This window comes from Rhodopseudomonas pseudopalustris (assembly GCF_900110435.1).
GTDB classification, from domain to species: Bacteria; Pseudomonadota; Alphaproteobacteria; order Rhizobiales; family Xanthobacteraceae; genus Rhodopseudomonas; species Rhodopseudomonas pseudopalustris.
The window spans coordinates 56,223-113,668 of sequence record NZ_FODT01000014.1 but is presented as its reverse complement, the minus strand read 5'-3'; the positions used below and the strand labels follow the sequence as shown (position 1 = coordinate 113,668).

Genomic DNA, 57,446 nt, shown 5'->3' with positions numbered 1-57,446 from the left:
CAAGGTCGAGTACGCCCATGAGGAGCCGATCCTGTGGCGTCGCAATCGCGATATGGCGATCACTGTGCGGGCCGATGTCGCCGAAGGCGTCCAAGCGCCGGACGTCACGAACGCGATCTGGCCGCAGCTCAAGGAAATCCGTGACAGCCTGCCGTCCGCCTATCGGATCGAGATCGGCGGCGCGATCGAGGAAGCCGCCAAGGGCAACGCTTCGTTGTTCATCCTGTTTCCGGTGATGGTGATCGCGATGCTGACGCTGCTGATGATCCAGTTGCAGAGCTTCCCGCGGCTGCTGCTGGTGTTTCTCACGGCGCCGCTCGGGGTAATCGGCGCCTCGCTCGGCCTCAACGTCGCCAACGCGCCGTTCGGTTTCGTCGCGCTGCTCGGTTTGATCGCGCTGGCCGGCATGATCATGCGCAACACCGTGATTCTCGTCGATCAGATCGAGACCGATGTCGCGCAGGGCGCGACCCGCCGCGAGGCGATCGTCGAAGCCACGGTGCGCCGCGCCCGGCCGGTGGTGCTCACGGCGCTCGCTGCGATCCTCGCGATGATTCCGCTGTCGCGCTCGGCGTTCTGGGGGCCCATGGCGATTACCATCATGGGCGGTCTGTTTGTCGCCACCTTCCTGACGGTGTTCTATCTGCCCGGCCTGTACGCGCTGTGGTTCCGCAAGAGTCTCGACGAGCGCGGCGGTCGTGGCGAAGCCGACCTCGCACCGCAACATGCCGATCAGGCGCAGCGCGCGTTTCCGCTTGCCGACGCCGCTGAATAATTCAATATCCGATCCAGAATGACGCTGATCACAGACAATACCGAAGCCGACATGCGCCGCCGCATCCTGGTGGTGGCGGAGCGGCTGTTCCGTCAGATCGGCTATCAGAAGACCACCGTGGCCGATATCGCCAAGGTGCTGCAGATGAGCCCCGCGAATGTGTATCGCTTCTTCGATTCAAAGAAAGCGATCCACAAGGGTGTGGCGCGTCATCTGATGGGTGAGGTCGAGCAGGCGGCGGAGAACATCGCTGCGGCGGATGGTCCGGCGGCCAAGCGGCTGCGCGACCTGCTCGGCACTATCCATCGCATGAACCGGGAGCGCTACGTCGGCGACGAAAAACTCCACGAGATGGTCGCCATCGCAATGGAGGAGAACTGGGACGTCTGCATCAATCATATGGAGCACATCCTCGCCGCCATCGGGCAGGTGGTTGCGCAAGGGGCGGCGACCGGCGAATTCGATGCGCCCGACGTGCCACTGGCGGCGGGTTGCACCTGCACCGCGATGGTTCGCTTTTTCCACCCGCAGATGATCGCGCAGAGCTTTGACAATGAGGGGCCGACGCTCGACCAGATGGTCGACTTCGTGCTTGCTGGTCTGCGCGCCGGCCGCCACACCGCTTCTCCCTAACTCCAGGAACAATCGCTTGACCGATCTGCACTCCTACGAACCGGTGAATGGCCACGGCCTCAAGCATGATCCCTTCAACGCCATCATAGCGCCGCGGCCGATCGGCTGGATTTCGTCCAGCGATGCCAAGGGCAACGTCAATCTCGCGCCTTACAGCTTTTTCAACGCCTTCAACTACACGCCGCCGCTGATCGGCTTTTCCTCGACGACATGGAAGGACACCGTCGCCAACATCCAGGAGACCGGCGAATTCGTCTGGAACCTGGTGACAATGGAATTGGCTCCGGCGATGAATGCGACGTCCGCGACCGTGCCGCACGAAGTCGACGAGTTCACTCTCGGCAACCTCACCAAGCTGCCGAGCCGGCTGGTGAAGCCGCCGCGGGTCGCCGAAAGCCCGGTGTCGTTCGAGTGCCGGTTGTCGGAGATCATCCAGCTGAAGGGCGCCGATGGTGCGCGGACCGAAGCCTGGCTGACGATCGGCGAAGTGGTCGCGGTGCATATCGACAAGCGGCTGATCCAGGATGGCGTCTACCAAACCGCGCTGGCGCATCCGATCATGCGCGCTGGGCGCCGCGGCGATTATTTCGAGATCAGGCCCGACGCGATGTTCGAAATGCCGCGTCCGGCCTGAAGGCGCCGGCGTATAACTCGTCGTGATAGTTCAGCACCGCCGCGTTGACCTGCGGCGCGAACACCCCCACCATAGAGCGAAACCGCTGCAGGTGTGCGTGTGACCACTCTGAGCCATCGCCAGTCCGAAATTCTCAACCTCGCCCGCGCCTCCGGTCGGGTGATGGTGGATGATCTCGCCCGCCGCTTCGAAGTCTCGGCGCAGACCATCCGTAAGGATCTCAACGATCTGTGCGATCAGCGCTCGCTGACGCGAATCCACGGCGGGGCGATCGTCGCCTCCGGCGTCGAGAACCTTGCTTATGAGGCGCGCCGCTTCGTCGCTGCCGAGGAAAAACGGGCGATCGGGGCCGCCGCGGCGGCGCAGATCCCGAACGGCTGCTCGCTGTTCATCAACATCGGCACCACGACCGAGGAGGTCGCGAACGCGCTGACCTCGCACGAGGAACTGCTGGTGATTACCAACAACCTCAACGTCGCGATGCTGTTGTACAAATATCCGCGGATCGAGGTGATCGTCGCCGGCGGCACGGTGCGCCGCGCCGATGGTGCGGTGATCGGCTCGGCGGCGATCAGCCTGATTGGCCAGTTCAAGGTCGACTATGCGATCATCGGCGCCTCGGCGATCGACGAGGAAGGCGCCTTGCTCGACTTCGACTACAGCGAGGTGCAAGCGTCCCAGGCGATCATCGCCAACGCCCGCAGCGTGATGCTGGTGGCCGACTCGACCAAGCTGCGGCGGAGCGCACCGGTGCGGATTGCGCATCTCAGCCAGATCCAGACGTTTGTCACCGATGAGGCGCTGCCTCCGGCGTTGCAGAGCATCTGCGACGCGCGCGGAATCCAGGTGATCGAGGCGGCCCCGAAACGCGCCGACAGCTTCGACGAAAGTGCAGCGTAGCGCGTTTTCGGGCGAGGCCGACAGCGGGCTTACGTCAAAAAAGCGTTTCAAAACAACGACTTGACACTCCGGTTCCGATGACATCGGAAGCGCAGCTTAGGCCTGACGCGCCAATCCAAATCAGAGATTGCGAAATTCACTGCGCCGGCCGTGTTGCAAATGCCACAAGGCGCTTGCTTTCGTTTTGGTTTGTGTTTTATTTCGCACCGAAAGAAATTCGACAAAAGCGAAAGCTGCAGTGCAGCAATTCGCAAGGAGCTGGGAGCGCTCGTGGCGAAGATTTTCGATCTCGCGATCATAGGCGGCGGGATCAACGGCTGTGGCATCGCGCGCGACGCGGCCGGCCGGGGCAATTCCGTTTTCCTTTGTGAGATGAACGATCTGGCCAGCGGCACCTCGTCGTGGTCGACCAAGCTGATCCACGGCGGATTGCGCTACCTCGAATATTTCGAATTTCGGCTGGTCCGTGAGGCGCTGATCGAGCGCGAGCGGCTGTGGCAGATCGCGCCGCACATCATCGGTCCGCTACGCTTCGTGTTGCCGCATCATTCCGGCTTGCGACCGGCCTGGCGGCTGCGGCTCGGGCTGTTTCTGTACGATTACATCGGCGGCCGCAGATTGCTGCCGCCGACCCGCTCGGTCGATCTCGCCCATGACGAGGTCGGCAAGCCGCTGATCCCCGGGCGCTTTACCCGCGGCTTCGAATATTCCGATTGCTTTGTCGACGACGCGCGCCTGGTCGTGCTCACCGCCCGCGACGCCGCCGAGCGCGGCGCCGACATCCGCACCCGCACCCGCGCGACCCAGGTCCGGCAAAGCGACGGCATCTGGGAGATTTCGCTCGAGGACATGCAAAGCGGCGTCCGCAGCACGATCCAGGCGCGGACGCTCGTCAATGCCGCCGGTCCCTGGGTCGAGGCCGTGCTGGCCTCCGGCGCCGGCGTCAATGCCACCTCGAAGGTGCGGCTGGTGCAGGGTTCGCACATCGTTGTGCCGAAACTCTACGCGCACGATCGCGCCTACATCTTCCAGAACGCCGATGGCCGCATCGTGTTCGCGATTCCGTATCAAGGTGATTTCACTTTGATCGGCACCACTGACCGCGACTATGACGGCGATCCCTCGCAAGTGAAGGCGACGCCGGAAGAGATCAGCTATCTCTGCGACGCTGTCAGCGCGTATTTCGCCAAGCCGGTGACGCCGGCGGATGTGGTCTGGACGTTCTCGGGCGTTCGCCCGCTGTACGACGACGGCGCCAGCGAGGCCAAGGCCGCGACCCGCGACTACGTGTTCGAGCTCGACACGCCGGGCGGCGCGCCGCTGCTGTCGATCTACGGCGGCAAGATCACGACCTATCGCCGGCTGTCCGAAGAAGCGCTGGAGAAGCTCGCGCCCTATCTGAAAGGCGCCAAGGCGAAAGAGGGCTGGACCGCGCACAAACCTTTGCCGGGCGGCGACTTTCCGACCGATGGCCTGCCGGCGCTGATCGCCGACCTCGGTCGCAACTATCCCTTCCTTTCCGCACCCCATGCGAGCCGACTCGCGCACGCCTACGGCACGCGCGCGCGCGATCTGCTCGGTGCGGCGAAGTCGATGGCCGACCTCGGCTGCGACTTCGGAGCCACATTGACGGAGGCCGAAGTCCGCTATCTGATGAATCGCGAATGGGCTCGCAGCGCGGACGATATCGTCTGGCGGCGATCAAAGCTCGGTCTGCGGCTGCCGCCCTCTGCGCTCGCCGCGATCGATCAATGGATCACCGCGCACCGCGCGTCTGAAAAGCCCCAGCAGCAGGCGGGAGGTCGGGCATGAGCGTCAGCCTGGAGAATGTCACCAGGATGCTCGACGGCCTGCCGGCGATCCGCGACGTGTCGCTGACGCTTGAGCGCGGCACGCTGAGCGTGCTGCTCGGGCCGACGTTGTCGGGCAAGACCTCGATCATGCGGCTGCTCGCCGGCCTCGACAAGCCGACCACAGGCCGCGTGCTGGTCGACGGAAAGGACGTCACCGGGTTCGACGTGCGCAAGCGTTCGGTGGCGATGGTGTATCAACAATTCATCAATTACCCGTCGCTGACGGTCTATGAGAACATCGCCTCGCCGCTGCGGGTGCAGGGCAAGTCGCGCGACGAGATCGAGCAGCGCGTGCAGGAGGCGGCCAAGCTGCTGAAGCTCGAGCCGTATCTGAAGCGCACGCCGCTGCAACTCTCCGGCGGCCAGCAGCAGCGCACCGCGATCGCCCGCGCGCTGGTCAAGGGCGCCGATCTCGTGCTGCTCGACGAGCCGCTCGCCAATCTCGACTACAAGCTGCGCGAAGAACTGCGCACCGAACTGCCGCGGATCTTCGAGGCGTCGGGTGCGATCTTCGTCTACGCCACCACCGAGCCCTCCGAGGCGCTGCTGCTCGGTGGTCGCACCGTCTGCATGTGGGAAGGACAGGTGCTGCAGACCGGCCCGACGCCGCAGGTCTATCGCCAGCCCGACACCATGCGGGTCGCGCAGGTGTTCTCAGATCCGCCGCTCAACATCGTCGGCGCGGAGAAGAAGGCCGGCACCGTGCACTATGCTGGCGGCGTCACGGCGCCCGCCACCGGCGTCTTCGCCGGGCTCGGCGACGGCGCCTATCGCGTCGGCTTCCGCGCCCATCAGATCGAGGTCGCGCGCGTCAATCCCGATCGCCACGCGTTCCAGGCCACTGTCGCGGTGACCGAGATCACCGGCTCGGAGAGCTTCGTGCATCTCAAGCGCGGCGACGACAATTGGGTCGCGGTGCTGCACGGCGTGCACGAGTTCGAACCGGGCCAAACCCTGGACGCGATCCTCGACCCCGCCAATCTGTTCGTGTTCGACGCGGCCGACCGCCTCGTCGCCGCGCCGAAGCCGATGTGACGGAGAGGGCCGATGGCGCGCATTGACCTGGTCGACCTTGCCCATTCCTACCTCGTTGGCGACAATCTGCCGGCGGCCGCCTATGCGTTGAAGCCGGTGTCGATGACCTGGCGGCAGGGCGGCGCCTACGCGCTGCTCGGCCCCTCAGGCTGCGGCAAGACCACGCTGCTCAATCTGATCTCCGGCATCGTCACGCCGTCGCGCGGCCAGATCCAGTTCGACGGCAGGGATGTCACCCGGCTGTCGACCCGTGAGCGCAACATCGCGCAGGTGTTCCAGTTTCCGGTGATCTACGACACCATGACGGTGCGTGAGAATCTGGAATTCCCGCTGAAGAACCGCGGCGTGCCGAAGCCCGAGATCGACGCGCGAGTCGCCGAGATCGCCGATCTGCTCGACCTCACGCCGCATCTGAAACGCAAGGCGACGCGGCTCACGGCGGATGCCAAGCAGAAGATTTCACTCGGCCGCGGTCTGGTCCGTTCCGACGTTTCTGCGATCCTGTTCGACGAGCCGCTGACGGTGATCGATCCGCATCTGAAGTGGGAACTGCGCTCGAAGCTGAAGGCGCTGCATCGCGCGCTCGATCTCACGATGATCTACGTCACCCACGACCAGACCGAAGCGCTGACCTTCGCCGACACCGTCGTGGTGATGCACGACGGTCGCGTCGTGCAGAGCGGAACGCCCGAGGAATTGTTCGATCGGCCGGCGCACACCTTCGTCGGTTACTTCATCGGTTCGCCGGGCATGAACATCGTGCCGGCGCAGATCCGCGGCCGCGAGGCGCTGATCGACGGCCATGCGATCACGCTCACCCGCGGCTATGACCATCTGCCGGTGGGCGCCAAGATCGAAATCGGTGTCCGACCGGAGTTCGTTCACCTCACCGCCAGGGCGCCGGGGCTGATGACCGGGCGGATCGAGCGGATCGACGATCTCGGCCGCATCCGCTTCGCCTGGGTGCGGGTCGGCGGCGCCCGCTTCGCCGCGCGCGTGCCGGACGGCTTCTCCGCCGATGGCGACGAGGCCGGCCTGATGTTCGAGTCGTCGCGCATCCACGTCTACGCTGACAGTGAAATCGTCGAAGGCCGCGCACTGGAGCAGGTCGCCTGATGGAGAAGATCGTCAACCAGAAAGCCTGGTTCCTGGTGCTGCCGGTGTTCGCCATCGTCGCGTTCTCGGCGATCCTGCCGTTGATGACGGTCGTGAACTATTCGATGCAGGACACTTTCGGCAACAACCAGTTCTTCTGGAACGGGGTCGGCTGGTTCAAGGAATTGCTCGATCCCTCGACCGATCTCGGCGGCCGGTTCTTCGCCTCGCTGTGGCGCAATCTGGCGTTCTCGGCGATCATCCTCGCGATCGAGGTGCCGCTCGGCATCGTGGTCGCGCTGGCGATGCCGCGCCACGGCTGGTCGGTCGCCGCCTGTCTGGTGATCATGGCGCTTCCGCTGCTGATCCCGTGGAACGTGGTCGGCACGATCTGGCAGATCTTCGGCCGGCCCGACATCGGCCTGCTCGGCTACACGCTGAACAGCCTGGGCATCAATTACAACTACGTCTCCAACGAATTCGACGCCTGGGCGACGGTGGTGGTGATGGACGTCTGGCACTGGACCAGCCTGGTGGCGCTGTTGTGTTACGCCGGCCTGAAATCGATCCCGGATGCCTATTATCAGGCGGCGCAGATCGACGGCGCGTCGCGCTGAGCGGTGTTCAAGGCGATCCAGCTGCCGAAGATGCACCGGGTTCTGCTGATCGCGGTGCTGCTGCGCTTCATGGACAGCTTCATGATCTACACCGAGCCGTTCGTCGTCACCGGCGGCGGGCCCGGCAATTCGACCACCTTCATTTCGATCGAACTCGTCAAGATCGCGCTCGGCCAGTTCGACCTCGGCAAGGCCGCGGCGCTGTCGATCGTCTACAACCTGATCATCATCATCGTGTGCTGGGTGTTCTACACGGTGATGACCAACGCCGGCGCCGAGCGCCAGCAGACCCCCGGGAGCGCCTGATGCACTCGATCCCAGGCCGCCGCGTCGTGATGGCGCTCTATCTGCTGTTCCTGATGTTGCCGATCTACTGGCTCGTCAATATGAGCTTCAAGACCAATAGTGAAATCGTCACGACGATGACGCTGTGGCCGCATCAGCCGACGCTCGAGAATTACCGGACGATCTTCACCGATCCGAGCTGGTATTCGGGTTACATCAATTCGCTGCAATACGTCGTCATCAACACCGTGCTGTCGATCTCGTTCGCGCTGCCGGCGGCTTATGCGTTCTCGCGGTATCGCTTCCTCGGCGACAAGCATCTGTTCTTCTGGCTGCTGTCGAACCGGATGGCGCCGGCCGCGGTCTACGCGCTGCCGTTCTTCAACCTGTATTCGGCGATCAATCTGTTTGATACGCCGTGGGCGGTGGCGCTGGCGCATTGCCTGTTCAACGTGCCCTTGGCGGTGTGGATTCTCGAAGGCTTCGTCTCCGGCGTGCCGCGCGAGATCGACGAGACCGCGTTCCTCGACGGCTATTCGTTCCCGCGATTCTTCGTAAAGATTCTGATGCCGTTGATTGCCTCGGGCATCGGCGTGGCGGCGTTCTTCTGCTTCATGTTCTCGTGGGTGGAGTTGCTGCTGGCGCGAACGCTGACCTCCGTCAACGCCAAGCCGATTTCGGCGGTGATGACGCGGACCGTGTCGGCCGCCGGCATGGACTGGGGCCTGCTCGCCGCCGCCGGCGTGCTCACCATCATCCCGGGCGCGCTGGTGATCTGGTTCGTCCGCAACTACATCGCGCGCGGCTTCGCGCTTGGCCGGGTGTAGGAGGCGCGTGTGCCCCCAAAAAGCGGACGCCGGTTTTCGGACCAGATCATGCGCAAGGAGTAACGTCGTGGATCATTTCGCATGGATGGCATGGACCGGGCCGACCGCGATCTTCTTCGTGGCGCTCGCCGCGACGCTCGCGACCATGACGTGGTTGGCCGTCGCCTATCCCGAGATCGAGCGTGTCGGCGTGCTGCGGATTCCGACGACCCGCGGCGACCGGCTGTTTCTGTCGCTGATTCTCGCCGCCGTGATTCACCTGGTATGGATCGCGGTGGTGGGGACCGATCCGCTGCTGACGCTGCCGGTCGGAGAAGGAATTGAAGTGTCGAGCCTGTGGCTCGCCACTGTGCTGTCGCTGCTCTCCGCCGTTGCGATTTTCCGCACGGTGTGAGTGGCGAATGAGTGACAGGTTCGGGATCAACCCGGGGCCTGACGTTGTCGCTTAACGGAGGAACCAAGGATGCGAGACTTGACCAGACGGAAGACCCAGCCCCGCCGGCTGCGGCTGATGACGATGGCGAGCGCCGCCGCGCTGATGGCGGCGTCGATGACGCTGGCGGCTCCGGCGTGGGCCGCCGACGAGGCGGCGCTGAAGAAATGGATCGACGATGAGTTTCAACCTTCGACGTTGTCGAAGGAGGAGCAGCTCAAGGAATTGCAGTGGTTCGCAAAGGCGGCCGAGCCGTTCAAGGGGATGGATATCAACGTCGTCTCCGAGACGATCACCACGCACGAATACGAAGCCAAGACGCTCGCCAAGGCGTTCTCCGAGATCACCGGCATCAAGCTGAAGCACGACCTGATCCAGGAAGGCGACGTCGTCGAGAAGCTGCAGACCCAGATGCAGTCCGGCAAGAACGTCTATGACGGCTGGATCAACGATTCGGACCTGATCGGCACGCATTTCCGCTACGGCCAGGCCATCGCGCTGTCGGACTACATGGCCGGCGAGGGCAAGGCCGTCACTCTGCCGACCCTCGACATCGAGGACTTTATCGGCCGGTCGTTCACCACGGCGCCCGACAAGAAGATGTACCAACTTCCGGACCAGCAGTTCGCGAACCTTTACTGGTTCCGGTACGACTGGTTCACCAACGCGGACTACAAGGCCAGGTTCAAGGCGAAATACGGCTATGAGCTGGGCGTGCCGGTGAACTGGTCGGCCTATGAGGACATCGCGGAATTCTTCACCAACGACGTCAAGGAGATCGACGGCGTCAAGGTCTATGGCCACATGGACTACGGCAAGAAGGACCCGTCGCTCGGCTGGCGCTTCACCGACGCCTGGCTGTCGATGGCCGGCAATGGCGACAAGGGCCTCCCGAACGGCCGGCCGGTCGACGAATGGGGCGTCCGGATGGAAGGCTGCCGTCCGGTCGGCTCCTCGGTGGAGCGCGGCGGCGACACCAACGGTCCCGCATCGGTCTATTCGATCGTGAAGTATCTCGACTGGATGAAGAAGTATGCCCCGCCGCAGGCGCAGGGCATGACCTTCTCCGAGTCGGGCCCGGTGCCGGCGCAGGGCAACGTCGCCCAGCAGATGTTCTGGTACACCGCCTTCACCGCCGACATGGTGAAGCCCGGCCTGCCGGTGGTGAACGCCGACGGCACGCCGAAGTGGCGGATGGCGCCCTCGCCGAAGGGCGCCTATTGGAAGGAAGGCATGAAGCTCGGCTATCAGGACGTCGGTTCCGGCACGCTCTTGAAGTCGACCCCGGCGGATCGCCGCAAGGCGGCATGGCTGTATCTGCAGTTCATCACCTCGAAGACGGTGAGCCTGAAGAAGAGCCATGTCGGTCTCACCTTTATCCGTGAGAGCGATATCTGGGACAAGTCGTTTACGGAACGCGCACCGAAGCTCGGTGGTCTGATCGAGTTCTATCGCTCGCCGGCCCGCGTGCAATGGTCGCCGACCGGCAACAACATCCCGGACTATCCGAAGCTGGCGCAGCTTTGGTGGCAGAACATCGGCGATGCCTCCTCCGGCGCCAAGACCGCGCAGGCGGCGATGGACTCGCTGGCGGCGGCGCAGGACTCGGTGCTCGAGCGCCTCGAGAAGTCGAAGGTGCAGGGCGACTGCGGTCCGAAGCTGAACAAGAAGGAGACCGCCGAGTACTGGTACGCGAAGTCGGAAAAGGACGGCAACATCGCTCCGCAGCGCAAGCTCGCGAACGAGAAGCCGAAGGGTGAAACCGTCGACTACGACACCCTGATCAAGTCCTGGCCGGCCTCGCCGCCGAAGCGCGCCGAAGCGAAGTAAGCGACGCGCCGAGCAACAACGCGAAAGGCCGGGAGCGATCCCGGCCTTTCTGATTCAGGAGTGGCTTTTCAAGAAGTCATTCCGGGGCGCCGCGGAGCGGCGAACCCGGAGTTCCGAGCCGTTGTCGCATCGTCGCACCAACCTCTTGATTCCGGGTTCGCGCTTCGCGCGCCCCGGAATGACGGGTTGAGAGGCCTTGTCGTTATTGCGCCGCCTGTAGCGACTCCAATGTCGGGTAGTCGGTGTAGCCCTTGGCGCCGCCGCCATAGAAGGTCGCCTTGTCCGGCTTATTGAGGGGCGCGCCGTTCTTCAGGCGCTCGACGAGGTCGGGATTCGAAATGAACGGCGTGCCGAATGCGATCAGATCGGCCTCGCCGGCGTCGAGTACCTTGTTGGCGAGCGCGAGGTCGTAGCCGTTGTTGCCGATATAGGTGCCGCTGAAGCGCTTGCGCAGGCTTGCATAGTCGAACGGGGCGTTGTCGCGCGGGCCGCCGGTCGCCCCCTCGATCACGTGGATGTAGACCAGCTTCAGCGCGTTGAGCTGGTCGACGATGTAGTCGAACAGCGGCTGCGGATCAGAGTCCGAGATGCCGTTGGCCGGGGTCACCGGCGACAGCCGGATGCCGGTGCGGCCGGCGCCGATCTCGTCGGCCACCGCCTTGGCAACTTCGAGCATCAGCTTCGCGCGGTTCTCGATCGATCCGCCATAGGCGTCGGTGCGTTTGTTGGCGCCGTCCTTGGCGAACTGGTCGAGCAGATAGCCGTTGGCGGCATGAATTTCGACGCCGTCGAAACCGGCCGCGATCGCATTGGCGGCGCCCTGGCGGAACGCATCGACGATTCCGGGAATCTCATTCAACTCCAGCGCGCGGGGCTCGGAGACATCCACGAACTTGCCGCCGACGAAGGTCTTGGTGTTGGCCTTGATCGCCGAAGGCGCGACCGGGGCGCCGCCGTTCGGTTGCAGGTCGACATGAGAGATGCGGCCGACGTGCCAGAGCTGGATGAAGATCTTGCCGCCGCGCTTGTGCACCTCGTCGGTGACTTTGCGCCAAGCCGCGATCTGCTCCTTGGAATAGATGCCGGGGGTGTCCTGATAGCCTTGGCCCTGCTGCGAGATCTGGCTCGCTTCGGTGATCAGCAGCCCGGCGCCGGCGCGTTGGCCATAATACTCCACCGCGAGCGGATTGGGCACCAGCCCCTCGGGAATCGCGCGATTGCGCGTCAGCGGCGCCATCGCCGTGCGGTTGGAGAGCGTGATCGAGCCGAGCTGGTAGGGCTCGAAGAGTTTGGAATTGGTCATTGTGCCGTTCCCGGGAAGATTGCGAATAGGGAGGAACTTGGGGCTCGCCGCGGGAAAGGCAATGGTTCGGCCGCAAAATAGATGCGACTGCATGAAATATTGGAATGCCGTCCCCGAAACTGCGCCCGGCACCTTCTGGACTTGCTACAGGGCCAGCCGAAAAGGGAATAGCGTTTCGCGCAATTCGGGTGCGCGGGGGATCTTTCGTTACGGAATTCGACGCTGCAGATGAATGCCGCAGATGGAAGTGCGTTCCGACCGTTTGGTCGGCGGCGTGGTATCGCCGCCGACCTCGAACGTGAATCTCAACGAGCAGATCTGTCCGCTACGGAGGATGTCGTCCTCAAGCGCCAGCCCTAAGGCCTTGGCGGCGGAAGAACCAGAACGCGATCGGGGCCACGAACAGCGTGCAGAACGCGGGAAGAGCCGCCGATTGCAGAATCTCGGTTGCGGTGAGGACTTCGCCGCCAATGCCGAACTTGCCGAGCACGATGGCGATCACGAGGGTGATGATCGGCGCGACGACGATCGTGGCGGCGCCGGCGGCCTGCGACATCATTTTACCGTTCGGAGCAGCGGTTGCGAGCGCACGCGCCACCACAATGGCGGCCGCGAAAGCAACCGCTGTAAGCATCAAGAGAAACGTCATTTCAACTTCCTGTTTAGTCGGACGATTTTGCCGTTCGGTATCCGAATAGGCAGGGCGTCCTTTCGAGAGGGGCGCGATACCGAGAGAGCGCCCCGAACGGCAACAGGATACTCTGTGCATCTGCACATGAGATTGATCTGGCGCAGATTACGCCGTGTTCCGGCGCGTCAGGAGCGCGCAGGCAAATGTGGCCTCCGACGTTCGTCGCAGCTCACTCCGCCGGCTTGGGCGACCCCCGCAACCTGCCGACGATCCCGGTCGGGAAGAAATACACGCTGGCGACGAACAGCAGCCCCAGCCACAGCAGCCAGCGATCCGGATGCAGCAGGCCTGGGAGCAGCGGAAGCCCGGCCTCGGTGGCGGCATTGGAGGCCGCGCCCATCAGCGCCTGCAGGTAATTCTGCGCCAGGATGAAGATCGTCGCGCCGATGATCGCGCCGTAGATCGTGCCCATGCCGCCGATCACCACCATCAGCAGAATGTCGAGCATGATCGAGAAGCTCAGCGAGGTGTCTGGCCCGGCATAGCGCAGCCACATCGCGTTGAGCACGCCGGCGGACGCCGCCACCAGCGCGGCGATGACGTTGGCGTAAGTGAGATGAAACACGGTGCGATAGCCGAGCGCCTCGGCGCGGAAGCGATTCTCGCGGACCGCCTGCAGCACCCGGCCGAACGGCGAGTTCACCACCCGCAACAGCCCGAGGATCATCGCCGCGCAGCCGACGAAGATGACGTAATAGGTCAGGATCCGGCCGTTGACCCGGACGCCGAACAGATCCTTGATGAACACCGTTCCCGGCCGCAGCAGCTCCGGAAGCTGGAAGCTGCGACCGTCCTCGCCGCCGGTCAGCCACGACAACTGCGACGCCAGCACCAGAAAGGCGGAGGCGACCGCCAGCGTGATCATCGCGAAGAAGATCGCCTCGACCCGCAGCGAGAACAGCCCGATGCCGAGCGCGAGCAGCGCCGCCAGCGGCAGGCCGATCACGATGCCGGCCGCGACCGCGCCCCAGCTCGGCCCCATCGTGTACAGCGCGATCGCCACCGCATAGCTGCCGATGCCGTAGAACATCGTGTGCGCGAACGACACCGTGCCGGTGTAGCCGAGCAGCAGATCATAGGACGCGACCAACGCCGCGAAGATGCAGATCTTGGCGGCGACGTTGAGCGGCTTGGCGCCGGGGAACAGGAACGGCGTGATCGCCAGCACCGCGATGATCGCGATCAGCATCAACGACAGCGCCCGGCTGCGCGGCGGATCGCCGGACAGGATCATCATCGGGAAATCCTCATCGGCGAACTTGTCATCGGCTGGTCACCGCATACAGGCCGCGCGGCCGCCACATCAGGATCGCGACCATCAGCAGGATGTTGGAGACCAGCGCCAGCTTCGGCACCAGGAAGCCGCCGTAATTCGCGACCATCGCCACCAGCAGCGCGCCGATGAAGCAGCCGCCGATCGAGCCCAGCCCACCGATGATCACCACGATGAACACCAGCACGGTGAGATCGTTGCCCATCGAGGCGTGAACCTGCTCGCGATACAGCGCCCACATGATGCCGCCGAAGCCGGCCAGCGCCGAGCCGACCATGAACACGCCGAGGAACAGCCGCTTGATGTGATAGCCGAGCGCCTCGACCATCTCGCGGTTCTCGACGCCGGCGCGGATCAGCAGGCCGATCTTGGTACGGTTCAGCACCAGCTGGATCGCCACGAACACTGCGATGCCGACCAACATCACCAGCAGGCGATATTTCGCGATCGCGATGTCGCCGATGATGAACGAGCCGCGCAGCGCGGTCGGCAGCGGCACCGGAATGATCTGCGGCCCCCACAGCGCGTACAGCGCCTGCTCGGCGACGATCAGCCCGCCGGTGGTCATCAGGATCTGTTTGAGGTGCTGGCCGTAGACCGGCAGGATCAGCAGGCGCTCGACCACGAGGCCGAGCGCGCCGGACACCGCCATCGCCGCAAGCGCCGCCGGCGCCAGCACCGCGAGATTGGTCAACAGCGAATCCGCCTGCGACATCCCGGCCAGCGGCAGCAGCACCAGCGTCGCCACATAGGCGCCGACGGCGATGAAGGCGCCGTGGCCGAAATTCAGCACGTCCATCAGCCCGAACACCAGCGTCAGGCCGGACGCCATGATGAAGATCATCATCCCCATCGCGAGACTGGCGACCGTCAGCGTCACCCAGGAACTGAACGAGCCGACCAGCGGCAGCATCAACAGCGCCAGGAACAGCGGCAGCAGCACCGGCGCGAGATCGCGCTTCGGCTTCGGCAGCGCGTCGGAGGCGGTGAGGTCGGTCATTGATGTGCCTCCAGGCTGAGGCCGAGCAGGCGTTCCTGCAGCGGGATGTCGGCCGCGAGTTCGGCCATCGCGCCGCGATGCACGATCCTGCCATTGTCCATCACCAGCACCGAATCGCCGATCTGCTGCGCGGCATGGAAATTCTGTTCGACCAGCAGGATGGTGGCGCCGGAGCGCTTGATTTCGGCGAAGCATTCGATCAGCGATCCGATGATCGCCGGCGCCAGCCCCTTGGTCGGCTCGTCGATCAGCAGCAGCTTGCGCGGCTCGATGATCGCGCGCGCGATCGACAGCATTTGCTTCTGTCCGCCGGACAGCGAGCCTGCGCGCGACAGCCAGAATTTTCGCAACGGCGGGAAAAAGCCGAAGATCCAGTCGAGCCGCTTGCCGTCGAGGTCGCCGTCCCGTGCCGCGAGGATCAGGTTTTCCTTCACCGTGAGATCGGAAAACACCGCCATGGTCTCTGGCACGTAACCGACGCCGAGCCGGGCGATCTCCGGCGTCGCCATCGCCTCGATGCGCCGGCCGGCGAGCGTGATCTGCCCCTGCGAGGCGGGCCACAGCGCCATGATGGTGCGCAGCGTCGTCGTCTTGCCGGCGCCGTTGCGGCCGAGCAGCATCGTGGTCTTGCCCTCGGCGACGGTGAAATCCACCCCCTGCAGAATGTGATAGCGCCCGATATTGGTGTGCACGCCGGACAGCGTCAGCAGGTCGGTCATTCTCCCCTCTCCCGCTTGCTTAGGAGAGGCCGGGGGTGGGGGAGCCGCAGGCACTGTGCGCGTGGCGCCCTCACCCCAACCCTCTCCCGCAGGCGGGAGAGGGAGCGCGCTTCTATGCGTGGATAGTTTGCCACCAACATCGTCCTCATGCGGCGCTCTTTCCAGGCGCGATGCCGAGATAGGCTTCCTGCACGATCGGCGAGGCGATCACTTCGGCCGGCTTGCCGTCGGCGACGAGCTGGCCGTTATGCAGCACGATGATGCGGTCGGCGAGCGAGCGCACCACGTCCATCTTGTGTTCGACCAGCAGGATGATCTTGCTCGGATCGGCTTTTAACCGCGCGATCAGGTCGAGCACCACCGGCACCTCGTCGACGCTCATGCCTGCGGTCGGCTCGTCGAACATGTAGACCTTCGGCTCCAGCGCCATCATCAGCGCGACTTCGAGCTTGCGCTGGTCGCCGTGCGACAGCGCGGTCGCGGCGGCGTTGCGCCGGCTGCCGAGCGCGACGCTGTCGAGGATCGCGTCGGCGCGTTCGATCAGGTCGCGCCGCGTCCGCCACGGCCGCAGCATGTCGTAATGCGCGCCGCTATGCGCCTGCACCGCCAGCCGGACGTTTTCCTCGACGCTGAGATTGGGAAACAGATTGGTGAGCTGGAACGCGCGGCCGAGCCCGGCGCGGGTGCGCAGCGGCGCGGTCATCCGGGTGATGTCCGCGCCCTCGAACAGGATGCGGCCGGCGCTCGGCCGCAACTGACCCGAGACCAGATTGAAATACGTCGTCTTGCCGGCGCCGTTCGGCCCCACGATCGCGGTCAGCTCGCCGGGCCGAAATGCGCAGCTCACCGCATTGACGGCGACATGTCCGCCGAAGCGAATGGTGAGGTCCTGGGTTTCGAGGGTGGTCATGGGGTCTCGGTTGGCCTACGCGCCGCAGCCTGAGAGTTCGTCATTCCGGGATGCGCCCTTGGGGCGCAGGCCCGGAATCCATACTCCCGGCGATGGTTATGGATTCCGGGCTCGCGCTGACGCGCGCCCCGGAATGACAATGGTGATCGCTGTGCGCCCGATCACCGCTTGTTCTTGATCGGGATCGTCATGTCCTCGATCTTCAGCTCGCGCACCGGCTCGAGCACCGCCCAGGCGAGGTTCGGATCGGCCTTGACCTTGAAGTGATACATGCTCTGCAGCGCCTGATGGTCTTCCTTGCGGAACATCATCTTGCCCTTCGGCGTGTCGAACTCCATGCCTTCCATCGCCGCGATCAGCTTCTCGGTGTCGGTCGATTTCGCCTTCTGCACGGCGGTGACCACCGCCATCGCCGCGGAGAAACCGCCGGCGGTGAAGAAATCCGGCGGCGCGTTGAAGCGCTTCTGATGCTCGGTCACCAGCCAGTCGTTGATCGGGTTCTTCGGGATGTCGTAATAGTAATAGGTCGCGCCTTCCATGCCGGGCAGTCGCTTGTAGGCGGCGAGTGCCGGCAGGATGTTGCCGCCGGTGGACAGTTCGATGCCGTAGCGCTTCGGGTCCATGTCCTGCAGCTTGGTCAAGGGATCGCCGCCGCCGGCCCAGACCACCCAGATGATCTTCTTGCCGGGCTTGTCTTTCAGCGTGTCGAACAACCGCTGCCCGACCGCGGTGAAGTCGGTGGTGGTGGTCGGGACATATTCCTCGGCGGCGAGCGTCGCGCCGGTCTTGGTCAGCGCCTCCTTGAAGGCGGCGACGCCGTCGCGGCCGAACGCGTAGTCCTGCGCCAGCGTGGCGATGGTGACGCCTTGCTTGCCGATTGCGACCGCGTTTGAGATCGCGTCCTGCGAGGAATTGCGGCCGGTGCGGAAGATGTAGCGATTCCATTTCTCGCCGGTGATCTGGTCGGCGACCGCGGGCTCGACGATCAGGATCTTCTTGTTCTCTTCGGCGACCGGCAGGTCGGCCAGCGCCGCGGCCGACGACGAGGTGCCGATCGCGATGTCGGCGCCGTCGTCCTGATAGGCTTCGGCGAGCGCGGCCTTGGAGAGGTCGGGCTTGCTCTGATCGTCCTTGGTGATCACCTTGATCTTGCGGCCGTCGAGCGTCATCGTGCCCTTGGTCGCGTATTCGAGGCCCATCATCAGGCCGGTTTCGGTCTGCTTGGCGTAGGCTTCGAGCGGTCCCGTCTTGCCGTAGATCAGCGCGATCTTGAGGTCGTCGGCTCGGGCGGCGACCGTCGCGGTCAGCGTGAGGGCCGCAGCTGCAACAATGGAAAGATGACGCACGTTCTTCCTCCAGGTTTTGTTGCGCCGAACCCTAGAGCAACTTCGCAGAACTGGAAACGCCGCCGGACGAACTTTTCCGCTATTGCGAGGGTTGGGCCGGTGGATTGCGGCGTCGTTCGGCTGGCGCAATGCCGGGCCTTTGCGCCGGACGGAACGGTGGTTCGGCCGATGCGGAAGGTGCGGGCGTGGCCATGCCGCCCATCCTTGTGAGTAGTTCTGCGGTCGGCCAGGAATCCGCCGGCAGGCCGTATTTGATCTGCATCGCCTTTACGCCGGTGCGGGTTTGCTGGCCGAGCACGCCGTCGATCTTGCCGACGTCGAAGCCGGCCCGCACCAGCAACTGTTGCAATTGCTTCATCTCGTTGAATTGCAATTGCGCCACCTGCGCATTGGGCTTGCGCATCGGCGCTGCGCCGGCGATGCGGGTGGCGAGATAGGCCGCGGTGGTCGAATAGATCAGCGAGTTGTTCCATTCGGTATAGGCGGCGAAATTCGCGTAAGCGAGAAACGCCGGGCCGGAGCGGCCCATCGGCAGCAGCAGCGACGCCGGCAGTGCGTCGCTTTGCAGCGGCCGTCCGTCGGCCGAGGTCACGCCCCATTGCGCCCATTGCGAACGCGGATGCTTGACCAAGAGATCGGCCTGATCCCAGGGAAGATTGGCCGGCACCGCCACTTCCTGCAGCCAGGGCTCGCCGCGCCGCCATTTCAGCCCGGTCGCGATGTAGTGTGCCGTCGAGCCGATGACGTCGGCGGGGCTGCGCAGCATGTCGCGGTGGCCGTCGCCGTCATAGTCGACCGCGTAGTCGTAATAATGCCGCGGCAGGAATTGCGTCTGGCCGAGCTCGCCGGCCCAGGAGCCGATCATCTCGGCCGGCGCCAGATCGCCGCGGTCGACGATCTTCAGCGCCGCGATGGTCTCCTGCTGAAACATCTCGGAGCGGCGGCAATCATAGGCCAGCGACACCAGCGAGCGCAGCGTCGAGAGGTTGCCCTGCACCGCGCCAAAATCGCTTTCCAGCGCCCAGAACGCCGCGATCACCGCCGGCGGCACGCCGTAGTCCTTCTCGGCGCGGGCGAACGCCTGCGCGTGCTGCCTGATCATCTGCTGGCCCTTGACGCGCCGGCCCTCCGACGCCATCCGCCCGGCGAATACCGTGAAGATCTGCCCGAACACCCGCTGGCCACGGTCGCGATTGACGATGCCCTGATCGTAGACGAGATACGGCCCCGCCGCGCTCAGGGCCCGCTGCGACACCCCGGCGGCAACCGCCTGCTGCTTCAGCCCGGCAAGAAACTGATCGAAGCTCTGCCCGCCGTGACACGATGCGCCGCGCTGGGCGAGGGCGGGAGAGGCGGAGAGTAATGCAGCCGATGCGATCGTTGCCACCGCGGCGACTGCGCCGAAAGATCTCCGCAACTGTCGCGCCGTCGCTTTGAGCCGCAGCATCGCATTCTCCACGAAAGTCATCGCCGGCTTGACCCGGCGATCCATCAAATCAGAAGAGCTGACTGTTGTGTGGATGGATTGCCGGGTCAAGCCCGGCAATGACGACGTCTCCTGGTCGAGCCGCGACGGCCGAACGTGTCCCTCCGTCATAGCGAGGAGCGAAGTGACGAATCGATCCAGCGCTGTGCACCGAGCCTCTGGATTGCTTCGCTTCGCTCGCAATGACCCTGAAAGTCAGTGCGCGGCTATCAAGCGGAGAACGCGCCTCACAACTCCCGCGCATTGCTGAATGCAAAACTCGACGCCCGCCTTGTGTTCTCGTCCAGGATCAGCGTCCGGGTGATCGGCGGCTCCGCGCGCTGGCTGCAGTGTTCGCGTTCGCAGAGGCGGCAGTTGACGCCGATCGGGGTGCCTTCGGCTTTGTCCAGATCCATCCCGGCGGCGTAGATCAGTTTGGCGGCGTGGCGGATTTCGCAGCCGAGGCCGAGCGCGAAGCGCGGCTGCGGTTGCGGATGCGGCGCTACCGGCCGGCGGACCATCTGGGCGATCGAGAAGTAGCGGCTGCCGTCGGGCAGTTCGATCACCTGCTTCAGGAGGCGATCCGGCGTGTCGAAGGTCGAGTGCACGTTCCACAACGGGCAGGTGCCGCCGAATTTCGAGAACGGGAAGGTGCCGGAGGAGAAACGCTTGGAGACGTTGCCGGCATTGTCGACCCGCAGCAGGAAGAACGGCACGCCGCGCGCGTTCGGCCGCTGCAGCGTGGTGAGGCGGTGGCAGACCTGCTCGAAGCCGGCGTTGAAGCGCTGCGCCAGTACGTTGACGTCGTAGCTGAGCTGCTCCGCGGCGGTGAGGAACGCGGCGTAGGGCATCATCACCGCGGCGGCGAAGTAGTTGCCGAGGGTGATGCGGTACAGCCGCCGCGCCGGCTCGTCGAGCGCGCCGGAGCGGTGCACGATGGCGTCGATCACGCCGCCATGCTCGCTGAGGCCGGTCTGGAACGCGATCTGGAAGGCGCGGCCCGGCCCGTCGATCAATTCCGAGATCAGCAATTGCCGGCGGTGGCGGTCGAACCGGCGCAGCGTCTCCCGCATCACGTCGACCGGCATGATCCGTGTGGTGATCGCGTGGCGCTCGCGCAGGCGGTCGTCGAGCGCGCCGTAGACATCCTGCGAACTGACGTTGAGTTCGTCGCGCACCGCTTCCGCCGCCTGCTCCAGCTCCGGAAAATAGTTGCGGTTGGCCTCGATCAGATCGCGAACGCGCTCGATCGGGTTGGCCTCGTAGCGGATCTGTTCGCGGTCGGCCATCTGCGCCGCGACCATCGTTTCGCCGCGCCGCGCCTCGGTGTAGGCGGCGTAAAGCCGCTGGAGTGAATGGGTGACGCCGGGGCAAAGCTCTGCGAGGTCGCGCAGCTCCTGCTTCGGTAGGTCGATCTGGCGGAACAGCGGGTCCGAAAAGATCTCGTTGAGCTCGGCGAAGAACCGGTCCTCGTCGGCGGTGGCGAGGTCGCGCAGATCGAGGTCGTAGGTTTCCGCCAATCGCAGCAGGATCTGTGCGGTCACCGGCCGTTGGTTCCGCTCGATCAGGTTGATATAGCTCGGCGAGATTCCCAGTCCCTCGGCGATCTGGGTCTGCGACAGGCCAAGCTGCTGACGGATTCGGCGGAACCGAGGTCCGACGAACAGCTTTTTCCCGGATTCACCCGCCATGTCGCGATTCCTGCCAAGCGCCGTTTGTGACAAAATTTACAAAATTACAATTGTTACATGTGTGGATGTTACATGACATCACCATTCGTTCGCAAGAGGTCTGTACGTTTTCCGCGATCTCGCGTTTAGCTCTCGCCACGTTTCGCACCGCACTGTCACGAATGTCGACGACGAGAAGCGCTGCGGATTTGTCGTTATCGAAGGGATCATGGACATGAACTTCCAGCCACGTGGGATCAGCGATCGGGCCATTCAGGGGCCGTCCTCTTATCAGAGCGAAATCGAAGCGGCCGAAGCCCTTCTCAAGGACCAGCCCACCTGGAACGGCGTGAAAGCCGAGGCCGTGGCCCGTATGCGCTTGCAGAACCGCTTCAAGACCGGCCTCGATGTCGCGCGCTACACGGCTGCGCTGATGCGTGCCGACATGGCGGCCTACGACGCTGACAGCACGAAATATACCCAGTCGCTCGGTTGCTGGCACGGCTTCATCGCGCAGCAGAAGCTGATTTCGGTGAAGAAGCACTTCGGCACGACCGATCGCACCTATCTTTATCTGTCCGGCTGGATGATCGCGGCGCTGCGCTCCGAGTTCGGACCGCTGCCCGACCAGTCGATGCACGAGAAGACCTCGGTGCCGGCGCTGATCGAAGAGCTCTACACCTTCCTGCGTCAGGCGGATTCCCGCGAGCTGAACACCATCTTCCGTGACCTCGACGCTGCCCGCAAGGCCGGCGACAAGGCGAAGGAAGCCGCGCTGATCGAAAAGATCGACAATTTCCAGACCCACGTCGTGCCGGTGATCGCCGACATCGACGCCGGCTTCGGCAATGCCGAGGCGACCTATCTGCTGGCCAAGAAGATGATCGAAGCCGGCGCCTGCGCGCTGCAGATCGAGAACCAGGTGTCCGACGAAAAGCAGTGCGGCCATCAGGACGGCAAGGTGACGGTGCCGCACGAGGTCTTCCTGGCGAAGATCCGCGCTTGCCGCCACGCCTTCCTCGAACTCGGCGTCGAAGACGGCGTCATCGTCACCCGCACCGATTCGCTCGGCGCAGGCCTGACGCAGCAGATCGCCGTCAGCCATCAGCCGGGCGACATCGGCGACCAGTACAACAGCTTCCTGGACTGCGAAGAGGTCGACGCCACCAAGGTCGGTAACGGCGACGTCATCATCAGCCGAAACGGCAAGCTGCTGCGCCCGAAGCGCCTGGCGAGCAACCTGTATCAGTTCCGCGAAGGCACCGGTGCGGATCGCTGCGTGCTCGACAGCATCACCTCGCTGCAGAACGGCGCCGATCTGCTGTGGATCGAGACCGAGAAGCCGAATATCGAGCAGATCGCCTCGATGGTCGATCGTATTCGCGAGGTGGTCCCGAACGCGAAGCTGGCCTACAATAACTCGCCGTCGTTCAACTGGACGCTCAACTTCCGTTGGCAGGTCTATGATGAGATGAAGAAGGCCGGCAAGGATGTGAGCCAGTACAACCGTGCCGAGCTGATGAAGGCGGAGTACGACTCGACGCCGCTGGCGATCGAAGCCGACGAACTGATCCGGACCTTCCAGGCCGATTCAGCCAAGCGCGCCGGCATCTTCCATCATCTGATCACACTGCCGACCTATCACACGGCAGCGCTTTCGACCGACAATCTCGCGAAGGAATATTTCGGCGAGCAGGGTATGTTGGGCTATGTGAAGAATGTTCAGCGCCAGGAGATCCGTCAGGGCATCGCCTGCGTGAAGCATCAGGACATGGCCGGCTCGAACATCGGCGACGATCACAAGGAATACTTCGCCGGTGAGGCCGCTCTGAAGGCCGGCGGCGCTCACAACACGATGAACCAGTTCAGTTAACGGCAACAGCAGGAGCGACGACGATGTCGAACGGCAGCAATTTCTGGGTGATTGGCGGCGAGTTCGGTTCGATGAACTTCCACAAGCTCGTTGAAGGATCGGCCCAGGTGCAGGGTCCGTTCAAGACGCGCAAGGAGGCCGAAGAGGCCTGGAAGATCGTCTCCGAAGAGAACCGGCATCGCGCAGGCGTGCGGTTCTCCATCGTCGAAGAGCCGAACCGCGCGACGGCCTGATCAAGATAGAAGACGTCCAAGGACTTTGGCGGTCCCACCGGGGAAACCCGGCGGGGCCGCCATCGTCGTTTTGGGCGCGCATCTTTGACGAATTTGTCGCAGGGGGCGACGGACATGTGCCGGTCATCGCGCCGGAACCGTCGATGCAAATCCTTGACAGGTCAGGGCCTTTGCGGCGCACAGGGTTACTGATAGGTTAATGTCGGACAGTCGATCCGGGTTTGCAGATGGCCGACGCGCAGAACAAGATCATCGGGGCGGAGCAGGCGAGGCCGATGCGGCTGCGCGACGCGCTGCGGCAGGCGCGGATCGAAGCCGCCGATCGCACCGGCGTCGTCGTCGATCTGCGCGACGCGGAGATCGCACGGCTGGAAATCCTGAACGAGGCGCTCGATCCGCTGTTCGCCGAGATTCCCGATGGAGTCGATCTGTTCGACCGCGGCCTCAGCCAGGGCGATACGCCGCGGCTATGGATCGACGTGGTCGCCCACGTCATGATGGGCCGTGACAAGCGAATCTATCGGTTCGTCCAGGACACCCGTTTCGGACGCATCGTGATCGCCGAATCCCATGATGCGGCAGCGATGGTCGATGCGATCACCGACTACATTGCTCGCCGGCTGATCGAGCGCGAACATGCGCTGACCGCCGCGACGCCTGTGCCGATGCAGCCGGCGGTTGCCGAAAAGCCGCGCCTCGGCGGGATTGGAATCTTCGTGCTCGGCTTCATCGCCGGCGCCTTGGCGCTGTTCGCGCTGGCGTTGTTCGCAGCGCTGCGCCAAGTCTGACACGGCGGCCTACAGCACCCGCGAATCCCGCAGATCCGTGATCGTCTCGGTCGCGCCAAAGCCGCGGATTCTATGTTCGCAGCGCCAGCCGTCATTGCCTTCGCTGATCGCAAACAGATTGTAGGCGGCCGAGGGGCGGTGGTGATCCTTGAAGGCCGACGCAGACGGCACGCCGACGACCGGGATCGGCCCGCTTGGCGCGTCGATCCGGATCGTGGCGTGGACGTGGTCGTGGCCATGCAGCACCAGATCGACCGGGTGCCGCTGCAGCAACGCAATCAGTTCAGCCGAATCCGTCAGGCGCTTGAAGCGGGAGCGCGATCGCAGCGGATGATGGATCAGCAGCACACGGAACACTCGCTCGGAAGCCAAACTCTGCAGCATCGTTTCGAGTCGCGCGCGCTGCGCGTCGCCGAGCCAGCCGGTCGCCATGAACGGAGCGGTCGGCACCGCGCTCGACACGCCGATGATCGCGATACGGTCGCGGCGCCGGAGATAGGGAAAGCCGGTCGCGCCGTCGTCGCCGCGGATGTAGTCCGCGAAAGTCTCGCCGAATCGCGGCGCGGTGGCGGTGACATAGGCGTCGTGATTGCCGGGCACGACGCTGACGCGTTCCGGCGATCCGACGCCGTCGAGCCATCGCCGCGCCGGCGCGAATTCTTCATCGAGCGCGATGTTCACGAGATCGCCGGTGACTGCGATGTGGTCGGGCGTTTGCGCCTGCAGGTCGGCGACCAACGCATCGAGGATGTCGCGGCGGTGGATGCTCTGCCGGTTGCGGGTCCAGTTCAGATAGCCGAGCACGCGCTTGTTCGCGAGATCGGCGAGCCGCGGCTTCGGCAGCGGCGGCAGATGCGGATCGGACAGATGCGCCAGCGTGAAGGTCATCCCGCGTTCCTTAGAGCTTTTCCGGTTCTGATGGAATCAGAACCGGAGCTCTATCTTCTTATTCTGACGCGTTTTCTTCACGCGAACCGGTATCCACTTCGCTCGAAAACGCTATAGCCATCGGTCGGCAGCGAGCCTGTCGCGTCATCCCGCCTGTCAAAATCGACACGGTTTTGGCAAGCTCGGCGCATCGGCGCAAGCGCCCCGCTGTTGCGCATGTGCGAGGATGATCCGACTTTGCCTGCCCTGCAGACCTTGCGACTGAAGCTGGAGCCGGCGCTGCGGCGCGTGTTTCATCTCTACTGGCGATTCGCGCGCGGCATGACGCTGGGGGCGCGTGGCGTGGTGCTCGACGCGCAGGATCGGGTGTTTCTGATCCAGCACAGCTATGTCAGCGGCTGGCATCTGCCGGGCGGCGGCGTCGAAGTCGGCGAGACCTTTCTGGATGCACTGCGCCGCGAGTTGATGGAGGAGGGGCGGATCGCGCTGACCGGCGATCCTGAGCTGCACGGCGTCTTCTTCAACGGCCACGTCTCGCCACGGGATCACGTCGCCGTCTATGTGGTGCGGCACTTCCACCAGGACCGCGCGCCCGAGCCCAATCGCGAGATCATCGCCTCCGGCTTCTTCGATGTCGCCGCGCTACCCGAGGAGACTACAACCGGTACCCGGTTGCGGATCGCTGAAGTCCTGGGCCGTGAGCCGCGGCGCGCGACCTGGCGGTGAGGCGCTGAGTGACGGCCGTTCGTCGTTGCCCAGAACTCGCGAATACGCGCGCGGATTCGGCGTGAATGCGCCCGCGATCACATCAAGGGCTCATTTCTCTGGTCAAAACCGCGCGTCACGACGGGCAATCATTTGAAAGGACTGGTTTTGGCGGTATTTGCGAAAGCGATCTTTCGATCGCTGTTGATTGTGTGGGCAATTTTGGCGGCGAACGCCGCGTTCGCGCAAATTCCAACACCAAACGGCAATGGAAATGGCGCCAATCCTCCAGCCAAGGTGGAGGAGAAGCCTGCCGATCCGCTCGGCCGCAATACGCCGGCCGGAATGGTTACAGGCTTTATCGATGCCGCCGCCGAACAGAATTACGACAAGGCTGCCCAATATCTCGATCTCAGCCAGGAGAAGGGCGCCTGGGGTCCAAGCGTCGCGCAGCAGCTCCAACGCATTCTCGACCAGGGCGGCTACGTTTTCTCGCGGCTGCGGCTGAGTTCGGAACCGGCGGGCGATCAGGACGACGGGCTGGCCCCAGACCAGGACAAGTTCGGCGCCGTGCGCACCGATCACGGCACGGTCGATCTGATCGCGCAGCAGGTCGACGGCAAGGATGGCGGCAAGATCTGGCTGGTCTCGGCCAAAACGGTCGGCGACCTCCCCGCGTTGTCGCGCACGGTGACGTCGAGCCTGGTCGACAGGATTCTGCCCTATGCGCTCCGCGACGAATACCGGCTCGCCGGCGCTCCGGTCGGTCATTGGCTGGCGGTCGTCGTGCTCGCGCTGCTGTCCTTTGGCGTGGTGTGGTCGATCACCGCCGCGATCTTCTGGGTGATCTTTCGTCTCCGAAAACGTCAGGACTCGCGAATCCGCCGTGTTCTGAACGCCTCGGCGTTGCCGATCCGGCTTTTTCTGACGGCCATGGTGCTGCGCATCGCGATGGTGCTGACCGGCGTCTCGATCGTCGCGCGGCAGCATATGTCGGGCGCCACCGAACTGCTCGGCTGGATCGCGCTGTCCTGGATCGTCTGGCGCGTGGTCGATGCTCTCGCCGAGTTCACCATCGCCCGGATGACGCTGCGCGGCCGGCTGTCGATGCTGTCGGCGATCAACTTCCTGCGGCGGAGCATCAAATTCGTCATCATTGCCCTCGCGTTGATCCTCGGACTCGACGCGCTCGGCTACAACATCACGGCCGGCCTCGCAGCCCTCGGCATCGGCGGTATCGCGATCGCTCTCGGCGCGCAGAAGACCATCGAGCATCTGGTCGGCAGTCTGACGCTGGTGACCGACCAGCCGATGCGGGTCGGCGATTTCTGTAAGTTCGGCGAGACCTCGGGCACGATCGAGGACATCGGAATGCGGTCGACCCGGATCCGGACGCTCGACCGCACACTCGTCACCGTGCCGAACGGCGCGCTGGCGGCGGTGCAGATCGAGAACTTCAGCCGACGCGACAAGTTCTGGTATCACCCGACGCTGGATCTCCGCTACGACACCAAGCCCGATCAGATGCGGGCGCTGATCGCATCGATCCGCGAGATGCTGCTGGAGCATCCGAAAGTCGACAACGACCCGGCGCGGGTCCGGCTGCTTGGCTTCGGGCCCAATTCGCTCAAGGTCGAAATCTTCGCCTATGTCCATGCGGTCAGCGGCGACGAGTTCCTGGAGGTCCAGGAAGACCTGACGCTGCAGGTCATGGAGCTGGTCGAGGCGTCCGGAACGGGCTTCGCGGTGGCCTCCCAGCAGACCGTCTATCTGAGATGCGACGGAACGCCGTTGGCCGATCGTTCGCCGCAGCTTGCGCCGTCCGAGGACGCGGACGACGAGCGCGCCCCCCAGCGCCGGGTAGCGGCGCGCGCCTGAGAAAGCCCGTTCCTGAGAGCCGTTAACCACAGCCGGGCGTGGACCGCGCCCGGCTGTGGTGCTATTGCGCGTCCGCCATGAATGATCTGTCCCTGACCATCCTGCCCGAGACCCCGAACGACGCCCAGCTGATCGAGCGGCTGCATGAGCGCACGTTTGGTCCGGGCCGCTTCGTTCTCAGCGCCTACCGGTTGCGCGAGCATGTCGATCACATCAACGCGCTGTCGTTCACTGCGTGGATCGGCACCTTGCTGGTCGGTTCGGTGCGGCAATTGCCGATCGCGATCGGCGAGACCCCGGCGCTGCTGCTCGGCCCGCTGACGGTGGAGCCGCCGTTCCGCGCCCGCGGCGTCGGCCGCGCGCTGCTCGACCGCGCGCTGGCGGACGCCAGGGCGCAGGGCCACAAGCTCACCGTGCTGGTCGGCGACGAGCCGTATTACAGCCGCGTCGGCTTCAAGAAGATTCCGAAGGGACGCGTCACCATGCCGGGCCCGGTCGACGCCAACCGGCTGCTGGTGATCGAACTCGCCGACGGCGCCTTCGAGGGCGTCAGCGGCCCGATCCGCCCGGATTGGAGCAAGGCGCGGACGGCGTAGGCGCTTCCACGCGATCGTTCCGGGTTAACTTCACGCCGTCATTCCGGGGCGCCGCGGAGCGGCGAACCCGGAATCCCGAGCTGTTGATCGTCGCATTGCACCAACCTCTGGATTCCGGGGTCGCTCGCTTGCGCGAGCGCCCCGAATGACTTCCGTGGTCAGAACTTCAGATTCGCGAACGCCCGCACGCCGATGCCGGGCATCAGCACGTTGTCCTTGCTGTAGGACACCGCGTTGCGGATGTTCTCGTTGAGCAGATTGTTGCCGACCAGGCCGACCAGCATCTCGCGGGCGCCCCATGCGTTCGGATCGAGCTTGGTCCGGTAGCTGATCTCCGCCTTGAGCAGATTGTAGCCCGAGGTGGTCGTCTCGGCGATCGGCGCGACGTCGTTCTGGGCGAAGGCGTGCAACAGGTTGATCCGGGTCAGCCAGTTGGCGTCACGCCAGAACAATCCACCGCCGACCCGCAGCGGCGGAATCCGCGGCACATTGGTGCCGTCTGCGAAGGTGGCCCGCACGACATCGAACTGGTTCTCGATGCCCCAGGTGCCGCCATAGATTTGCGCCACGTCGAGCTGGCTCTGGAATTCGCCGCCTCTGAAGGTGGCGTCGCGCTGCGCGTAGATCGCCTGGTTCAATTCCAGCGTGCCGGTTGCCGGATCGACGCAAGAGACGTCGTCGCAGCTATTGCCGGTCAGCCGCCGATAGATGAAGCCGCTGAACTGCGTGTAGTAAGCGGTGATCTCGAAGCGGAACGGGCCGTCCGCCCGACGCAAACCGACCTCGACCGATTTTGCCGTCTCGATCCCCAGATTGGGGTTGCCGATGTCGAAGGTGGTGGTGGCGTCGTGACCGCCGCGCGAGAACAGCTCCGCCGGCTTCGGCGCACGCTCGACATATTGCCCGGTGATGCTGGCCGAAAGCCCCCACGGCAGCGCCTGGATCAGGCCGAGGCTGAAGCTCTTCGGCGTGAACGACAGGTTGCGCGACGTCGCAGGGCCGATCGCGCCGGGGTCGGTGGAGAGGTCGAACAGGCCCGGCACGAAGGCCGGCGTCGTTCCGGACAGGTCGACGTGCTCGATTCGTCCGGCCACCTGCGCCTTGGTGCTCTCGGTGAAGCGTAGCTCGTTGAAGACGTAGCCGGCGAGCTTGGTGTTCTTATTGGGATCGAACAGCCCGTTGATCGGGCTGGTCGGATCGTCGGGGCTGGGCGCTGTCAGTTCCTGATGGCTGGCCTGCACCCCCACCGCCGTCGTGACCGTGGCGAAGCGGGCATTGAACGGCGTCAGTTGCGCCTCGAGGCGGCCCTCTTGCTCCTTGTTGGTGAAGCTCTGCCGCACGCCATCGGACGCCGGGTCGCCTGCGACGGCGAGGCCGATCTCATTGTGCTTGTAGTCGGTGGCGCCGACCCAGAACCGGATCGCCTCGATCGCCGCCGCATCCGGGCGATACTCGCCCTTGGCGGTGACCTTGGTCTGCTTCGCATCGATCCGCGTCCCGAATTCGGCGCCCTCGGTCCCGGGGATGCGATAGACCGAATTGTTCTGCGTGATCGCCGCGCCGATGAAGCCGCCGTCGAACAGATAGGAGCCGCCGATCGAGGCGCCGGTCGCCTGCGTCGCAGAGTTGGGCTGGCGTCCGTTGAACGGCAGTCCCGGCGCCTGATACGGATAGCTCGGCACGTTATAGTCGCCGGCATTGCGGCCGAACACGTCGGCATGGACCGCGACGTTGTTGCCGCCGGCATCCAGCAGCACCGCGCTTTCGACGCCGCGATCGACCGAGCTCACCGCACTGCGGACCTCGGCGTTCATGCAGCCCGCCGCGCCGCCGATCGCAGCCGGCGCCTTCACCGGCAGGCCGTAGCTCTGGAACGGCGTCGCGCAGGGCGGCAGCGCGTCGGGGATGCGGTTGTTGCTGGCGCTGACCACGCCGCCGATCGCCGTCGAGCCGTAGCGCAGCGTCGCCGGGCCGCGGATCACTTCAACCTGGTTGGTCGCGAGCGGATCGATCGGGACGAAATGGTCTTCGCCGAGATCGGACGCGCCGTTGCTGCCGATGCCGTTCTCGACGATGCCGACTCGGTTGACGTCGAGGCCGCGGATGATCGGCCGGCTGGAGGCCCCCGGCGCGTAGCCGGAGCCGGTAATGCCCGGCTTGTTGTTCAGAAGGTCGCCGAGCGTGCCGCCGCCATTGCGCCGGATCTCCTCGTTCGGGACCACGGTAACGGTCGCGAACTGATCGGTGACGATCGGCAGCGTGCCGGGGGGCGGCGGCGCCGGCTGGGCGACGACGGGCGGCGCCTCGGCCGGAGCGGTGCCGCGCTGGCGCGCGGGGGCGGCGACCCGCGTCGCGGGGCGGGACGGCGGGGCCGAATGGCGTCGCACGATCGGGCTCGGCGCGGTGACGACGACTTCCGGCAATGCGGTGGCGGCCTGCTGTGCGAGGGCCTGCGATGCCGGCAAGCCTTCGAAGGCCGCGAAGGCTGCGCTTCCGACCAGGAAGGCGCGCTTGAAGCGGAGTGACATGGTCTGATCCTGACTGACCGGTTCGGCGCACGCATCTGCGCCGGAGGCCGGACTCTGCGCGGGGCAGATCGACTGCGGATGGGGCTGCGCGCACCGCGCGAGGCGGTGCGGCGCATGGCTCGATCGATTGCAGTCAGGAAAGCGGAGGCGCGCGCGGCTGGAATTCGCCGGGCTGCGGGCTCAGGTCGGCTGCGGCGGTCGCAGCGATGCGAGGCTGCGGGCGATCGGTATGCCGCAGCGGCAATGCCGGCGGCGCCGCGTCGATCAACGTGTTCGCCATCGCCACGACGGCGCAGATCGCGCAGAGATCGGCCGCGGCGTCGGGATGGTGATCGGTTTCGGGAGCGTCCGGAGCAATGGCCGCGGCGACCTGACCGATCACCTTCGAAGGCGCGTCGAGGTGGTGGAAGTGGCCGAACGACAATGCGAACTGGAGCGCGAGCGCGATCAGCGCCAGCCGTGCCCCCAGTCGGATATTCGCCCGCACCCAGCCCATGCCCATCCAAGCCCCGCACATCGAGCGGGATACCGCCGCCAGGCGATGTTATAATATAACATCGCGGCAAGATCGGCGGCTGTCAACGGAGGTTGGAACGATGGTTGCCCGATGTGGCTTTTGCGCAAGAGCCGCTCGGCTGCAGCATCGGCCGATCGCCGACCGAGGTCATTTCGACTTCGGCATCAACGCCTTGAGCTTCTCGATGTCGGCGATGTTCATCTTGATCCCGCCGGGCATCACGATGTCGCCGGGCCTCTGGCCGTCCTTGCAGGGTCCGAGCCATTTGGCGTCCAGCGTCATGGTCGCGTCCTTGGGCACGCCGGGCAGCGGGTTGTCTTGGTGCGACGTCACCTTGACCGAATAGGCCGCGTTGAAATCGCCGGTGATCTCGGCGCGCGAGGTGGTCGACATGCCGGCGATGTTGCACACCGAATCGGTGACGTAGCCGGTGGGCGTCTTCTGGGTGTCCTGCTTGGAGCAGGCCTCGTTGGCCATCGGCTGAAACGACGAGGTCATTTTCTTGTCGGTGGCCTCGTCGGTGCAGTGCTGCATGGCGACCTCATCGATCGCAGAGCCCGGCCGCACCATCTTCAGCTCCCACAGCCCCGCTTTGCGGGTCGGCAGGTCGATCGCGTGCGCGGCCGTCACCGACGCGAGCAGCAGCGGAAGCGACCGGATACAAGACCTGCGTAAGGGGCTCATCGAACCACTCCGCTCAGTAGGCGGCTCGCAGCGGCCGCTCGTTGGCGCCATAAGGCACCCAGCGGCACGAGAACGAGATGTAGCCACCATAATTCGCTTGCACGCCGAGCAGCTTCACGACCTTGCCGTAGCGCGCGCAATGGTCGATCGCCATCGCACGGATATCGGTCTGACCGACCAGATTATAGGAGATGATCCCGCCGGTATCATTGCCCTTGAAGGCCGGCACGGTATCGGCGCGGGCGGCAGTGGCGGCCAGCATGGCACAGACGACGGCAAGGCCCGCGGCCCCAATTGTTCGCATCGGATTCTCCATTCGCATTGGCGCGAGTCTAGATCGCATCGACCGCAATGGAAAGAATGCTGGCGCCATCAATGTGGGGTTGTCGCGGGGTGTGGCCGCGTTGCACTTGACCTCACATGGGCTTCGCGGCACCGTCCGCGCGGGAAAAACTCGGTGAATCGTCCATGCGCCTCGTTCCGACTCTGAAATTGCCGGTAGTTGCCGCCGTGGCGTTGCTCGGGCTGTTCGCCCTCGCGCCGGCTGCGCAGGCTGCCAATCCGCTGGAGATGAATTTCTGGCTGTCCGGCCCGCGCTACGACGGCAATCTGCCGGCGTGCGAGGCGGGGCTCACCTCGGTGACCCATCAGTTCGGCGAGAAGGAAGGCAATTTCTGGAATTCGGCGCTGCGGATCACCGGCTATTCGCAGCTCCGCGAGGTCGCCTTCCGCCCGTGGCAGAGTGACAATATTCCGCGTCGCTTCTGCGCGGCCGACGCCCACCTGAACGACGGCAACGTCCGTCCGGTGTATTTCTCGATCATCGAGGACGGCGGCTTCGCGAGCTTCGGACACGGCGTCGAATTCTGCGTCGTGGGCGTTGATCGCAACTGGGCGTTCAATCCCGCCTGCAAGGGCGCCAAGCCCTGAGTGGAACGACGCGACGCTCTCTGCATCGCGCTTTCACGCCATCTGCGTTCTTGAAACGTCGTTCAGGCTCGCTAGGCTTTCCCGGTCATTTCGCAGCGGGGCCTTTCATCATGGATTTCATCTCGAGCCGGTGGTCGATGATCGCCGTTTTTGCCGCGTGCGCGGCCGCTTTGCTGTCCACCGCCGCGCCGGCGCAGGACCGGCGTCAGAACGCGGCGGGCGAGTTCGATTTCTATGTGCTGGCGCTGTCTTGGTCGCCTTCATTCTGCGAGCAGGCGTCGGAGCGCGGCAATGCAGGGCGGTCGCAGCAGATCCAGTGCGGCGGCCGGCCATTCTCGTTCGTGGTGCATGGGCTGTGGCCGCAATATGAGCGCGGCTTTCCGGAATATTGCGAGCGGCCGGCGCCGCGGCTCGACCGCCGCATCATGAACTCGATGCTCGACCTGATGCCGGCGCCCGGGCTGATCTACAATGAGTGGGACAAGCACGGCACCTGCGCCGGCACCTCGGCGCGCACCTATTTCGAGGATATCCGCAAGGCGCGTGCCGCCGTGCGCATCCCGCCGGATTTCATCGACCCCAAGGAAACCCGGACGGTGACGCCTGCCGAGGTCGAGGATGCCTTCATCAAGGTCAACCCGGGGCTGAGCAGTTCGGCGATCGCCGTGACCTGTGATCGCACCCGGCTGACCGAAGTTCGGATCTGCATGAGCAAGGATTTGCAGTTCCGCGCCTGCGAGGAGATCGACCGGCGCGCCTGCCGGCGTGAGCGGCTCGAGGTGCCGCCGGTCCGCGGCGGCTGACGGAATCGCCGGTTCCAGCCGTCAAAATGCGGCGAACCGCCTCCGCATGGTCGCGGCGACGAGTGCCGGGCTCGCCCGTATCTTGACTTCGCGCGCGGCTCCGCGTCACGGTCCTGCTCCCACCTTGAAGCGACGAATGAATCCGACATGACTGGCTTTGCCGTGATCCGCGATGACACCCCCGCGTCCGCCATCCCGAAGGGGGCGGTGGTTGCGATGGGCAATTTCGACGGCGTACATCGGGGTCATCGCGCCGTGATCGGGGCATGCCTCGAGATGGCGCGGGTCCGCCGCGCGCCGGCGTTCGCGGTAACGTTCGAGCCGCATCCGCGCAAATTCTTCAGTCCCGACACCCCGCAATTCCGGCTGACCGACGAGCCCGCCAAGCTGCGGCTTTTGGCCGGCGCCGGGCTCGACGGCGCGGTCGTGCTGCGCTTCGACGCCGGCCGCGCCGCCACCACGGCGCATGATTTCATCAATCACGAACTGGTCGGCCGGCTCGGCGTGCAGGGCATCGCGGTCGGCTACGATTTCCATTTCGGCAAGGGCCGCGGCGGCTCGCCGAGCCTGCTGGTCGCCGAGGCGCCGGCGCTCGGCATCGAGGTCGACGTTCAGCCGCATATCGATTTCGGCGATCATCCGGTGTCGTCGAGCGCAATCCGCAGGGCGCTCGAAGAGGGCCACATCGCCGCCGCCACCGAGATGCTGGGCAGCCCGTGGTTCATCACCGGCGAGGTGATCCATGGCGAGAAGCGCGGTCGCGAGCTCGGCTACCCGACCGCCAACATCCGGCTCGATCCGCATTGCGGCCTGAAGCACGGCATCTATGCCGTGCGGGTCGGCCGCGACGGCAAGCACTATGATGCGGTCGCCAATTTCGGCCGCCGACCGACCTTCGACAACGGCGCGCCGCTGCTCGAGACCTTCCTGTTCGACTTCAACGGCTCGCTCTACGGCGAGCGGCTCGACATCGCCTTCATCGCCTTCATTCGCGACGAGGAGAAGTTCGAGAGCGCCGAGGCGCTGGTGCGGCAGATGGACGATGACTCGGCCCGCGCCCGGGCGGCGCTCGCCGCCGATCACGGTGCATTCCCCAGGCTCGGTGAGGTCGGATGACGAAGACCGAAAAGCAGAAGATGCTGGCGGGCGAGTTGTATCGCCCCGGCGGACCGGAGCTGGCCGCCGATGAGGCCGCCAACAAGGTCTGGCTCACCCGCTACAATGCCACGGGCGCGCTGCCCGCTTCGGAGCGTCACGGGCTGCTGTCGGAGCATTTTCGGCATGTCGGCCAGGGCGCGGTGGTCCGGCCGCCGTTCTTCTGCGATTACGGCTACAATATCTCGCTCGGCGATGGCGTCTTTCTCAATTTCAACTGCGTGATCCTCGATATCGTCGCCGTCACGATCGGCGACCGCACCCAGATCGGTCCGGCGGTGCAGATCTACGCCGCCGACCATCCCCGCGACGCCGCCACCCGCCGCGACGGGCTCGAATTCGGCCGCCCGGTCAAGATCGGCAGCGACGTCTGGATCGGCGGCGGGGCGATCATCGTCCCGGGCGTCACCATCGGCGATGGCGCCGTGATCGGCGCCGGCAGCGTCGTCACCCGCGATGTGCCCGCAGGCGCCACGGTGGTGGGAAATCCGGCCCGGCGGATCGGAAACGATCCCGGCCAGACGCAAGGATGAAACCGCGGGGCTTTGCGATCCTGCAGCCGCCTGCTAATGAAAGCCGCATGTCTGCACGGCGCGCCATCATCAGCATTAGCGGCCCGGCTTCCGCCTGAGCTTTGAGTTCGGCGCAAGACCGGGACCCGTCCAATTCGTCGCGATCGATCGCGTCAGCGCCTCTTGACCCAGAGCTTCCATGTCCGACAAGTCTGAAAAATCCGACGTCAACGACTATTCCAAGACGCTCTTCCTGCCGCAGACGGAGTTTCCGATGCGCGCCGGGCTGCCGCAGCGCGAGCCGGAATTGCTCAAGCGCTGGGAAGAGATCGACCTCTACGGCAAGCTGCGCGAAGCTGCCCGGGGCCGCGCCAAATTCGTGCTGCACGACGGCCCGCCTTACGCCAACGGCAACATCCATATCGGGCACGCGCTCAACAAGATCCTCAAGGACGTCGTGACCAAGAGCCAGCAGATGCTCGGCTACGATTCCAACTATGTGCCGGGCTGGGACTGCCACGGTCTGCCGATCGAATGGAAGATCGAGGAGGAGAACTACCGCTCCAAGGGCAAGCCGAAGCCGAACTTCAAAGATTCGACGGCGATGGTCGCGTTCCGCAAGGAATGCCGCGCCTACGCGACGAAGTGGCTCAACGTGCAGCGCGAGGAATTCAAGCGGCTCGGCCTGATCGGCGACTGGGACCATCCCTACGCCACGATGGACTACTTCGCCGAAGCCCAGATCGCCCGCGAACTGATGAAATTCGCCGCCAACGGCACGCTGTATCGCGGCTCTAAGCCGGTGATGTGGAGCGTGGTCGAAAAGACCGCGCTGGCCGAGGCCGAGGTCGAGTACGAGGACTACACTTCGGATACGGTGTGGGTGAAATTTGCGGTGAAGTCCGGCGATGCGGCGGTGAGCAGCGCCAGCGTCGTGATCTGGACCACCACGCCGTGGACGCTGCCGGGCAACCGCGCGATCAGCTTCTCGTCCAAGATCGGCTACGGTCTCTACAAGGTCACCGACGCGCCGGCTGATAATTGGGCCAAGACTGGCGATCTGCTGATCCTCGCCGATGCGCTCGCTGAAAGCGTATTCAAGCAGGCGCGTGTCGCTGCGTATGACAAGGTTTCGGCCGTTGCACCTGACGTCCTGAAGGCGATCGAATGCGCGCATCCGCTGCGCGGCCTCGCCGGCGGCTATGAATTCACCGTCCCGCTGCTCGACGGCGATCACGTCACCGACGACACCGGCACCGGCTTCGTCCACACCGCGCCGGGCCATGGCCGCGAGGACTTCGACATCTGGATGCACAATGCCCGCGCGCTGGAAGCGCGGGGCATCTCGTCGGCGATCCCCTACACCGTCGACGAGAACGGCGCGTTCACGGAGCACGCGCCGGGCTTCGTCGGCAAGCGGGTGATCAACGACAAGGGCGAGAAGGGCGACGCCAACGAGGCGGTGATCCAGGCGCTGATCGAGCGCGGCGCGCTGCTGGCGCGCGGCAAGCTCAAGCACCAATATCCGCATTCGTGGCGCTCGAAGAAGCCGGTGATCTTCCGCAACACGCCGCAATGGTTCATCGCGATGGACAAGGACATCGCCGCTTCCTCCCCTCCCCCGCAAGTGGGAGAGGGGGCGCTCAGCGATGCGCTGCAAGGTGATACTCTCCGAGCGAGGGCGCTGCAGGCGATCTCGGTCACCCAATGGGTGCCGGCGGCGGGGCAAAACCGCATCAACGGCATGATCTCCGGCCGGCCCGACTGGGTGATCTCGCGGCAGCGCGCCTGGGGCGTGCCGATCGCGGTGTTCGTGCGCGAGAAGGGCGACGGCTCCGCCGAGATTCTCGTCAATGACGAGGTCAACAAGCGCATCGCCGACGCCTTCGTCGAAGAGGGCGCCGACGCCTGGTACATGGAAGGCGCGCGCGATCGGTTCCTCGGCTCGCTCGCCAATGAAGACTGGCAGAAGGTCGACGATATTCTCGATGTCTGGTTCGACTCGGGCTCGAGCCACGCTTTCGTGCTGGAAGATCCAGTTCACTTCCCCGGCCTCGCCGGCATCCGTCGCAAGGTCGACGGCGGCGCCGACACCGTGATGTATCTCGAAGGCTCGGACCAGCATCGCGGCTGGTTCCACTCGTCGTTGCTGGAAAGCTGCGGCACCCGCGGCCGCGCGCCCTACGACGTGGTGCTGACCCACGGCTTCACGCTCGACGAGCAGGGCCGCAAGATGTCGAAGTCGATCGGCAACACCGTCGAGCCGCAGAAGGTGATCGCGCAATCCGGCGCCGACATCCTGCGGCTGTGGGTGTGCGCCACCGACTACGCCGACGACCAGCGTATCGGCCCCGAGATTCTGAAGAACGTGGTCGAGACGTATCGCAAGCTGCGCAACTCGATCCGCTGGATGCTCGGCACGCTGCATCATTTCAAACGCGACGAGGCGGTGGCGTTCGCCGACATGCCCGAGCTGGAGCGGCTGATGCTGCATCAGCTCGCCGAACAAAGTGCTGTGGTGCGCGCCGCCTATGCGGAATTCGACTACAAGACCGTGGTCGCCTCGCTCGCCACCTTCATGAACACCGAATTGTCGGCGTTCTACTTCGACATCCGCAAGGACACGCTGTATTGCGACCCGCCGTCCTCGCTGGCGCGCAAGGCGGCGCTGACCGCGATCGACATCATCTGCGACGCGCTCCTGAAATGGCTGGCGCCGGTGCTGTCGTTCACCGCCGACGAGGCGTGGGCGATGGTTCGCCCCGACGCCGAGCCGAGCGTGCATCTGACGCTGTTCCCGCTCGAACTCGGCGCCTATCGCGATGATGCGCTGGCGAAGAAGTGGACGCTGATCCGCGCGGTGCGCCGCGTCGTCACCGGCGCACTGGAAGTCGAGCGCGCGGCGAAGCGGATCGGCTCGTCGCTCGAAGCTTCGCCGATGATCTATCTGCCCGAACAATTCATGGGCGACATTTTCGACGTCGATTGGGCCGAAATCTGCATCACCTCGAACGCAATGGTCGAGATCCTGCGCGACAACGACACGCCGCCGGCGGATGCCTTCCGGCTGCCGGAGCTGGCCAACGTCGCGGTGGTGGTCGAACGCGCGCAGGGCGCCAAATGCGCCCGCTCCTGGAAGATACTGTCGAGCGTCGGCAGCGATCCCGACTATCCCGACGTCTCGCCGCGCGACGCCCAGGCGCTGCGCGAGTGGAAGGCGCTGGGGGCTCCGGTCTGAGACTCTCGTCGTCCCCGCGCAGGCGGGGACCCATGCCCCTCCCGCCTGCGTTCGAGCAAAGCCGATGATCAATGCGTCGCTTCTACTGACCCGACACGGCGTCTCGGTCCCCGCCTGCGTGCGGACGACGCTTCGTGATCGGGCCGGGGCCACGCCATGACCTCGCCCGTCCGCCTCGGCATTGTCGCCGCCGCCGTCGCGCTGGTGCTCGATCAGGCGTCGAAGCTCTGGCTGCTCTATGTGTTCGACATCGCCCGTCGCGGCGCGGTCCGTGTCACGCCGTTCTTCGACCTGGTGCTGGCCTGGAACACCGGGATTTCCTACGGCTGGTTTTCCGACCAGGGGCCGGTCGGGCAGGCGATCATGCTGGCGTTCAAGGCCGTTGCGATCGTGGTGCTGGCGATCTGGATGGCGCGCTCGACGACAAGGTTCGCGACAATCGGCCTCGGCCTGATCATCGGCGGCGCGATCGGCAATGCGATCGATCGGCTTTCCTACGGCGCGGTGGTCGATTTCGCCTTGTTTCACGCCGAAATCGCCGGAAAGACCTATAGCTGGTACGTCTTTAACCTTGCCGACGCGGCGATCGTTGTCGGGGTGGCTGCCCTGCTGTATGATTCCTTGTTCGGGGCTCACGCCGTAAAAGCGCCCTGATCCCGGACGATACGGGCAGCGCGGCGAGGGCCGGCCGGCGATCTGTCGCGGCCGGCGGCCGATCGCAAGACGTGAACAGGATCAACGCCATGCGCCAGACCGCACGCACTTTCCGGATTCTGCAGCAGTCGCCCGCGACGATGCTGCGCGCCGCCCGTCTGGCTGCGGTCGCGCTTGGCGTTGGACTGGTGCTGAGCGGCGGCATGGCGCGCGCGCAGGAAACCGAGGATGACGACTCCACCTTCGAGGAGAAGATCATCAAGGGCCTGATGAGCGGCATCGGCGCCACCAATATGGAGAATTCCGGCATCAATTACCGCGAGCGTTCGCCGCTGGTGGTGCCGCGCCAGCTCGAATTGCCGCCTCCGGAAGCCTCCGCCAAGGACGTGAATGCGCCGAACTGGCCGAAGGACCCGGATGTGCAGGCCCGCAGGGACGCCCGCGCCGCCGCCCGTAAGAGCAAGCCGACGCCGACCGAATCGGCCCGGCCGCTGATGCCTTCGGAACTGAATGCGGTCCGCGCCGATGCCAGCAAGGGCACCAACAACGATCCGGTTCAGCCCGGCACTCAGCAGAACAATCCGATGCTGAGCCCGTCCCAGCTCGGCTTCAACGGCAGCCTGGGCAGCCTGTTCGGGGGCGGAAACAAGACCGAAACCGCGCCGTTCACCGGCGAGCCGACGCGCGAGACGCTGACCCAGCCGCCGAGCGGCTATCAGACGCCGTCTCCGAATTTCGCTTACGGCACCGGCCCGAAGGAAGCGCTCGGCAACAAGCGCATCGACGTGATGACGGGCAAAGAAGTCAGCAATTGAGCCGAGGCTCGGTTTCGATCGTCTTGCCCGCCGGGTGCGGCTCCGCGCATTCATCGCTTACGACGATCGCCGGAAAGCGCCCGTCATCGGTGCGCCTGCGGTTCGTCGCCTGCCAGCCTGATCCGATCTCTCCCACCGGGATGATTGCCTCGACATGACCGTGTCCATTGCTCGCCCGCGCGCCGCGCTCGCCGTTCTCGCCGCCACCCTCTGCCTTGCGGGTCCCGCGGCGGCGCAAAGCGTCACCGCCGATCCGCCCGCCACCTTCACGCTCGGCAACGGGCTGAACGTGGTGGTGATCCCGGATCATCGCACCCCGGTGGTGACGCAGATGATCTGGTACAAGGTCGGCTCCGCCGACGAGACGCCCGGCAAGTCCGGACTCGCGCATTTCCTCGAGCATCTGATGTTCAAGGGCACCGCCAAGCACCCGGCCGGCGAGTTCTCGCAGACGGTGCTGAAGATCGGCGGCAACGAGAACGCATTCACTTCGGTCGACTACACCGGCTATTTCCAGCGCGTGCCGCGCGAACATCTCGATCGGATGATGGAGCTCGAGGCCGATCGGATGACCGGTCTGGTGCTGAAGGACGAGAACGTGCTGCCCGAGCGCGACGTCGTCCTCGAAGAATACAACATGCGGGTCGCCAACAATCCCGACGCGCGGTTGACCGAACAGATCATGGCGGCGCTGTATCTGAACCACCCCTACGGCCGCCCGGTGATCGGCTGGCACCAGGAAATCCAGAAGCTCGACCGCGAGGATGCGCTGGCGTTCTATCGCCGCTTCTACGCGCCGAACAACGCCACCCTGGTGATCGCCGGCGACGTCGATGCCGCGCAGATCCGGCCGGCGATCGAGCGCACCTACGGCGCGATCCCGCCGCAGCCGGCGATCGCGGCGCAGCGCGTGCGCCCGCAGGAGCCGACCTCCGCCGGGCCGCGCACCGTGACGCTGGCCGATCCGCGGGTCGAGCAGCCGAACGTGCGGCGCTATTATCTGGCGCCGTCGGCGGTCACCGCCGCCAAGGGCGACAGCCCCGCGCTGGAAGTGCTGGCGCAGCTGATGGGCGGCGGCAGCAACTCCTATCTCTATCGTGCGCTGGTGATCGACCGTCCGCTCGCGATCAGCGTCGGCGCCAACTATCAAGGCACCGCGCTCGACGACAGCCAGTTCGTCATCGCGGCGACGCCGAGGCCGGGCGTCGAGTTCTCCGAGATCGAGAAGGGGATCGACAACGTGATCGCCGAACTCGTCCGCAATCCGGTCCGCTCCGAGGACCTCGAGCGGGTGAAGACGCAACTGATCGCCGAGGCGATCTATGCGCAGGACAATCAGGTGACGCTGGCGCGCTGGTACGGCGCGGCGCTGACCTCAGGTCTCAGCGTGCAGGACATCCAGACCTGGCCGGATCGCATCCGCGCCGTCACCTCGGACCAGGTCCGCGCCGTGGCGCAGCAGTTCCTCGACCGCAACCGCTCGGTCACCGGCTATCTGGTCAAGGGCACGTTGCCGAAGCCCGAGGAGAAGCGCTCGTGAGCATCGCACGCCAATCCATGAAGCGTTTCGCGCTCGCCGCCACCATCGCCGTCGCTGCCGCATGGTCGGCGACCCCAGGTCTTGCGGCCGCGAAAATCCAGAAGCTGGTGACGCCGGGCGGCATCCAGGCGTGGTTCGTGCAGGACGCGACCGTGCCGCTGATCTCGATGGAATACTCTTTCGGCGGCGGCGCCACCCAGGACCCCGCCGACAAGCCCGGCGTCGGCCACATGGTGGCGAATCTGATCGACGAAGGCTCGGGCGACATGGACTCGGCGACGTTCCACGAGCGCATGGATCGCCGCGCCATCCAGCTGTCGTTCAACGTGACCCGCGATTATTTCCGCGGCTCGCTGCGAATGCTGAAGGAAAACCGCGACGAGGCGTTTGGTCTGGTGCGCACCGCGCTGACCGCGCCGCGGTTCGAGGGCAAGGACGTCGAGCGAATCCGCGCGCAATTGATTTCGACGCTGCGCCGCCAGTCGCTCGATCCGAACACGATGGCGACCCGCAAATTTCTCGAAGTCGCGTTCGGCGATCATCCGTATGGCCGGCCCTCGACCGGCACGCTGGAAAGTCTGCCGAAGGTCACCGTCGACGACATGAAGGCTTATGTCGGCCGCGTGCTGGCGAAGGATACGCTCAACATCGCGGTGGTCGGCGACGTCGACGCCGCGACCCTCGCCAAGCTGCTGGACGACACCTTCGGCAGCCTGCCGGCCAAGGCGCAGCTTGCGCCGGTGGCCGACATCGTCGCCGCCAAGCCGCCGCAGCGCAGCTTTGTGCCGCTCGACGTGCCGCAGACCGTGGTGATGTTCGGCGGACCGGGCCTGAAGCGCCACGATCCGGATTTCATGGCCGCCTATGTGGTCAACCACATCCTCGGCGGCGGCTCGCTGTCGTCGCGGCTGTATCGCGAGGTCCGCGAGAAGCGCGGGCTGGCGTATTCGATCTACGAGTCGTTGCTGTGGATGGAGCGTTCGGCGCTGTTCACCGGCGCCACCGGCACCCGCGCCGACCGCGCGACGCAAACGATCGACGCCATCGATGCCGAGGTCAAGCGGATCGCCGACGAGGGCCCGACCCAGCAGGAGCTCGACGAGGCGAAGTCGTATCTGAAGGGCTCGCAGATGCTGTCGCTCGACACCTCGGCCAAGCTCGCCCAGGCGCTGCTGCAGTATCAGAATGACGGCCTGCCGATCGACTACATCGACAAGCGCAACGCCATCGTCGACGCCGTGACGCTCGACGACGCCAAGCGCGTCGCCAGGCGGCTGTGGTCCGATGGGCTGCTGACCGTGGTGGTCGGCCGCACCCCGCAGGCTGCCGCCGAACCGGGCGCCGTCAAACCCGCCGGCGCGCCGCCGCCGGCGCGGGCTAACTGACCACGGCACCGTCATCCCGAGGAGCGCGCCGATTGGCGCGCGTCTCGAAGGATGTGCTACAGAGCCGGTCATCCTTCGAGGCTCGCTGCGCTCGCACCTCAGGATGACGGTTTCCTTTGTGGCCGAGCGGGTGCCCCATGCTGCGGATAAGCCGCAATCTTGCGATCGACGACGACGATATCGAGATCAGCTTCGTGCGCGCCTCGGGACCCGGCGGGCAGAACGTCAACAAGCTGTCGACCGCAGCGCAGCTTCGCTTCGACACCACCAAGATCGCATTGCCGGAGGACGCCGCCCTGCGGCTGATCGGCCTCGCGGGTCAGCGGATGACCAAAGAGGGCGTGATCGTCATCCACGCCCAACGGTTTCGCACCCAGGAGCGCAACCGCGCCGACGCAATCGACCGACTGCTCGAACTGCTGCGCGCCGCGATGGTGCGCCCGATCCCGCGGCGTGCGACCCGACCGACGCTCGGCTCCAAGAAGCGCCGACTTGAAGGCAAGAAGCGTCGCGGCGACGTCAAGGCCGGCCGCTCTGGCAAGAGCTTCGACGATTGAGCGCCCCCCGCGGACGGTGCAATCGCATTTGGACAATTTAGGTCTCCGCGAAGGATCACCCTCCAGGGGTGGGTGAAGAGAGCTCCGGTTCGCAACCGCATCGCCATCATCAGCAAGGGCGATTAAACTTCACGTTCCACTCAGAGTCGCCCATGCCCGTTCGCCAGCTTCCTGAAACCATCGTCAACCGCATCGCCGCCGGCGAAGTGGTCGAGCGGCCGGCGAGCGTGGTCAAGGAGCTGGTCGAGAACGCGATCGACGCCGGTGCTTGTCGCGTCGACGTTTTCAGCGACGGTGGCGGCCGGCGGAAGATCGTGATCGCCGACGACGGCGGCGGCATGACGCAGGCGGATCTCGCGCTCGCGGTCGATCGCCATGCCACCTCCAAGCTCGACGACGAGGACCTGCTGGCGATCCGCACGCTGGGGTTTCGCGGCGAGGCGCTGCCCTCGATCGGCGCGGTCGCGCGGCTCAGCCTCACCACCCGCCACGCCGCCGAACCGCACGCCTGGACGCTCAGCGTCGAGGGCGGCGCCAAATCGCCGATCTCGCCGGCCGCGCTGTCGCAGGGCACGCGCGTCGAGGTCGCCGACCTGTTTTTCGCCACGCCGGCGCGGCTGAAATTCCTCAAGACCGACCGCACCGAGGCAGAGGCGATCCGCGAAGTGGTGCGTCGCCTGGCGATGGCGCGGCCGGACATCGCCTTTACGCTCGCGGGCGAAGAGCGCGCGCCGGTGACCTGGGCGGCGGCGCTGCCCGGCGCGCCCGGCCGGCTGACACGGCTCGGCGACATCCTCGGCGCGGATTTTCGCGCCAATGCGATCGAGGTCGGTTCGGAGCGCGAAGGCGTCGCGGTCGAGGGCTTCGCCGCGTCACCGTCGCTGACCCGCGCCAATGCGCTCGGCCAATATCTGTTCGTCAACGGCCGCCCGGTGCGCGACAAGCTGATCCTGGGCGCGGTGCGCGCGGCCTATGCCGACTATCTGCCGCGCGACCGCCATCCGGTGGTGGCGCTGTTCGTCACGCTGGATTCGCGCGAGGTCGACGCCAATGTGCATCCGGCGAAAACCGAAGTGCGTTTCCGCAACGCCGGTCTCGTCCGCGCGCTGATCGTCCACGCGTTGAAGGAGGGGCTTGCGCGCGAGGGGCGCCGCACGGCCGCCAACAGCGCCGGCGCGGCGATCTCGAATTTTCGTCCGGCGTCGATGCCGCCCGGCAATTGGGACTGGCGCAGCTCGCCGTCTTATCCGGTCGGTGGCGGATCGAGTGCAGCGCCGTCCTTCGGCGAGCGTCCGCAGGCCGCGTTCGACGTCGGCGGGCCGAGCGCCGACATCCGACCGCACGAGGCCGCGCCGGAGCTGCTCGACCGGCCGCTCGGCGCGGCGCGGACCCAGATCCACGAGACCTACATCGTGTCGCAGACCCGCGACGGGCTGATTGTGGTGGATCAGCACGCCGCGCATGAGCGGATCGTCTATGAGCGGCTGAAAGCGTCGCTCGATGCCAACGGCGTGCAGCGCCAGATCCTTCTGATCCCGGACATCGTCGAGATGGACGAGGCGACGGTCGAGCGCCTGGTCGCCCGCGCCGACGAGTTGGCGAAGTTCGGCCTCGTCGTCGAAAGCTTCGGCCCCGGCGCGGTGGCGGTGCGCGAGACGCCGTCGCTGCTCGGCAAGGTCAATGCGGCGTCGCTGCTGCGCGACCTCGCAGAGCATATGGCGGAGTGGGACGAGGCGCTGCCGCTGGAGCGGCGGCTGATGCATGTCGCCGCCACCATGGCCTGCCACGGCTCGGTCCGCGCCGGCCGCGTGCTCAAGCCCGAGGAGATGAACGCGCTTTTGCGCGAGATGGAAGCCACCCCGAATTCCGGCCAGTGCAACCACGGCCGTCCGACCTATGTCGAACTGACGCTGGCGGACATCGAGAAGCTGTTCGGGCGCAGATAGCTTGCCGCAGCGGCGAACCGGCCGGGGCTCGCGGAATTAGAGCTTTGGTTCTGATTGCATCAGAACCAAAGCTCTAATTTGATGATCTGACGCGTTTTCTTGACGCGAGCCGTTATCCACTTCGCTCGAAAACGCCGCTAACTCAGCAGCGGTCCGCGCAATGCGGGCTCAGTCTTCGTCCTCGTCCTCGGCCTTCTTGCCGCCGATCGTTTTCAGCTTGGCGAACACGGCGTCGAGGTTGAGGTCGTCCTCGCTCTTGCCGGAGGAGGCGGGCTCGAATTCGGATTCCTTGCGGGTGGTCTCGGAGGCCGGCAGCAGCGTGGCGCCGCCATATTGCTGGTCGGTCGGTTTTTCCTTGGCGGCGCGCTGCACCTCGAAATCGAGCTCGATCTGCGAGCACAGGCCGAGCGTCACCGGGTCCATCGGGGTCAGCGTCGAGGCGTTCCAGTGGGTGCGGTCGCGGACGCTGGCGATCGTGGTCTTGGTGGTGCCGACCAGCCGCATGATCTGGGCGTCCTTGAGTTCCGGATGATTGCGCACCAGCCACAGGATCGCGCTCGGGCGCTCATGACGGCGCGACACCGGGGTGTAGCGCGGACCCTTCTTCTTGGAGGCCTGCGGCAGCACGACCTTGCTCTCGGCGAGCTTGAGGCGGTGGTCCGGGTCGGATTCGCCCTTTTCGATCTCGTCGCGGGTGAGCTGGCCGGTCGAAATCGGGTCCATGCCCTTGATGCCCTGGGCGGCGTCGCCGTCGGCGATCGCCTGGATCTCCAGCGGGTGCATCTTGGTGAAATCGGCGACCTGGTCGAACGACAACGCCGTGTTGTCGAGCAGCCAGACGGCGGTGGCCTTCGGCATCAGCGGTGCATTGCTCATGGCAAATCTCCTTTGTCCCTTGCCCCTCAGGTTTCCGAGGCAAGGCGGGTCATCGGTGATGACGGGAATTGGCGCTTATATATGCCGTTCGGGCCTTCCCGCGCAATGGTCCTTGCTAAAGTGCAGCGGTTGCGGCCTTGACAGGGCCTCAAAGCCGTCCCAATTCCTTGGTCAAGACGAAACACTCGCAACGCCCCTCGGCGTCGGCCGTTGTCGCCGTTCGCGGCGCGCGGGCAGGCTTTCCGGATCGTTTGAAAATGCTGGCCAAACCGCCTCTGAAGATCGTCCTCTGCTCGCCGCGCGGGTTCTGCGCCGGCGTGGTGCGGGCAATCGACACCGTCGAGCGTGCGCTGACGCTGTATGGCGCTCCGGTCTATGTCCGGCACGAAATCGTCCATAACAAATACGTGGTCGACAACCTCCGCGCCAAGGGCGCGATTTTCGTCGAGGAACTCGGGGAAATCCCGGACACCAAGGCGCCGGTTGTCTTCTCCGCCCACGGCGTTCCGAAGTCGGTCCCCGAGGACGCGACGGCGAGGAATTTCTTCTCGGTCGACGCCACCTGCCCGCTGGTCACCAAGGTGCATCGCGAGGCGGCGATCCATTTCAAGCGCGGTCGCGAGATCCTGCTGATCGGCCATTCCCATCATCCGGAAGTGGTCGGCACGCTCGGCCAGCTGCCGGTCGGCGCGGTCACCCTGATCGAGACCGCCGCCGACGCTTCGAGCTTCACCCCGAAGAACCCGGACAACCTCGCTTTCGTGACGCAGACCACGCTGTCGATCGACGACACCGCCGGAATCGTCGCGGTGCTGCGCCAGCGCTTCCCGAACATTTCCGGGCCGCACAAGGAAGACATCTGCTACGCCACCACCAACCGCCAGGCGGCGGTGAAAAAGGTGGCGCCGGTGGTCGACGCGATGATCGTGGTCGGCGCGCCGAATTCCTCGAATTCGCAGCGTCTGCGCGAGGTCGCCGAGCGCGAAGGCTGCCGGGTCGCGGTGCTGGCGCAGCGCGCCTCCGACATCGACTGGTCGCTGTTCGAGGGCATCTCCAGCCTGGGCCTCACGGCCGGCGCCTCGGCCCCCGAGGTGATCGTCGAGGAGATCATGGGCGCCTTCGCTGAGCGCTTCGACCTCAGCGTCGAAACGGTATCGGCTGCGGAAGAGAACGAGTTTTTCCCGCTCCCCCGCGTGCTCCGCCCCGACGCGGCTGCGGAGTAGTCGCCGCCCGAAGGCCTTCCGGCCTTTCATTGCCGGGCGCATTGGTCTAGGAAGCCGCGGACATTCCTCGCTGACCAGGACACGCCATGGCGGTCTATACCGACGTCGCCGCCGACGAACTCGCGGACTTTCTCAAGGCCTACGAGATCGGCGACCTGCTGTCCTACAAAGGCATCGCCGAGGGCGTCGAGAACTCCAACTTCCTGCTGCATACCACGCGCGGTTATTTCATCCTGACGCTGTACGAAAAGCGCGTCGCCGCCGACGACCTGCCGTATTTTCTGTCGCTGATGGCGCATCTCGCCGCGCGCGGCGTCAGTTGCCCGCAGCCGGCGACGAATCGTGCGGGCGAAGTCTGCGGGACGTTGTCCGGCCGCCCGGCGGTGATCATCAATTTCCTCGAAGGCGTCTGGCCGCGCCGACCGAATCTGGCCCACTGCGCAGGCGTCGGCGAGGCGATGGCGAAGATGCACCGCGCCGGCCTGGACTATCCCTCCTACCGCTCCAATCCGTTGTCGGTGACAGGCTGGCGGCCGCTGTTCAACATCGCGGCCTCGCGGGCCGATGAGATCCAGCCCGGCCTGCGCGATTTCATCGCCGCCGAACTCGATTATCTCGAAGGCAACTGGCCCGAACAATTGCCGACGGGCGTGATCCACGCCGATCTGTTTCCGGACAATGTGTTCTTCATCGGCGACAAGCTGTCGGGGCTGATCGACTTTCCGTTCTCCTGCAACGACATCCTCGCCTACGACGTGGCGATCTGCCTGAACGCCTGGTGTTTCGAGCCGGATCTTTCGTTCAACGTCACCAAGGCGCGGGCGCTGCTCAACGCCTATCAGCGTGAACGCGCGTTGAGCGAGGCCGAGCAGGCGGCGCTGCCGTTGCTGGCGCGCGGCGCGGCGATGCGCTTCCTGCTGACGCGGCTGGTCGATTTTCTCAACGTGCCGGCGGGCGCGCTGGTCCGCCCGAAGGATCCGCTGGAATACGTCCGCAAGCTGCGCTTCCAGCAGAACGTCGCCGGCATTCGCGACTACGGCGTCGAAGCGGCGGGAGCAGTGGCGTGAGCGAAATGCGGCCAGTGATCATCCACACCGACGGCGCCTGCTCGGGAAACCCCGGGCCGGGCGGCTGGGGCGCCATCCTGAAATTCGGCGATACCGAGAAAGAACTCAAAGGCGGCGAAGCCCACACCACCAACAACCGGATGGAGCTACTTGCAGCGATCTCCGCACTGGAAGCGCTGACGCGGCCGTGCACGGTCGATCTCTACACCGACAGCCAATACGTGAAGAACGGCATCGGGAGCTGGATTCACAACTGGAAGCGCAACGGCTGGAAGACCGCCGACAAAAAGCCGGTGAAGAACGTCGATCTGTGGCAGCGGCTCGACGCCGCGCTGAAGAGCCACGAGGTGCGCTGGCACTGGGTCAAGGGCCACGCCGGCCACGACGAAAACGAACGCGCCGATCAGCTCGCGCGCGACGGGCTCACCGAACACCGGCTGAAATCGCGGATCGGGTGAGGCGGTAGAAGATCCACAAGTAATTGGCCGCTGAAGCTCGGCCACCTCGGACGTCATCATCCGCGAAAGCGGGTGATGACGTCGGCGTTTCGTGCGAGCGCCGCAGGATCGCTCAGCGCTCGCGTGACGTCAGTCGCTTACAGCTGTCCCAGCAGCGTGTCGCCGCCGGAGACTTCGACCTTGCCGGGGTTCGGCTCGAGGTTGAGCTTGGTCACCACGCCGTCCTCGACCAGCATCGAATAGCGCAGCGAGCGGGTCCCGAGTCCGAAGCCGGAGCCGTCCAGCTCCATACCGATCGCCTTGGTGAACTCGGCGTTGCCGTCGGCGAGGAAGATCGCCTCGTCGCGCTGGTCGGTGTCGCGCTTCCAGGCGTTCATCACGAAGGCGTCGTTGACCGACACGATCGCGATGGTATCGACGCCCTTGTCCTTGATCGCGTAGGCGTTGAGGAAGATGCTCGGGACGTGCATCTTGTGGCAGGTGCCGGTGTAAGCGCCGGGCACCGCGAACAATGCGACCTTCTTGCCCTTGAAGATGTCGCCGGTCGTTTTCGTCTCGACGCCGTCGGCAGTCATCAGGCGAAACGTGGCCTCGGGCAAACGGTCGCCAACCTTGATGGTCATCTGCATCCTCTCCCTGAAACGTGAGACCGGTTTCTAGCCCGCACGCGGCGGACTGACAACATTCCGCGACGGCCGGGCAGCGCGAAGGTCACGTCACGCTTCCGTCATTACAGGCCGGGGGCGGCGGGGCAATTCGTCGGAAGCGGCGGCGCTTCGCCGACCGGCCGGAAATTCGCGAAGTCCCAGTCTCGCCCGGGCGCGGCTTCGAGCAATTGGCGCGTATAGGCCTGCTTCGGATGAGTGAGGACGTCTCCTGCGGGACCCTGCTCGACGACGCGGCCTTTTTCCATCACGACGACCTCGTCGCAGATCTGCGCGGCGACGCGCAGATCGTGGGTGATGAACAGCAGCGCGATGCCGAGTCTCGTCTGGATTTCGTCGAGCAGCTCCAGCACCTGCGCCTGCACCGAGACGTCGAGCGCCGACACTGCCTCGTCGGCGACCAGCACGTCGGGATCGAGCGCCAGCGCGCGGGCGATCGCGATGCGCTGGCGCTGGCCGCCGGAGAACTGATGCGGGTAGCGCGAGATCGCATCCGCCGGCAGATGCACCAGTTCGAGCAGTTGCCGCGCTTTCTCCAGCGCCTGCTCCCGCGGCATGCCGTAATTGATCGGGCCCTCGGCGATGCTCTCGCCGATGCTGACGCGCGGGTTGAGCGATCGATACGGGTCCTGGAAAATGATCTGGATGCGCTTGCGGTGCGGCCGCAGCCGCCGCCGCGACAGGTCGGAGATTTCCCGGCCGGCGAGGCGGATGCCGCCCGAGGTCGGATCGATCAGCCGCACGATGCAGCGCGCCACGGTCGATTTGCCGGAGCCGCTTTCGCCGACGATCCCGAGCGTGCGGCCCTTGTGCAGCGTCAGCGTCACGTCCTGCGCGGCGACCACCTCGCGATTGCGGCCGAACAAGGAGCGTTCGCGGTACACCTTTCCGAGTTCGTTGGCTTCCAGCACCACCGGCAGCGCCTTGTTTTCGCGCGGCGGCCGCGGCACCAGGCTCGGCACCGCGGACAGGAGTTTGCGGGTGTACTCCATCGCGGGCTTGCGCAGCACATCATCGAGCGGCCCGGTCTCGACCAGGCGGCCCGTGCGCATCACCGCGACCCGGTCGGCGATCTCGGCGACCACGCCCATATCGTGGGTGATGAACAGCACCGCCGTGCCGTGCGCCTGCTGCAAATCGCGGATCAGCGTCAGGATCTGCTTCTGGGTGGTCACGTCGAGCGCGGTGGTGGGCTCGTCGGCGATCAGCAGCTTCGGCTCCAGCACCAGCGCCATCGCGATCATGATGCGCTGGCGTTGTCCGCCGGAGAGGCGGTGCGGATAGGACGCGAAGATGCGCTCGATCTCCGGCAGTCTGACCTGCTGCATCATGTCGAGGATGCGCCGGCGGCGCTCGCGCGCGCCGAGATCGGTGTGAAAGCGCAGCACTTCGTCGATCTGTTTGCCGACCGGCACCACCGGGTTGAGCGCGGTCATCGGCTCCTGGAAGATCATCGCCATCTGGCTGGCGCGGAGCTGCCGCAGCCGCCGTTCGCTGGCGGCGAGCACATTCTCGCCGGCGAGCCGGATCTGGCCGCCGGTCGCGTGCAGCGCGCCTTTCGGCAGCAACCCCATGGTGGCGAGCGAGGTCACCGACTTGCCGGAGCCGCTCTCGCCGACCAAGCACATGGTTTCGCCGGGGCGCACCGACAGCGAGATGCCGTCGATCACCTTGTCGCCATCGTCGGACCTGCCGAGCCGGACGACCAGATTGTCGATCTCGAGGACGTTGTCGGTCATCGCGCCGCCTCGCGCTGTTTCATCCGGGGATCGAGCGCGTCGCGGGCGGCGTCGCCGATCAGGTTGACGCTGAGGATCGCGATCGACAGCAGCACGCCCGGCCAGAAGATCAGCGACGGCTTGATCTGGAACAGCGCGCGGCCCTCGGCCATGATGTTGCCCCAGGTCGGCGTCTCCGGGTTGATACCGGCGCCGAGGAACGACAGGATCGCCTCGGTGAGGATCGCCGAGGCGCAGATATAGGTGCCTTGCACGATCAGCGGCGCGACGGTGTTCGGCATCAGGTGTCGCACCATGATCTTCGGCAGGCTGGAGCCGAGCGAGATCGCGGCCTCGACATAGGGCTCCTCGCGCGCCGACAGCACCACCGAGCGCACCAGTCGGGCGACGCGCGGGATTTCCGGAATGGTGATCGCGATCAGCACCGTGGTCAGGCTGGCGCCCGACAGCGACACCACGGCGATCGCGAGCAGGATGCTGGGGATCGCCATCAGGCCATCCATCAGCCGCATCATCACCGCGTCGACCCATCTGAAGAAGCCGGAGACCAGGCCGATCACGAGCCCGATTGCGATGCTGACGATCGCGGCGCCGACGCCGATCAGTAGTGAAATCCGGCCGCCGTAGAGAATACGCGACAGCACGTCGCGGCCATACGCATCGGTGCCGAGCAGGAACTCCGCGCTCGCCGGCTTCAGTCGCTGCGCAGGCGCCAGCAATTGCGGATCGTGCGGGGCGAGCCACGGCGCGAAGATCGCAGACGCCACGACCAGCGCCAGGCAAACCGAGGCGGCGGCGATGATCGGGCTCGAGAACAGGAAGCCGAACCGCGGCCGCAGCGGACGCGTGATCGGGATCGAGGATTCAGGGAGGCTGTCGATGGCCATCGCGCGCGCCCCTAATACCTGATCCGCGGATCGAGCAGCGTGTAGGCCACGTCGATCAGCAGATTGACGGCGACATAGATGCCCGAGGTCAGCAGGATCATGCCCTGGATCACCGGATAGTCCCGCGCCAGCACCGCATCGACGGTGAGCCGTCCGATGCCCGGCAGGTTGAATACGCTTTCGGTGACGACCACGCCGGAGATCAGCAACGCGAAGCCGGTGCCGATCACGGTGATCACCGGCACCGCGGCGTTGCGCAGCGCGTGGCGCAGCAGCACGCGGGTTTCGGTGATGCCCTTGGCGCGCGCGGTGCGGACATAGTCCTCGCCGAGCACGTCGAGCATCGCCGCGCGGGTCATCCGCGCGATCAGCGCGATGTAGATGAAGGACAGCGTCAATGTCGGCAGCACCAGCCGCTCGAAATACGGGCCGAAGCCGCGCGCCAGCGGGCGGAAGCCCTGCACTGGAAACCAGCGCAGCTCGATCGCGAAGATCTGGATCAGCATATAGCCGATCACGAACACCGGCACCGAGAAGCCGATCACCGACAGCCCCATCACGAAGCGATCGATCCAGGTGCCGTGCTTCCACGCGGCGATCACGCCGAGCGGCACCGCGACGATGATCGAGAGGATGATGGTGGAGATCGCGATGCTCAGCGTCGGCTCGATCCGCTGGCTGATCATCTGCAGCACCGGCACCTGCGAGATCAGCGAGACGCCGAGGTCGCCCTGGAGCAGCTTGCCGACCCAGCTGAAGAACTGGGTATAGAGCGGCTCGTTGAGGCCGAGCGTTTCCCGGATGCGCGCGAGTTGTTCGGGGGAGGCATTGTCGCCGGCGAGGATTGCAGCCGGATCGCCCGGCGTCAGCCGGAGCAGCAGGAAGACGACGAGCGCGACGACGCCCATCACCGGAACAGCCGCGAGGATGCGGCGGATCAGATAGCCGAGCATCGGCGCTCCATCGTCGAAACAGGTGGCCGATTAGCAGGGCTTATTGGGATGGTGGTGTCCGTCATTATCGCTTCGACCTGTCGTGATGGAAGATCACTATGATCCCGAGCAAAGCATTCAGCAATTCCTATGCCATGGACGTGGCTCGCGCGGCGTGGTAGTTAGCCGTCACGCTTCATTCCAGAGTCGCCAGCAGCCCCGCCATTAAGCGGCCGCGCTCGGCCAGACTGTCGACCTCGATATGCTCGTTGAGCGTGTGGGCATCTGCGCCGCGCACGCCGAGTCCGTCCAGCGTCGGAATTCCCATCGCGCCGGTGAAGTTGCCGTCGGAGCCGCCGCCTGCACTGCCGTGAGGCAGCGACATGCCCATCTGTTTGGCGACGGCGGAGGCTTTCTCGTACAGCGCCATCGTGCCGGCATCGGGTTCCCAGACCGGGCGGGTGACGCCGCGGGTCACCTCGAAAGCGACGTCGTTGCCGGCGCCGGACAGCGCCAGCATCCGTTCGACGCCGCGATCCAGATCGGCCTGTCGCTTGGCCATGCTCAGCGCTTCGCCGGTGCATGTGGTGGCGACGCAATTGACCCATTGCCCGCCATGCACGATGCCGACGCTGAAGGTGCAGTCGTCGGTCGTCATCGCGTCGATCGCCAGAATCTGCCGCGCCATTTCCCGTATCGCGGAACGCCCCGACGACAGCGTTGCGCCGGCGTGGCTCGGCTTTCCGGTTGCCGTCAGGTTGAAGCGGGCGATCGCGTAGCGACCGGTGACGACGCCGTTGTCCGGACGGCCGGGCTCCGGAACCAGCACATATTTGTTGCGGGCGGCCTCGGCCTCGATGATGTCCCGCGTCGAGGGCGTGCCGACTTCCTCGTCCGGCGTGAACAAGACGGTGATCGGCAACGGTGTGGTGAATGATGCGCGCGCGAGCTGTCGAATGGCTTCGAGCGTCAGGTAGTTGCCGCCCTTCATGTCGAAGATGCCGGGGCCGAAGCATTTGTTGCCGTCGCGGCGCCATTGCAGTTTCTGCAGCGTGCCGACCGGATGCACGGTGTCGAGATGGCCGGCGATCAGGATGCCGGGCTCGCCCTGCCGCGGATGCGGGAAGCGTGCGCGGACGCAGCCGGCGAAGCCCTGCCGTCCGGCGATGCGTTCGATCGCCGCACCCATGATGGCCATGTCGCGCGCGGCGAGGTCGAGCATGCGCTCGACCGCGGCGGCGTCCCAGGTCGGGCTTTCGCATTCAACCCAGGCGCGCAGGCCCTGCAGCATCACTTCGGAATCAAAAGGTAAATTGGCTGGGTTCATTCGCATGCTCACGGTTGGATCGGTGCTACGAGAATGATTGCAGGCGAATTTGTAAAGTGAAAGATGCGCGACCCGTCGCGTCGGTGGGGCCGATGTTGTCCCGCAGTGATCAGATTGACGCCTGGCACGCTTGGTGCAAGTCTTGATGATGCAAGTGTTGATGATGCAAGTCGCGATGATCAGGATGTTGCAATGCGCAATGGGTGCGCTGCGGGCGCCCGATCATCTCCAGCGTTATTCAATTGTCTGCCGTCCTGCCCAAGCAATCATCTGCGATTGATCAGTTTCAAGCCAGGAGAAACCGAATGTTCCACACGTCGCATTGGCTGCGTTCAGTAGCTGTGTCGAAATTCGCAGTGCCGGCGCTGGCGCTCGCAGCTTCGCTGACGCTCCCTGCGTTTGCTGATGCCAAGACCATTCATGCGGTGATGCATTCCGATCTGCGCGTGACCGATCCCGGACTGACCACCGCCTACATCACCCGCGATCATGGCTACATGGTCTATGATACGCTGCTCGCGATGGACTCGAACTTCAAGGTCCAGCCGCAGATGGCGGAGTGGAAGGTCTCCGAGGACAAACTGACCTACACCTTCACGCTGCGCGACGGCCTGAAGTGGCACGATGGCGCTCCGGTCACCGCCGAGGATTGCGTCGCCTCGCTGAAGCGCTGGGGCCAGAAAGACGGCATGGGCCAGAAGCTGATGGACTTCACGGCGAGCCTCGAGGCCACCGATGCGAAGACTATCACGCTGAAGTTGAAGGAGCCCTACGGGCTGGTGCTGGAGTCGATCGGCAAGCCATCGTCGCTGGTGCCGTTCATGATGCCGAAGCGGATCGCCGAGACGCCGCCGGACAAGGCGATCCCCGAGCAGGTCGGCTCCGGTCCGTTCAAATTCGTCGCCGCGGAATTTCAGCCGGGCGTCAAGGCGGTTTACGTCAAGAACGCCGACTACGTGCCGCGCAAGGAGGCGCCGAGCTGGACGTCGGGCGGCAAGGTGGTGAAGGTCGACCGGGTCGAATGGATCACCATGCCCGACGCGCAGACCGCGGTGAACGCGCTGCAATCCGGCGACATCGATTTCATCGAGAATCCGTCCTTCGACATCCTGCCGGTTCTGAAGCAGGACAAGGAATTGACGATCCACACGCTGAGCCCGCTCGGCTTTCAGACGCTCGGCCGGATGAACTTCCTGTATCCGCCGTTCGATAACGTCAAGGTTCGCCGCGCCGCGTTTCTGGCGATGAGCCAGAAGCCGGTGCTCGATGCGCTGGTCGGCAACCCGCAATACTACAAGGTCTGCGGCGCCGTGTTCGGCTGCGGCACGCCGCTGGCGTCGGACGTCGGCTCCGAGACGTTGGTCAAGGGCAGCGGCATGGCGGAGGCCAAGAAGTTGCTCGCCGAGTCCGGCTATGACGGCACGCCGATCGCGCTGATGGCGCCGGGCGACGTCGTCACCCTGAAGGCGCAGCCGATTGTGGCGGCGCAGCTGTTGCGCGAGGCCGGTTTCAAGGTCGACGTCCAGGCCACCGACTGGCAGACCGTGGTGACGCGGCGCGCCAGCCAGAAACCGCCGAAGGACGGCGGCTGGAACATGTTCTTCACCAATTGGGCGGGTCCGGACATTCTCAATCCGGTCGCCAATGTTTCGACCGGGGGCAAGGGCAAGAACGGCGGCTGGTTCGGCTGGGCGGAGGACGCCAGGGTTGAAGAGCTGCGCGACAAATTCGCCCGCGCGACCTCGCCCGACGAGCAGAAGAAGCTCGCCGAGGAGATCCAGAAAGAAGTCTACGACAAGGTGATCTACATTCCGCTCGGCCAGTACACAGCGCCCAGCGTATGGCGCAACGAACTGACCGGCGTGCTCGACGGCCCGGCGACGCCGGTGTTCTGGAATATCGACAAGAAGGAATAGTTGCGGATCGGCGCGCGGGGCTGCTGCCGCGCGCCCCAGCAAGCGGAGCTTCGCCGTCCCGCAGCCGTGGGCCGGCGAAGCGCCGAGGGCCCGAACAAGGAAGCAAGAACAGAGGCAACAAGGTTCGTTGCAGCCTTGCTGCGGAACGACAATCCGGGTCGCAGGCCGACGCCCGGGCCAAACAAAAAGAGCCCGGCGCGCGCCGGGCTCTTTTCACAAACGGGCTCTTTTCACAAATCAGTCGTAAATTCGTTACTTGCGCGCGCAGGCGACCGAGATGCTGCTGGCGCTCGCGCTGCATTTGGCGGTCATGACGCCGTCCTTGACCTGGAGCTGATCGGTCAGCCGCGCGGCGCCACCGATGAAGCAATAGGCCGAGGCCAGGACTTCGTCCGGTCCGCACGACACGGGGCAGCCGTTCGATGCGCAGCTCGCGGATGTCACGGTGCGCACGACGCCGGGCGAGGCGACGCTGGCTAACGCGTTCGTTGCAGGCCGAGCGGCGGCCGGCTGAGCCGGTGCAGACGTCGCGGGGGCAGGGGTTGCTGCGGCCGTTGTGGCCGACGCGGGTGCAGCTTCTGCCGGAGTGCTCTCCTGAGTTGCGGTCTCGGCGGCGCCCCGCGTGTTCTGGAAGCTACCGGCGGCCACGTAGATCACGATCACGCCGGCCAGCACCACACCGGCGACGATGACCGAGCCGATCGGCACCGTCTTCAGCCTGTCGGTGACCGATGTCACGGTCGCCGACAATGAACCGGCTTTCCAGGAAACGCCGCGGAGGCGCATGTCATCGAACGCCAGATACGCCACTATGACGAGGCCGCCACCAAAGAACAT

52 protein-coding genes and 1 pseudogene (2 of these 53 cut by a window edge) are annotated in these 57,446 nt (G+C 65.3%); 32 read left to right on the top strand and 21 right to left on the bottom strand.

Features of this window, described 5'->3' with window-relative positions:
• The 11 genes and pseudogenes from BMY71_RS21885 to BMY71_RS21835 form a co-directional block, all read left to right on the top strand.
• Positions 1-775, top strand: the end of a protein-coding gene (locus BMY71_RS21885; RefSeq protein ID WP_092686150.1) for an efflux RND transporter permease subunit. Its footprint begins 2,366 nt before the window's first position; the window shows 775 of its 3,141 coding nt (coding positions 2,367-3,141); its start codon lies beyond the left edge, outside the window; the stop codon is at positions 773-775.
• A gap of 18 nt (positions 776-793) precedes the next feature.
• Positions 794-1,408, top strand: coding sequence for a TetR/AcrR family transcriptional regulator (locus tag BMY71_RS21880; protein ID WP_092686149.1), 615 nt, complete (start codon positions 794-796; stop codon positions 1,406-1,408).
• A gap of 16 nt (positions 1,409-1,424) precedes the next feature.
• On the top strand, positions 1,425-2,042 hold the full coding sequence (locus tag BMY71_RS21875; RefSeq protein WP_092686148.1) for a flavin reductase family protein: 618 nt from the start codon (positions 1,425-1,427) through the stop codon (positions 2,040-2,042).
• 99 nt (positions 2,043-2,141) lie between these two features.
• Positions 2,142-2,942 (top strand): DeoR/GlpR family DNA-binding transcription regulator, encoded by an 801-nt coding sequence (locus tag BMY71_RS21870; RefSeq protein WP_011504450.1) that lies wholly within the window; start codon positions 2,142-2,144, stop codon positions 2,940-2,942.
• Positions 2,943-3,212: 270 nt separating this feature from the next.
• Entirely contained in the window at positions 3,213-4,754 is a 1,542-nt protein-coding gene (glpD, locus tag BMY71_RS21865; protein WP_092686168.1) for a glycerol-3-phosphate dehydrogenase, read from the top strand.
• The gene (locus BMY71_RS21860) at positions 4,751-5,830 is read left to right on the top strand and encodes an ABC transporter ATP-binding protein (RefSeq protein WP_092686147.1); all 1,080 of its coding nucleotides are present in this window, start codon (positions 4,751-4,753) and stop codon (positions 5,828-5,830) included. Before glpD ends, BMY71_RS21860 begins: the two co-directional genes overlap by 4 nt.
• Positions 5,831-5,842: 12 nt before the next feature.
• Positions 5,843-6,946 carry an ABC transporter ATP-binding protein gene (locus tag BMY71_RS21855; protein ID WP_092686146.1) on the top strand — a complete coding sequence of 368 codons (1,104 nt, stop codon included), beginning with the start codon at positions 5,843-5,845 and terminating at the stop codon, positions 6,944-6,946.
• A pseudogene (locus tag BMY71_RS21850) lies at positions 6,946-7,848 on the top strand (carbohydrate ABC transporter permease). The gene BMY71_RS21855 and the pseudogene BMY71_RS21850 overlap by 1 nt, the downstream one beginning before the upstream one ends.
• The gene (locus tag BMY71_RS21845; protein WP_092686145.1) at positions 7,848-8,654 is read left to right on the top strand and encodes a carbohydrate ABC transporter permease; all 807 of its coding nucleotides are present in this window, start codon (positions 7,848-7,850) and stop codon (positions 8,652-8,654) included. Before BMY71_RS21850 ends, BMY71_RS21845 begins: the two are co-directional and overlap by 1 nt.
• Positions 8,655-8,721: 67 nt before the next feature.
• Positions 8,722-9,048 (top strand): DUF2160 domain-containing protein, encoded by a 327-nt coding sequence (locus BMY71_RS21840; RefSeq protein ID WP_041805483.1) that lies wholly within the window; start codon positions 8,722-8,724, stop codon positions 9,046-9,048.
• A gap of 69 nt (positions 9,049-9,117) precedes the next feature.
• Positions 9,118-10,917: an ABC transporter substrate-binding protein gene (locus BMY71_RS21835; RefSeq protein ID WP_092686144.1), complete on the top strand. Its 1,800-nt coding sequence runs from the start codon at positions 9,118-9,120 to the stop codon at positions 10,915-10,917.
• A 202-nt stretch (positions 10,918-11,119) separates the two neighbouring features.
• Here the strand turns inward: BMY71_RS21835 and BMY71_RS21830 are convergent, their stop codons facing one another.
• From BMY71_RS21830 to BMY71_RS21790, 9 genes are all read right to left on the bottom strand, one after another.
• Positions 11,120-12,220 carry an alkene reductase gene (locus BMY71_RS21830; RefSeq protein WP_041805482.1) on the bottom strand — a complete coding sequence of 367 codons (1,101 nt, stop codon included), beginning with the start codon at positions 12,218-12,220 and terminating at the stop codon, positions 11,120-11,122.
• A 343-nt stretch (positions 12,221-12,563) separates the two neighbouring features.
• Entirely contained in the window at positions 12,564-12,989 is a 426-nt protein-coding gene (locus BMY71_RS21825; protein ID WP_283804822.1) for an OPT/YSL family transporter, read from the bottom strand.
• A gap of 91 nt (positions 12,990-13,080) precedes the next feature.
• Positions 13,081-14,148, bottom strand: coding sequence for a branched-chain amino acid ABC transporter permease (locus BMY71_RS21820; RefSeq protein ID WP_092686142.1), 1,068 nt, complete (start codon positions 14,146-14,148; stop codon positions 13,081-13,083).
• Between the two features lie 25 nt (positions 14,149-14,173).
• On the bottom strand, positions 14,174-15,184 hold the full coding sequence (locus BMY71_RS21815) for a branched-chain amino acid ABC transporter permease (protein ID WP_092686141.1): 1,011 nt from the start codon (positions 15,182-15,184) through the stop codon (positions 14,174-14,176).
• A complete protein-coding gene (locus BMY71_RS21810; protein WP_092686140.1) occupies positions 15,181-15,903 on the bottom strand; it encodes an ABC transporter ATP-binding protein in 723 nt (240 codons plus the stop codon). The genes BMY71_RS21815 and BMY71_RS21810 overlap by 4 nt, the downstream gene beginning before the upstream one ends.
• A 145-nt stretch (positions 15,904-16,048) precedes the next feature.
• Entirely contained in the window at positions 16,049-16,813 is a 765-nt protein-coding gene (locus tag BMY71_RS21805; protein ID WP_092686139.1) for an ABC transporter ATP-binding protein, read from the bottom strand.
• 161 nt (positions 16,814-16,974) lie between these two features.
• Complete coding sequence (locus tag BMY71_RS21800; RefSeq protein ID WP_011504436.1) at positions 16,975-18,159, bottom strand: substrate-binding domain-containing protein; 1,185 nt, start codon at positions 18,157-18,159, stop codon at positions 16,975-16,977.
• A gap of 79 nt (positions 18,160-18,238) precedes the next feature.
• Entirely contained in the window at positions 18,239-19,606 is a 1,368-nt protein-coding gene (locus BMY71_RS21795) for a lytic murein transglycosylase (RefSeq protein WP_244526135.1), read from the bottom strand.
• Positions 19,607-19,872: 266 nt separating this feature from the next.
• On the bottom strand, positions 19,873-21,315 hold the full coding sequence (locus tag BMY71_RS21790) for a helix-turn-helix domain-containing protein (protein WP_092686138.1): 1,443 nt from the start codon (positions 21,313-21,315) through the stop codon (positions 19,873-19,875).
• A gap of 214 nt (positions 21,316-21,529) precedes the next feature.
• Here BMY71_RS21790 and BMY71_RS21785 point away from each other — a divergent pair, with 214 nt between their 5' ends.
• The 3 genes from BMY71_RS21785 to BMY71_RS21775 all read left to right on the top strand — a co-directional run bounded on the left by BMY71_RS21785 (position 21,530) and on the right by BMY71_RS21775 (position 24,188).
• Positions 21,530-23,167 carry an isocitrate lyase gene (locus BMY71_RS21785; protein ID WP_011504433.1) on the top strand — a complete coding sequence of 546 codons (1,638 nt, stop codon included), beginning with the start codon at positions 21,530-21,532 and terminating at the stop codon, positions 23,165-23,167.
• A 23-nt stretch (positions 23,168-23,190) separates the two neighbouring features.
• Positions 23,191-23,400 carry a DUF4170 domain-containing protein gene (locus BMY71_RS21780; RefSeq protein WP_011504432.1) on the top strand — a complete coding sequence of 70 codons (210 nt, stop codon included), beginning with the start codon at positions 23,191-23,193 and terminating at the stop codon, positions 23,398-23,400.
• A gap of 227 nt (positions 23,401-23,627) precedes the next feature.
• Positions 23,628-24,188, top strand: a complete 561-nt coding sequence (locus tag BMY71_RS21775) for a hypothetical protein (RefSeq protein ID WP_011504431.1) — start codon at positions 23,628-23,630, stop codon at positions 24,186-24,188.
• A gap of 9 nt (positions 24,189-24,197) precedes the next feature.
• Here the strand turns inward: BMY71_RS21775 and BMY71_RS21770 are convergent, their stop codons facing one another.
• Complete coding sequence (locus BMY71_RS21770; protein ID WP_092686137.1) at positions 24,198-25,076, bottom strand: metallophosphoesterase family protein; 879 nt, start codon at positions 25,074-25,076, stop codon at positions 24,198-24,200.
• A gap of 237 nt (positions 25,077-25,313) precedes the next feature.
• Between BMY71_RS21770 and BMY71_RS21765 the strand changes: the two genes are divergently transcribed.
• From BMY71_RS21765 to BMY71_RS21755, 3 genes are all read left to right on the top strand, one after another.
• Positions 25,314-25,802 carry an NUDIX domain-containing protein gene (locus BMY71_RS21765; protein WP_041806120.1) on the top strand — a complete coding sequence of 163 codons (489 nt, stop codon included), beginning with the start codon at positions 25,314-25,316 and terminating at the stop codon, positions 25,800-25,802.
• 147 nt (positions 25,803-25,949) lie between these two features.
• Entirely contained in the window at positions 25,950-27,659 is a 1,710-nt protein-coding gene (locus BMY71_RS21760; protein ID WP_092686136.1) for a mechanosensitive ion channel family protein, read from the top strand.
• 77 nt (positions 27,660-27,736) lie between these two features.
• Entirely contained in the window at positions 27,737-28,255 is a 519-nt protein-coding gene (locus tag BMY71_RS21755) for a GNAT family N-acetyltransferase (RefSeq protein WP_011504427.1), read from the top strand.
• Between the two features lie 158 nt (positions 28,256-28,413).
• On the opposite strand, the gene BMY71_RS21750 is transcribed toward BMY71_RS21755, so the two are convergent.
• From BMY71_RS21750 to BMY71_RS21735, 4 genes are all read right to left on the bottom strand, one after another.
• Positions 28,414-30,783, bottom strand: a complete 2,370-nt coding sequence (locus tag BMY71_RS21750; RefSeq protein ID WP_092686135.1) for a TonB-dependent receptor — start codon at positions 30,781-30,783, stop codon at positions 28,414-28,416.
• 133 nt (positions 30,784-30,916) lie between these two features.
• Complete coding sequence (locus BMY71_RS21745; protein WP_092686134.1) at positions 30,917-31,300, bottom strand: DUF2946 family protein; 384 nt, start codon at positions 31,298-31,300, stop codon at positions 30,917-30,919.
• A 147-nt stretch (positions 31,301-31,447) separates the two neighbouring features.
• Positions 31,448-31,984 (bottom strand): DUF3617 domain-containing protein, encoded by a 537-nt coding sequence (locus BMY71_RS21740; RefSeq protein WP_011504424.1) that lies wholly within the window; start codon positions 31,982-31,984, stop codon positions 31,448-31,450.
• 13 nt (positions 31,985-31,997) lie between these two features.
• Entirely contained in the window at positions 31,998-32,288 is a 291-nt protein-coding gene (locus BMY71_RS21735; RefSeq protein ID WP_011504423.1) for a hypothetical protein, read from the bottom strand.
• A gap of 164 nt (positions 32,289-32,452) precedes the next feature.
• On the opposite strand from BMY71_RS21735, the gene BMY71_RS21730 reads away from it, so the two are divergent.
• The 11 genes from BMY71_RS21730 (at position 32,453) to mutL (ending at position 45,519) form a co-directional block, all read left to right on the top strand.
• On the top strand, positions 32,453-32,914 hold the full coding sequence (locus tag BMY71_RS21730; RefSeq protein ID WP_011504422.1) for a hypothetical protein: 462 nt from the start codon (positions 32,453-32,455) through the stop codon (positions 32,912-32,914).
• A 137-nt stretch (positions 32,915-33,051) separates the two neighbouring features.
• A complete protein-coding gene (locus BMY71_RS21725) occupies positions 33,052-33,717 on the top strand; it encodes a ribonuclease T2 family protein (RefSeq protein WP_244526134.1) in 666 nt (221 codons plus the stop codon).
• 147 nt (positions 33,718-33,864) lie between these two features.
• The gene (locus tag BMY71_RS21720; RefSeq protein WP_092686132.1) at positions 33,865-34,833 is read left to right on the top strand and encodes a bifunctional riboflavin kinase/FAD synthetase; all 969 of its coding nucleotides are present in this window, start codon (positions 33,865-33,867) and stop codon (positions 34,831-34,833) included.
• Complete coding sequence (locus BMY71_RS21715) at positions 34,830-35,405, top strand: sugar O-acetyltransferase (RefSeq protein ID WP_092686131.1); 576 nt, start codon at positions 34,830-34,832, stop codon at positions 35,403-35,405. The genes BMY71_RS21720 and BMY71_RS21715 overlap by 4 nt, the downstream gene beginning before the upstream one ends.
• Before the next feature lie 178 nt (positions 35,406-35,583).
• Positions 35,584-38,622, top strand: coding sequence for an isoleucine--tRNA ligase (gene ileS / locus BMY71_RS21710; protein ID WP_092686130.1), 3,039 nt, complete (start codon positions 35,584-35,586; stop codon positions 38,620-38,622).
• Between the two features lie 156 nt (positions 38,623-38,778).
• The gene (lspA, locus tag BMY71_RS21705) at positions 38,779-39,276 is read left to right on the top strand and encodes a signal peptidase II (RefSeq protein ID WP_011504417.1); all 498 of its coding nucleotides are present in this window, start codon (positions 38,779-38,781) and stop codon (positions 39,274-39,276) included.
• Between the two features lie 89 nt (positions 39,277-39,365).
• Positions 39,366-40,091 (top strand): hypothetical protein, encoded by a 726-nt coding sequence (locus BMY71_RS21700; RefSeq protein ID WP_092686129.1) that lies wholly within the window; start codon positions 39,366-39,368, stop codon positions 40,089-40,091.
• 154 nt (positions 40,092-40,245) lie between these two features.
• Positions 40,246-41,631: a M16 family metallopeptidase gene (locus BMY71_RS21695; RefSeq protein ID WP_092686128.1), complete on the top strand. Its 1,386-nt coding sequence runs from the start codon at positions 40,246-40,248 to the stop codon at positions 41,629-41,631.
• A gap of 17 nt (positions 41,632-41,648) precedes the next feature.
• Entirely contained in the window at positions 41,649-43,016 is a 1,368-nt protein-coding gene (locus BMY71_RS21690) for a M16 family metallopeptidase (RefSeq protein WP_092686127.1), read from the top strand.
• A gap of 137 nt (positions 43,017-43,153) precedes the next feature.
• The gene (arfB, locus tag BMY71_RS21685) at positions 43,154-43,573 is read left to right on the top strand and encodes an alternative ribosome rescue aminoacyl-tRNA hydrolase ArfB (RefSeq protein ID WP_011504413.1); all 420 of its coding nucleotides are present in this window, start codon (positions 43,154-43,156) and stop codon (positions 43,571-43,573) included.
• Between the two features lie 152 nt (positions 43,574-43,725).
• Positions 43,726-45,519 carry a DNA mismatch repair endonuclease MutL gene (mutL, locus tag BMY71_RS21680; RefSeq protein WP_092686126.1) on the top strand — a complete coding sequence of 598 codons (1,794 nt, stop codon included), beginning with the start codon at positions 43,726-43,728 and terminating at the stop codon, positions 45,517-45,519.
• Positions 45,520-45,687: 168 nt separating this feature from the next.
• Here the strand turns inward: mutL and BMY71_RS21675 are convergent, their stop codons facing one another.
• Positions 45,688-46,395 (bottom strand): DUF1013 domain-containing protein, encoded by a 708-nt coding sequence (locus tag BMY71_RS21675; protein ID WP_011504411.1) that lies wholly within the window; start codon positions 46,393-46,395, stop codon positions 45,688-45,690.
• A gap of 257 nt (positions 46,396-46,652) precedes the next feature.
• On the opposite strand from BMY71_RS21675, the gene ispH reads away from it, so the two are divergent.
• From ispH to rnhA, 3 genes are all read left to right on the top strand, one after another.
• Positions 46,653-47,618: a 4-hydroxy-3-methylbut-2-enyl diphosphate reductase gene (ispH, locus tag BMY71_RS21670; protein WP_011504410.1), complete on the top strand. Its 966-nt coding sequence runs from the start codon at positions 46,653-46,655 to the stop codon at positions 47,616-47,618.
• Positions 47,619-47,704: 86 nt separating this feature from the next.
• The gene (locus BMY71_RS21665; protein ID WP_092686125.1) at positions 47,705-48,685 is read left to right on the top strand and encodes a homoserine kinase; all 981 of its coding nucleotides are present in this window, start codon (positions 47,705-47,707) and stop codon (positions 48,683-48,685) included.
• A gap of 5 nt (positions 48,686-48,690) precedes the next feature.
• Positions 48,691-49,143, top strand: a complete 453-nt coding sequence (rnhA, locus tag BMY71_RS21660) for a ribonuclease HI (RefSeq protein WP_175557751.1) — start codon at positions 48,691-48,693, stop codon at positions 49,141-49,143.
• Between the two features lie 137 nt (positions 49,144-49,280).
• Here rnhA and BMY71_RS21655 read toward each other — a convergent pair whose 3' ends face one another.
• The 5 genes from BMY71_RS21655 to BMY71_RS21635 all read right to left on the bottom strand — a co-directional run bounded on the left by BMY71_RS21655 (position 49,281) and on the right by BMY71_RS21635 (position 54,693).
• Entirely contained in the window at positions 49,281-49,766 is a 486-nt protein-coding gene (locus BMY71_RS21655) for a peroxiredoxin (protein WP_041806119.1), read from the bottom strand.
• Between the two features lie 107 nt (positions 49,767-49,873).
• The gene (locus BMY71_RS21650) at positions 49,874-51,547 is read right to left on the bottom strand and encodes an ABC transporter ATP-binding protein (RefSeq protein WP_092686123.1); all 1,674 of its coding nucleotides are present in this window, start codon (positions 51,545-51,547) and stop codon (positions 49,874-49,876) included.
• Entirely contained in the window at positions 51,544-52,434 is an 891-nt protein-coding gene (locus tag BMY71_RS21645) for an ABC transporter permease (RefSeq protein WP_011504405.1), read from the bottom strand. Before BMY71_RS21645 ends, BMY71_RS21650 begins: the two co-directional genes overlap by 4 nt.
• Positions 52,435-52,445: 11 nt before the next feature.
• Positions 52,446-53,387, bottom strand: coding sequence for an ABC transporter permease (locus BMY71_RS21640; protein WP_092686122.1), 942 nt, complete (start codon positions 53,385-53,387; stop codon positions 52,446-52,448).
• A 175-nt stretch (positions 53,388-53,562) separates the two neighbouring features.
• Complete coding sequence (locus BMY71_RS21635; RefSeq protein ID WP_092686121.1) at positions 53,563-54,693, bottom strand: M20/M25/M40 family metallo-hydrolase; 1,131 nt, start codon at positions 54,691-54,693, stop codon at positions 53,563-53,565.
• A 305-nt stretch (positions 54,694-54,998) separates the two neighbouring features.
• Between BMY71_RS21635 and BMY71_RS21630 the strand changes: the two genes are divergently transcribed.
• The gene (locus tag BMY71_RS21630) at positions 54,999-56,609 is read left to right on the top strand and encodes an ABC transporter substrate-binding protein (RefSeq protein ID WP_092686120.1); all 1,611 of its coding nucleotides are present in this window, start codon (positions 54,999-55,001) and stop codon (positions 56,607-56,609) included.
• A gap of 252 nt (positions 56,610-56,861) precedes the next feature.
• Here BMY71_RS21630 and BMY71_RS21625 read toward each other — a convergent pair whose 3' ends face one another.
• Positions 56,862-57,446: the 3' portion of a hypothetical protein gene (locus BMY71_RS21625; protein ID WP_092686119.1), read on the bottom strand. It continues 39 nt past the right edge of the window; 585 of the gene's 624 nt are visible here — the last part of the coding sequence; its start codon lies off the right edge, out of view; its stop codon occupies positions 56,862-56,864.

Bases quoted from the DNA above. Each gene is read 5' to 3' on its own strand.
- BMY71_RS21775 (WP_011504431.1), top strand. From the start codon at position 23,628: ATGGCCGACGCGCAGAACAAGATCATCGGGGCGGAGCAGGCGAGGCCG.
- BMY71_RS21650 (WP_092686123.1), bottom strand. From the start codon at position 51,547: ATGACCGACAACGTCCTCGAGATCGACAATCTGGTCGTCCGGCTCGGC.
- BMY71_RS21880 (WP_092686149.1), top strand. From the start codon at position 794: ATGACGCTGATCACAGACAATACCGAAGCCGACATGCGCCGCCGCATC.
- BMY71_RS21815 (WP_092686141.1), bottom strand. From the start codon at position 15,184: ATGACCGACCTCACCGCCTCCGACGCGCTGCCGAAGCCGAAGCGCGAT.
- BMY71_RS21740 (WP_011504424.1), bottom strand. From the start codon at position 31,984: ATGAGCCCCTTACGCAGGTCTTGTATCCGGTCGCTTCCGCTGCTGCTC.
- BMY71_RS21755 (WP_011504427.1), top strand. From the start codon at position 27,737: ATGAATGATCTGTCCCTGACCATCCTGCCCGAGACCCCGAACGACGCC.
- rnhA (WP_175557751.1), top strand. From the start codon at position 48,691: ATGCGGCCAGTGATCATCCACACCGACGGCGCCTGCTCGGGAAACCCC.
- BMY71_RS21655 (WP_041806119.1), bottom strand. From the start codon at position 49,766: ATGACCATCAAGGTTGGCGACCGTTTGCCCGAGGCCACGTTTCGCCTG.
- ileS (WP_092686130.1), top strand. From the start codon at position 35,584: ATGTCCGACAAGTCTGAAAAATCCGACGTCAACGACTATTCCAAGACG.
- BMY71_RS21630 (WP_092686120.1), top strand. From the start codon at position 54,999: ATGTTCCACACGTCGCATTGGCTGCGTTCAGTAGCTGTGTCGAAATTC.
- BMY71_RS21675 (WP_011504411.1), bottom strand. From the start codon at position 46,395: ATGAGCAATGCACCGCTGATGCCGAAGGCCACCGCCGTCTGGCTGCTC.
- BMY71_RS21860 (WP_092686147.1), top strand. From the start codon at position 4,751: ATGAGCGTCAGCCTGGAGAATGTCACCAGGATGCTCGACGGCCTGCCG.
- BMY71_RS21725 (WP_244526134.1), top strand. From the start codon at position 33,052: ATGATCGCCGTTTTTGCCGCGTGCGCGGCCGCTTTGCTGTCCACCGCC.
- ispH (WP_011504410.1), top strand. From the start codon at position 46,653: ATGCTGGCCAAACCGCCTCTGAAGATCGTCCTCTGCTCGCCGCGCGGG.
- BMY71_RS21845 (WP_092686145.1), top strand. From the start codon at position 7,848: ATGCACTCGATCCCAGGCCGCCGCGTCGTGATGGCGCTCTATCTGCTG.
- BMY71_RS21735 (WP_011504423.1), bottom strand. From the start codon at position 32,288: ATGCGAACAATTGGGGCCGCGGGCCTTGCCGTCGTCTGTGCCATGCTG.
- BMY71_RS21700 (WP_092686129.1), top strand. From the start codon at position 39,366: ATGCGCCAGACCGCACGCACTTTCCGGATTCTGCAGCAGTCGCCCGCG.
- BMY71_RS21730 (WP_011504422.1), top strand. From the start codon at position 32,453: ATGCGCCTCGTTCCGACTCTGAAATTGCCGGTAGTTGCCGCCGTGGCG.
- BMY71_RS21770 (WP_092686137.1), bottom strand. From the start codon at position 25,076: ATGACCTTCACGCTGGCGCATCTGTCCGATCCGCATCTGCCGCCGCTG.
- BMY71_RS21690 (WP_092686127.1), top strand. From the start codon at position 41,649: ATGAAGCGTTTCGCGCTCGCCGCCACCATCGCCGTCGCTGCCGCATGG.
- BMY71_RS21820 (WP_092686142.1), bottom strand. From the start codon at position 14,148: ATGATGATCCTGTCCGGCGATCCGCCGCGCAGCCGGGCGCTGTCGTTG.
- arfB (WP_011504413.1), top strand. From the start codon at position 43,154: ATGCTGCGGATAAGCCGCAATCTTGCGATCGACGACGACGATATCGAG.
- lspA (WP_011504417.1), top strand. From the start codon at position 38,779: ATGACCTCGCCCGTCCGCCTCGGCATTGTCGCCGCCGCCGTCGCGCTG.
- BMY71_RS21855 (WP_092686146.1), top strand. From the start codon at position 5,843: ATGGCGCGCATTGACCTGGTCGACCTTGCCCATTCCTACCTCGTTGGC.
- BMY71_RS21830 (WP_041805482.1), bottom strand. From the start codon at position 12,220: ATGACCAATTCCAAACTCTTCGAGCCCTACCAGCTCGGCTCGATCACG.
- BMY71_RS21835 (WP_092686144.1), top strand. From the start codon at position 9,118: ATGCGAGACTTGACCAGACGGAAGACCCAGCCCCGCCGGCTGCGGCTG.
- BMY71_RS21745 (WP_092686134.1), bottom strand. From the start codon at position 31,300: ATGTGCGGGGCTTGGATGGGCATGGGCTGGGTGCGGGCGAATATCCGA.
- BMY71_RS21805 (WP_092686139.1), bottom strand. From the start codon at position 16,813: ATGACCACCCTCGAAACCCAGGACCTCACCATTCGCTTCGGCGGACAT.
- BMY71_RS21640 (WP_092686122.1), bottom strand. From the start codon at position 53,387: ATGCTCGGCTATCTGATCCGCCGCATCCTCGCGGCTGTTCCGGTGATG.
- BMY71_RS21810 (WP_092686140.1), bottom strand. From the start codon at position 15,903: ATGACCGACCTGCTGACGCTGTCCGGCGTGCACACCAATATCGGGCGC.
- mutL (WP_092686126.1), top strand. From the start codon at position 43,726: ATGCCCGTTCGCCAGCTTCCTGAAACCATCGTCAACCGCATCGCCGCC.
- BMY71_RS21715 (WP_092686131.1), top strand. From the start codon at position 34,830: ATGACGAAGACCGAAAAGCAGAAGATGCTGGCGGGCGAGTTGTATCGC.
- BMY71_RS21720 (WP_092686132.1), top strand. From the start codon at position 33,865: ATGACTGGCTTTGCCGTGATCCGCGATGACACCCCCGCGTCCGCCATC.
- BMY71_RS21785 (WP_011504433.1), top strand. From the start codon at position 21,530: ATGAACTTCCAGCCACGTGGGATCAGCGATCGGGCCATTCAGGGGCCG.
- BMY71_RS21645 (WP_011504405.1), bottom strand. From the start codon at position 52,434: ATGGCCATCGACAGCCTCCCTGAATCCTCGATCCCGATCACGCGTCCG.
- BMY71_RS21780 (WP_011504432.1), top strand. From the start codon at position 23,191: ATGTCGAACGGCAGCAATTTCTGGGTGATTGGCGGCGAGTTCGGTTCG.
- BMY71_RS21635 (WP_092686121.1), bottom strand. From the start codon at position 54,693: ATGAACCCAGCCAATTTACCTTTTGATTCCGAAGTGATGCTGCAGGGC.
- BMY71_RS21665 (WP_092686125.1), top strand. From the start codon at position 47,705: ATGGCGGTCTATACCGACGTCGCCGCCGACGAACTCGCGGACTTTCTC.
- BMY71_RS21790 (WP_092686138.1), bottom strand. From the start codon at position 21,315: ATGGCGGGTGAATCCGGGAAAAAGCTGTTCGTCGGACCTCGGTTCCGC.
- BMY71_RS21795 (WP_244526135.1), bottom strand. From the start codon at position 19,606: ATGCTGCGGCTCAAAGCGACGGCGCGACAGTTGCGGAGATCTTTCGGC.
- BMY71_RS21825 (WP_283804822.1), bottom strand. From the start codon at position 12,989: ATGCACAGAGTATCCTGTTGCCGTTCGGGGCGCTCTCTCGGTATCGCG.
- BMY71_RS21750 (WP_092686135.1), bottom strand. From the start codon at position 30,783: ATGTCACTCCGCTTCAAGCGCGCCTTCCTGGTCGGAAGCGCAGCCTTC.
- BMY71_RS21695 (WP_092686128.1), top strand. From the start codon at position 40,246: ATGACCGTGTCCATTGCTCGCCCGCGCGCCGCGCTCGCCGTTCTCGCC.